General features: G+C 43.7%; 45 protein-coding genes (1 of these 45 running past the window's edge). 30 read left to right on the top strand and 15 right to left on the bottom strand.

From position 1 onward, the window contains the following. The 4 genes from CTER_RS03400 to CTER_RS03385 all read left to right on the top strand — a co-directional run. A protein-coding gene (locus CTER_RS03400) for an FAD-dependent oxidoreductase (RefSeq protein WP_004623772.1) crosses the window boundary here: on the top strand, positions 1-961 show its 3' portion. Its footprint begins 551 nt before the window's first position; 961 of the gene's 1512 nt are visible here — the last part of the coding sequence; the start codon falls outside the window, past its left edge; its stop codon occupies positions 959-961. Positions 962-1096: 135 nt separating this feature from the next. Next, positions 1097-2080 (top strand): ribokinase, encoded by a 984-nt coding sequence (locus CTER_RS03395; protein ID WP_004623684.1) that lies wholly within the window; start codon positions 1097-1099, stop codon positions 2078-2080. Between the two features lie 2 nt (positions 2081-2082). After that, a complete protein-coding gene (locus CTER_RS03390) occupies positions 2083-2700 on the top strand; it encodes an SIS domain-containing protein (protein WP_004623720.1) in 618 nt (205 codons plus the stop codon). A gap of 11 nt (positions 2701-2711) precedes the next feature. After that, positions 2712-3125 carry an RbsD/FucU family protein gene (locus CTER_RS03385; protein WP_004623714.1) on the top strand — a complete coding sequence of 138 codons (414 nt, stop codon included), beginning with the start codon at positions 2712-2714 and terminating at the stop codon, positions 3123-3125. A 121-nt stretch (positions 3126-3246) separates the two neighbouring features. Here CTER_RS03385 and CTER_RS03380 read toward each other — a convergent pair whose 3' ends face one another. Both CTER_RS03380 and CTER_RS03375 read right to left on the bottom strand, forming a co-directional pair. After that, entirely contained in the window at positions 3247-6396 is a 3150-nt protein-coding gene (locus tag CTER_RS03380) for a glycoside hydrolase family 2 TIM barrel-domain containing protein (RefSeq protein WP_004623739.1), read from the bottom strand. Positions 6397-6495: 99 nt separating this feature from the next. Next, the gene (locus CTER_RS03375; RefSeq protein WP_004623768.1) at positions 6496-7590 is read right to left on the bottom strand and encodes a GntR family transcriptional regulator; all 1095 of its coding nucleotides are present in this window, start codon (positions 7588-7590) and stop codon (positions 6496-6498) included. Between the two features lie 743 nt (positions 7591-8333). On the opposite strand from CTER_RS03375, the gene CTER_RS03370 reads away from it, so the two are divergent. From CTER_RS03370 to CTER_RS03360, 3 genes are read left to right on the top strand one after another with little or no spacing between them, the layout of a single operon-like run. Continuing rightward, on the top strand, positions 8334-9260 hold the full coding sequence (locus CTER_RS03370; RefSeq protein ID WP_004623686.1) for an ABC transporter permease: 927 nt from the start codon (positions 8334-8336) through the stop codon (positions 9258-9260). 34 nt (positions 9261-9294) lie between these two features. Next, positions 9295-10164 carry a carbohydrate ABC transporter permease gene (locus tag CTER_RS03365; protein WP_004623687.1) on the top strand — a complete coding sequence of 290 codons (870 nt, stop codon included), beginning with the start codon at positions 9295-9297 and terminating at the stop codon, positions 10162-10164. A 53-nt stretch (positions 10165-10217) separates the two neighbouring features. After that, positions 10218-11897 carry a type 2 periplasmic-binding domain-containing protein gene (locus CTER_RS03360; RefSeq protein WP_004623756.1) on the top strand — a complete coding sequence of 560 codons (1680 nt, stop codon included), beginning with the start codon at positions 10218-10220 and terminating at the stop codon, positions 11895-11897. Between the two features lie 132 nt (positions 11898-12029). Here CTER_RS03360 and CTER_RS03355 read toward each other — a convergent pair whose 3' ends face one another. Then, positions 12030-12893, bottom strand: coding sequence for an AraC family transcriptional regulator (locus CTER_RS03355; protein WP_004623740.1), 864 nt, complete (start codon positions 12891-12893; stop codon positions 12030-12032). Between the two features lie 279 nt (positions 12894-13172). Here CTER_RS03355 and CTER_RS03350 point away from each other — a divergent pair, with 279 nt between their 5' ends. The 5 genes from CTER_RS03350 to CTER_RS03330 all read left to right on the top strand — a co-directional run bounded on the left by CTER_RS03350 (position 13173) and on the right by CTER_RS03330 (position 22216). Then, positions 13173-15077: a sialate O-acetylesterase gene (locus CTER_RS03350; RefSeq protein WP_004623696.1), complete on the top strand. Its 1905-nt coding sequence runs from the start codon at positions 13173-13175 to the stop codon at positions 15075-15077. A gap of 70 nt (positions 15078-15147) precedes the next feature. After that, the gene (locus CTER_RS03345; protein ID WP_004623717.1) at positions 15148-16758 is read left to right on the top strand and encodes a mannitol dehydrogenase family protein; all 1611 of its coding nucleotides are present in this window, start codon (positions 15148-15150) and stop codon (positions 16756-16758) included. A 12-nt stretch (positions 16759-16770) separates the two neighbouring features. After that, complete coding sequence (gene uxuA, locus CTER_RS03340; RefSeq protein ID WP_004623745.1) at positions 16771-17856, top strand: mannonate dehydratase; 1086 nt, start codon at positions 16771-16773, stop codon at positions 17854-17856. A gap of 77 nt (positions 17857-17933) precedes the next feature. Next, entirely contained in the window at positions 17934-20021 is a 2088-nt protein-coding gene (locus CTER_RS03335; RefSeq protein ID WP_004623734.1) for an alpha-glucuronidase family glycosyl hydrolase, read from the top strand. 23 nt (positions 20022-20044) lie between these two features. After that, positions 20045-22216: a glycoside hydrolase family 3 C-terminal domain-containing protein gene (locus CTER_RS03330; RefSeq protein ID WP_004623712.1), complete on the top strand. Its 2172-nt coding sequence runs from the start codon at positions 20045-20047 to the stop codon at positions 22214-22216. Between the two features lie 288 nt (positions 22217-22504). On the opposite strand, the gene CTER_RS03325 is transcribed toward CTER_RS03330, so the two are convergent. Beyond that, positions 22505-23359 carry an AraC family transcriptional regulator gene (locus CTER_RS03325; RefSeq protein ID WP_004623701.1) on the bottom strand — a complete coding sequence of 285 codons (855 nt, stop codon included), beginning with the start codon at positions 23357-23359 and terminating at the stop codon, positions 22505-22507. 275 nt (positions 23360-23634) lie between these two features. Here CTER_RS03325 and CTER_RS03320 point away from each other — a divergent pair, with 275 nt between their 5' ends. Further along, positions 23635-26697, top strand: a complete 3063-nt coding sequence (locus CTER_RS03320) for a glycoside hydrolase family 2 TIM barrel-domain containing protein (RefSeq protein WP_004623710.1) — start codon at positions 23635-23637, stop codon at positions 26695-26697. Positions 26698-26856: 159 nt separating this feature from the next. Here CTER_RS03320 and CTER_RS03315 read toward each other — a convergent pair whose 3' ends face one another. Together CTER_RS03315 and CTER_RS03310 are read right to left on the bottom strand one after the other, a co-directional pair. Next, positions 26857-28020 (bottom strand): Gfo/Idh/MocA family protein, encoded by a 1164-nt coding sequence (locus CTER_RS03315; RefSeq protein WP_004623759.1) that lies wholly within the window; start codon positions 28018-28020, stop codon positions 26857-26859. Positions 28021-28032: 12 nt separating this feature from the next. Beyond that, positions 28033-29022, bottom strand: a complete 990-nt coding sequence (locus tag CTER_RS03310; RefSeq protein WP_004623722.1) for a sugar phosphate isomerase/epimerase family protein — start codon at positions 29020-29022, stop codon at positions 28033-28035. Positions 29023-29328: 306 nt separating this feature from the next. Between CTER_RS03310 and CTER_RS03305 the strand changes: the two genes are divergently transcribed. The 5 genes from CTER_RS03305 (at position 29329) to CTER_RS03290 (ending at position 34797) form a co-directional block, all read left to right on the top strand. Beyond that, complete coding sequence (locus tag CTER_RS03305; protein WP_004623694.1) at positions 29329-30579, top strand: oxidoreductase; 1251 nt, start codon at positions 29329-29331, stop codon at positions 30577-30579. Positions 30580-30611: 32 nt separating this feature from the next. After that, entirely contained in the window at positions 30612-30779 is a 168-nt protein-coding gene (locus CTER_RS27380) for a DUF362 domain-containing protein (RefSeq protein WP_004623730.1), read from the top strand. Positions 30780-31092: 313 nt separating this feature from the next. Continuing rightward, complete coding sequence (locus CTER_RS03300; protein WP_004623707.1) at positions 31093-32592, top strand: sugar ABC transporter ATP-binding protein; 1500 nt, start codon at positions 31093-31095, stop codon at positions 32590-32592. After that, on the top strand, positions 32589-33566 hold the full coding sequence (locus tag CTER_RS03295) for an ABC transporter permease (RefSeq protein WP_004623753.1): 978 nt from the start codon (positions 32589-32591) through the stop codon (positions 33564-33566). The genes CTER_RS03300 and CTER_RS03295 overlap by 4 nt, the downstream gene beginning before the upstream one ends. A 67-nt stretch (positions 33567-33633) precedes the next feature. Then, positions 33634-34797: a sugar ABC transporter substrate-binding protein gene (locus tag CTER_RS03290; protein ID WP_004623716.1), complete on the top strand. Its 1164-nt coding sequence runs from the start codon at positions 33634-33636 to the stop codon at positions 34795-34797. A 389-nt stretch (positions 34798-35186) separates the two neighbouring features. Here CTER_RS03290 and CTER_RS03280 read toward each other — a convergent pair whose 3' ends face one another. Beyond that, positions 35187-36056 (bottom strand): PAS and helix-turn-helix domain-containing protein, encoded by an 870-nt coding sequence (locus CTER_RS03280; RefSeq protein ID WP_004623748.1) that lies wholly within the window; start codon positions 36054-36056, stop codon positions 35187-35189. 216 nt (positions 36057-36272) lie between these two features. On the opposite strand from CTER_RS03280, the gene melA reads away from it, so the two are divergent. Next, positions 36273-37694: an alpha-galactosidase gene (gene melA, locus CTER_RS03275; protein WP_004623685.1), complete on the top strand. Its 1422-nt coding sequence runs from the start codon at positions 36273-36275 to the stop codon at positions 37692-37694. Between the two features lie 43 nt (positions 37695-37737). Here melA and CTER_RS03270 read toward each other — a convergent pair whose 3' ends face one another. Continuing rightward, positions 37738-38487 (bottom strand): AraC family transcriptional regulator, encoded by a 750-nt coding sequence (locus CTER_RS03270; RefSeq protein WP_004623735.1) that lies wholly within the window; start codon positions 38485-38487, stop codon positions 37738-37740. Positions 38488-38698: 211 nt separating this feature from the next. Here CTER_RS03270 and CTER_RS03265 point away from each other — a divergent pair, with 211 nt between their 5' ends. Both CTER_RS03265 and CTER_RS03260 read left to right on the top strand, forming a co-directional pair. Then, on the top strand, positions 38699-39862 hold the full coding sequence (locus CTER_RS03265) for a Gfo/Idh/MocA family protein (RefSeq protein WP_004623731.1): 1164 nt from the start codon (positions 38699-38701) through the stop codon (positions 39860-39862). A gap of 56 nt (positions 39863-39918) precedes the next feature. After that, positions 39919-40992, top strand: coding sequence for a Gfo/Idh/MocA family protein (locus tag CTER_RS03260; protein WP_004623725.1), 1074 nt, complete (start codon positions 39919-39921; stop codon positions 40990-40992). Between the two features lie 83 nt (positions 40993-41075). Here the strand turns inward: CTER_RS03260 and CTER_RS03255 are convergent, their stop codons facing one another. Next, entirely contained in the window at positions 41076-41669 is a 594-nt protein-coding gene (locus tag CTER_RS03255; RefSeq protein WP_004623732.1) for a TetR/AcrR family transcriptional regulator, read from the bottom strand. Between the two features lie 62 nt (positions 41670-41731). After that, positions 41732-43186 (bottom strand): phytoene desaturase family protein, encoded by a 1455-nt coding sequence (locus CTER_RS03250; RefSeq protein ID WP_004623751.1) that lies wholly within the window; start codon positions 43184-43186, stop codon positions 41732-41734. Positions 43187-43443: 257 nt separating this feature from the next. Here CTER_RS03250 and CTER_RS03245 point away from each other — a divergent pair, with 257 nt between their 5' ends. The 9 genes from CTER_RS03245 (at position 43444) to rsmI (ending at position 50575) form a co-directional block, all read left to right on the top strand. Then, on the top strand, positions 43444-44916 hold the full coding sequence (locus CTER_RS03245; protein ID WP_004623743.1) for an aminotransferase class I/II-fold pyridoxal phosphate-dependent enzyme: 1473 nt from the start codon (positions 43444-43446) through the stop codon (positions 44914-44916). Between the two features lie 117 nt (positions 44917-45033). Continuing rightward, a complete protein-coding gene (gene tmk / locus CTER_RS03240; RefSeq protein ID WP_004623764.1) occupies positions 45034-45654 on the top strand; it encodes a dTMP kinase in 621 nt (206 codons plus the stop codon). A gap of 15 nt (positions 45655-45669) precedes the next feature. Beyond that, positions 45670-46008, top strand: a complete 339-nt coding sequence (locus CTER_RS03235) for a cyclic-di-AMP receptor (protein WP_004623770.1) — start codon at positions 45670-45672, stop codon at positions 46006-46008. Between the two features lie 52 nt (positions 46009-46060). Continuing rightward, positions 46061-46522: a YaaR family protein gene (locus CTER_RS03230; protein WP_004623767.1), complete on the top strand. Its 462-nt coding sequence runs from the start codon at positions 46061-46063 to the stop codon at positions 46520-46522. Between the two features lie 79 nt (positions 46523-46601). Continuing rightward, entirely contained in the window at positions 46602-47570 is a 969-nt protein-coding gene (holB, locus tag CTER_RS03225; RefSeq protein WP_004623747.1) for a DNA polymerase III subunit delta', read from the top strand. Between the two features lie 18 nt (positions 47571-47588). Next, positions 47589-48464 carry a PSP1 domain-containing protein gene (locus CTER_RS03220; protein WP_004623721.1) on the top strand — a complete coding sequence of 292 codons (876 nt, stop codon included), beginning with the start codon at positions 47589-47591 and terminating at the stop codon, positions 48462-48464. A gap of 177 nt (positions 48465-48641) precedes the next feature. Then, entirely contained in the window at positions 48642-48812 is a 171-nt protein-coding gene (locus CTER_RS03215) for a DUF362 domain-containing protein (RefSeq protein ID WP_004623729.1), read from the top strand. 104 nt (positions 48813-48916) lie between these two features. Further along, positions 48917-49651 (top strand): tRNA1(Val) (adenine(37)-N6)-methyltransferase, encoded by a 735-nt coding sequence (locus tag CTER_RS03210; RefSeq protein WP_004623692.1) that lies wholly within the window; start codon positions 48917-48919, stop codon positions 49649-49651. Positions 49652-49729: 78 nt separating this feature from the next. After that, complete coding sequence (gene rsmI / locus CTER_RS03205) at positions 49730-50575, top strand: 16S rRNA (cytidine(1402)-2'-O)-methyltransferase (protein ID WP_004623758.1); 846 nt, start codon at positions 49730-49732, stop codon at positions 50573-50575. A gap of 61 nt (positions 50576-50636) precedes the next feature. On the opposite strand, the gene CTER_RS03200 is transcribed toward rsmI, so the two are convergent. The 5 genes from CTER_RS03200 to CTER_RS03180 all read right to left on the bottom strand — a co-directional run bounded on the left by CTER_RS03200 (position 50637) and on the right by CTER_RS03180 (position 57292). Beyond that, positions 50637-50876, bottom strand: a complete 240-nt coding sequence (locus CTER_RS03200) for an AbrB/MazE/SpoVT family DNA-binding domain-containing protein (RefSeq protein ID WP_004623737.1) — start codon at positions 50874-50876, stop codon at positions 50637-50639. 358 nt (positions 50877-51234) lie between these two features. Next, positions 51235-53586: an AraC family transcriptional regulator gene (locus CTER_RS03195; protein WP_004623763.1), complete on the bottom strand. Its 2352-nt coding sequence runs from the start codon at positions 53584-53586 to the stop codon at positions 51235-51237. A 215-nt stretch (positions 53587-53801) separates the two neighbouring features. Next, the gene (locus CTER_RS03190) at positions 53802-55370 is read right to left on the bottom strand and encodes an extracellular solute-binding protein (protein ID WP_004623683.1); all 1569 of its coding nucleotides are present in this window, start codon (positions 55368-55370) and stop codon (positions 53802-53804) included. 64 nt (positions 55371-55434) lie between these two features. Further along, positions 55435-56316 carry a carbohydrate ABC transporter permease gene (locus tag CTER_RS03185; RefSeq protein WP_004623728.1) on the bottom strand — a complete coding sequence of 294 codons (882 nt, stop codon included), beginning with the start codon at positions 56314-56316 and terminating at the stop codon, positions 55435-55437. A gap of 13 nt (positions 56317-56329) precedes the next feature. After that, entirely contained in the window at positions 56330-57292 is a 963-nt protein-coding gene (locus tag CTER_RS03180; protein ID WP_004623741.1) for an ABC transporter permease, read from the bottom strand. Positions 57293-57671 lie beyond the last annotated feature (379 nt).

The raw sequence follows: 57671 nt of genomic DNA, 5'->3' as shown, positions 1-57671 counted from the left end.
CGGTTCATCAATGTTTGAAATGGTGGACGTGGACACCGACAGGGTATATGAATATATTTATCAGAATCCCGGGGACTTTGAATGGAAATCCGATCTGGTTCCGGTAAGGGAGTACAGCGACAGGTTAAAGCAGCACTATTTTGTAGCCCAGGGATTTAAAAAGCTGGTTAAAAAGGCTGTTGAAGCAGGAGATCTGTGCTTCGGAAGAGACAGTGTAATAGTGTTGAACGGTATCCATCCCGGCAGCATCCACTTTAATGCCACAAGAGTGACGGGCTATAATTCTGCAGACCCTGTTGAAAAATCCATTAGTGAAATTGAAGGAAGAAGGCAGATAGAGTCTGTTTCGGAATTTATGATCAAGTATGTTCCCGGCTTTGAAAAGGCATATGTAAGTGTTACAAGCAACGAAGTAGGCGTACGTGAAACAAGGCATATAAAAGGCCTGTATATTTTGACCGCCGAGGATGCCGGAGAAGGCAGAAAATTTGAGGACGTGGTTTCCAGAGGGTATTTCCCCATGGACATCCATAATCCGGACGGCGTAACCGGCTATACCGAAGGTAATAGCGGTGGCTGCTGGGTGGATTTGAAGGATACCTATGATATTCCCATCAGGTGTCTGATACCTGAAAAGCTGGATGGAATGGTTTTAAGCGGAAGATGTATTTCAGGAACAAGCGAAGCTCACGGTTCATACCGTACCCAGGGCGGTATTATGGGAATCGGTCAGGCATCCGGAGTCGTTGCGGGCTTATGTGCCGTGAAGGGTGTGGAACCAAGGAATATAGATGTAAAGGAAGTACAGCAAAAGCTGGTTGAGTTTGGAGCATCGGTTTGGCGTGATGAAGAAAAGAAGGCTAAAGAGGAAGCCCATGCCACAGAGTGCGTAAAAAAATACATGAGCAGACGTGACAAGTGTATTACAAAAAAGGAAGTTATGGACCAATATTATAAGTAGTACCGGATGCAATACATGAAATTCATAAATACTCCTAAATTAAGCGCCTGAAGGAATATTCTTTTGGGCCGGTTTTTTAGGATAAATTTATTCACAATATCTAAAAAATTATAAGGCAAGGCAGGGGGGAATTATATGAAGATACCCAGGATACTGGTAGTGGGAAGCTTTGTAATGGATTTGATATACAGTACTTCAAAGGTTCCCGGTGAGGGTGAGACGGTAAATGACGGACTATCGTTTGCTTCGGCACCTGGGGGAAAAGGTGCAAACCAGGCTGTTCAGGCCGCCAGGCTTGGCATGGATGTGACCATGGTGGGCAAGCTGGGACAGGACATGTTTGGGGATGAGCTTCTGAAAGCTGTTGAAAGTGCCGGTATAAACGCCGAAGGGGTTATCAGAGACCCCTCCTGTTCATCGGCGGTAAGTAATGTGGTATTGGAAGTGGTGCCGGGCAAAAAAGCCAAAAACAGGATAATAGTCGTACCCGGTGCCAATATGTCACTGACTGTAAGTGATGTGGAATTCTTAAAGGATAAAATTTCACGGTATGATATGGTAATCCTGCAATTGGAAATACCATTGGAGGTAAATAAAAAGGTCATTGATTACGCATATGAAAAAGGAGTGCCGGTAATGCTCAACTCTGCTCCGTATCAGCCTCTTGACGACGACCTTCTCTCCAAACTGACATATATTTCGCCCAATGAGCATGAGGCGTATGGTTTGACAGGAATTAAAACTACCGACGGGGATGGCGGAATAGATATAAGCAAGGTTGAAATGGCCGCCAAGGTTCTGCTGAACAAGGGTGTCAAAAATGTGATAATAACACTTGGCAGCAATGGTGTGGCATTTATGAACAGGGATATGTTCATTGTCAAACCCTGTGTGGACATTGTAAAGGTAGTTGATCCCACGGCAGCGGGGGATTCCTTTACGGGAGCATTCTGTTCGGCGGTGTGTATGGGCATGACTATGGAAGAAGCCCTTGATTTTGCCAACTATACTGCCACCATTACGGTTTCGAGAATGGGGGCAATAACCTCTCTGCCGGTTATTCAGGAGGTAAGGGATTTAATGAAAAAGGATAATTACATTGGAAAACGGGGGGTGTGATTATGGATCAGACATTGGATGACGTATTAAAAAATTTTGTTGACATTTCCATAAGTGAGATAGAAGCCTTAAAGAAGGATATAAGCCTTGAGGTTTATAAAAAGGCCATGGAGCTCATAATGGATGCCGAAGAGCATGGGAGCAGGGTACATATCACGGGAATCGGAAAGCCGGGGCATGTGGCGGGCTATGTAGCCTCCCTGCTGTCGTCTACCGGCACTCCTGCTTATGAGCTCCACGGTACCGAAGCAGTTCACGGTTCCTCGGGCCAGGTAAGGCCGGGAGACGTCGTGATTGCAATATCAAACAGCGGTGAAACCTCCGAGCTTAAAGCTACTGTGATGACACTGAAGAACAATGGGGCAAAAATTATTGCGGTTACCGGTAAAAGGGACTCCTGGCTGGTCAGAAATGCCGATGCCTTCCTGTATGCGGGGGTTGAAAATGAGGGCGATCCCCTGAACAGGGCTCCCAGGGCGTCAATACTGGCAGAAGTGTTCGTGCTTCAGATATTGAGCCTGCTGCTGCAGTGTGAAAAAAATATTACGCCCCAGCAGTACGTTAAGTGGCATCCGGGAGGAACTCTGGGACAGCTGAGAGAAGATGAAAAGGACAAATAAAGGAGCGGACTATGCTTAAAACAGCTTGTATAAATCCCGGGCTGGCAGGACTTCTGGCAGCATGCGGGCATGGGGATAAAATTTTGATAGCCGACGGAAACTATCCTTTGGAATCAAACACGGGAGGGAATACCAAAAAGGTATATCTTGGATTGACACATGGTGTTCCTACTGTGACTCAGGTTTTGGAGGTCATTGATAAAACTCTTGCCATTGAAGCCGCAGAGGTAATGGTTCCCGGGTCGGGAGAGGAACCGGAGATATTCGGTGAGTTCAGGAGTATCCTTACCGGGGATGTAGTACCGGGAAAGCTTGACCGGTATGAATTTTATGAAGCATGCAAACAGGATAATGTTAAAATAGCAGTTTCAACAGGTGAAAAGAGGGTGTTTGCCAATATACTGATCACTGTGGGCGTTGCATAAATAGATAAACTTTGTTTATAACACATACGCTTTTGAAAAGTATTCCCGGCGGGTTTGTTTAGTTGCCCTCCGGGAATACTGCTGTTAAAAGCCTGATAATCAGGGTGCTTTAGAATTCAGCCTACCTGTGGAACTGCAGCCAGGCAAGGTCGATGCTGTTGCCGGGAAGGAAAATCAGGGATACCGTCTTTTTACCGGTAACCGTATCTCCCAGTGGAAATACTGCGCTTGTGTAATCCTCGGAACCATCCGCAAATATCACTTTTTGAAATTTTTCTTCTTCACCGGTAAATACAATTTGAATGGAATTGCTTGGTAATTCCGATCTCCAGCTCAGGGCGACACTGCTTGCGCCGGTATCACCAAAGTCCATATTTTCATATATGATGGAAACATTGTTTCCGATATTCTCAACCGTACCGGCATTGACCCTGAAAGAATCCCCGTAAATAGTATCGTATTCCGCGGCAGAAAGTTTTTGAAAAGCTTTTATGTACTTTTTAAAGGAAAAGCCCTTGATATGGACCTTTTCCCTGAATACCAAACACAGGGTGGTTACGCCTCGCAAACGCCTGGGAAGCTTATAAGTCACTTCCTGGTAGGTGTTCCAGACAGAACCCTTGTCGTAGGCTGCCGTATAAAGCAATTCACCGCCTTCGGAAGGCATCCCTTCCCAAATTTCGAAAGTAAACGGCTCTTTTCCAAGAGGAAATAACGGCAAGGTGATTTCATCCGAGCCGTAATCTCCAAAGTCCACATCTTTGAAGCCCACGTGACTTTCACCGCTGCGCAGGGTTGCAATACCACGCTCGTTGCCGTTGGTGAGTTCGGCATTGCTGCAGTTGCATAGCCCTGCCGACACAAAGCCGTAAGGATCCAGGAACGCTTTACCCATACCTGTAATATTGATCACCTGCTGTGATATTATTGTCACATGTCCGCGCCCGTTTCTGGCAGCGCAGCGTACATAGACCCTGCCGTCGCCCTTTGGAATTACTGTTGCGCTTTTGCCGTCCCCGGCAGCCTTGAGGGTGGCCAGAGGACTGTCTATACCACCCACATCGGTCAACCGCCAGTACAGGTCGCCGTATGTTGCATTCTCAGGGAAAATCCGTGCGGTAACAGTGTAGTCATGTACCGACAGTTCGATTTTCCGTATGGGAATATCATTGTCATTCATTGCCGCAGATATGTGAGGCGGGTCGTCATTTTCACACTTCACGACAGCTAGAAGCCTACCGTTAAACAACCGCCTGCTGTCCGTGCGGTATTGGTCGTAATCTGTGGAGTCGCCGTTGTCCAGGGTCAGAAGTTCCCCTCCCTTTACCGAGATGCGGACCCTGCAGTTGGCATTCTCCACACAGTTACCGTTCCTGTCTGCAGCCGTAATGGTTATAAATTCAAGCTCTCCAAACCTTTCACGCTGGATTTGAAGACTTTCCGCGTCACCAAAGGAGCTTCTGCACTCTTCTGCAATTACATTGCCCTGTTCATCATAGGCCACCGCCCGCAAGGTTCCGGGCTGGTAAGCCATTTGCCAGCTGGCTGAAAAACGGTCTTTGAGGGTTACCGCACCCAGACTTGCATTGTTGAAAAACAGCTCGATCTCCGGTGCATTTGAGTAAACCTGTACATCTATGATTTGCCCCGGTGAAAAATCCCAATAGGGGAGGAGATGTACCATGGGCGCTTTCCTATAGTCGGTCCAGGCTGCCTGGAACAAATAATAGGAATCTTTGGGGAAACCTGCCGTGTCAATGTGTCCAAGGTAAGAGTTCTTTGTGTGATATGGAGTGGGCTCGCCGAGATGGTCCTGTCCTACCCATACGAAATGCCCCAGTGAATACGGCGTATCCAGGTCAAATTTTACACAGGCTTCAACGCTTCTGGCTCCCCAACTGGTTGAACTGTTGCCCAGAGCCGAACACTGCAGGTCATCGTCGGCTAAAATGGACTTGTTGAGCGGGAAGTGATAAACTCCACGGCTTTGCACGGTGGAGCAGGTTTCGCTGCCATAGATGATCCAATCGGGATGTTGTGTGTGATGATTATCATAAAGCGTCTCACCGTAGTTGTAACCGATGAGTTTAATTATATCGGCGCATTTCTGGGTATTCTCCCAGGGCATATAATTGGAGCAAAGAGTCACAGGCGCATGCCCCTTGTGGTCGTGCTTCCTTACAAGCTCAATCAGGCGGTTCATGGTTTCGGCTCCGGCCCGGGCATCCAGATGGGTATCGTGAATCTCATTGCCGATGCTCCACAGGATGATCGAAGGATGATTTCTGTCCCGGCGTATCCAGGATGCCACATCTTTTTCAATCCAGCCATCAAAGAACCTTGCATAATCATAGGTATTCTTGGGTTGTTTCCACATGTCCAGAATTTCCGACATGACCAGAAAGCCCATTTCATCGGCAATATCCATAAATACTTTGGCAGGAGGATTGTGCGCGGTACGCAGCGCATTCACACCCATGCTGCGAAGCAGAGTCAGCTGCCTGCGTATGGCATCCGGGTGCACCGCCGATCCCAGCGAACCCAGATCGTGATGCAGGCATACACCTTTAAACTTAACAGGCCTCCCGTTGAGGAAAAAGCCCTTATCGCTTGTATAGTCAATGGTGCGGAAGCCGAAACGGGTATGCTCCACATCGGTGATAACGCCGTCCACCAGTAATTCGGAGCGCAAGGTATACAGCTGCGGATTATCAATGTCCCATGGCAGGATATCGTCTCCTGCATCCAGCAAAGTGTGCCTGACCTCATATGGCCTGCCGCAGGTTTCCACCTCGGCATCAGCCTCGAAAAACCATTGGTTATCCCGTTTGCCGGTAGTAATATATATACCGTCCGAAACAAAATGGCTGGCATTTTTAACCTTTAAAAACACATCCCTGTATATGCCGGCACCTGTGTACCAACGGGAATTGGGGGACTTATAGTCCACCTTCAGCAGAATTGTATTATTTCCTTCTGAACGTAAGAAATCGGTTATATCGTATTCAAAGGCGGTATAGCCGTACTTCCATTCCCCCACCTGCCGGTCGTTTACAAACAGCGTGATGTCCATATAGACACCGTCAAAACGGAGGAACAGTCTCTGCCCGTCCTGGAGAAAGCTGGTGTCGAATTCACGCCTGTACCAGCCCAGACCGTTTTCATACAAATTGTTTACATCATAAATCAACCAATCGTGGGGTATTTCCACGGGTATGAAGTTTTTGGGCTGGCCTTTGGCAAACATCCAGCCATCATTAAATAATTTCATGTTAACCTCCATGAGCCATATTATGGCTTTGAGCCGCATTGCGGCTACAAAATGTAATGAAATCCTTTCACTCCCTCATCCGCTATAAGGCGAACAATGTTATTCAGTCACATTTTCTTTCTCCAATTGCCGGACGGAACCGCGTATTTGCAGCTGCGGCGAGAACAGGACGTTCTTTCCCTCCGATCCGTTAATTAAAGACAATAGAAGTTTTGCGGCAGCCTGGCCCAATTCCTCCGAAGGATGGTTAATGCTGGTGAGTGAGGCGATCTTGGCCGGCTCCGAATTATCGATTCCCACCACAGAGAGATCTTCGGGGATATTTCTGCCGTTTTGACGCAGATAGTCAATAAGCCTTAAGGCCATATGGTCGTTAAAACACAGAGCTGCGGTGCACCCGGCCAGCTGATCCAGAAATCGGCTCCCGTGCAGCAGCTGCTGTACACTCTCCTTTGAATACCAGAAAATCCGGTCCTCCCGGATCGGAATGCCATGCTCCTTCAGTGCCCTGACATAGCCCAGGTAGCGCAGGTGCCCCTGCCTGTTGATGTGTGAGAATATGCCCGAAATATTGCGGTGCCCCATACTTATAAGGTGCTTTGCCGCTGAATATCCCGCCATAACATCATCCAGGCTTACATATGGAATGGACAGCTCGGAGTAGAACGAATCAATAAAAACCATAGGCGTTCCCGCTTGTATTAGAGAATTGTACAAATCAAGATTTGCACAGGGCAAGGCACTCCTTGTGGGAACGATGATCAGGCCGTCAACACGCCTTTCAGCCATAAGCTGCAGAGCCCTGGCCTCGGTTTCCACAGAGTTGTTGGTAGATGCCAACTGGACGGCATAGCCGCAGGAGGAGAGAACACCTTCTATGCCGCGCACGATACTTGGAAAAATATAATTGTCCAGATATGTAGAAATTATGCCAACCGTCATGGTACGTTCCCTATCAAGGGAAGGCGGGTTAGGTTTGCGGGAGGAGACGTAGGTACCGCTGCCCTGGATCCGGGAGATATAACCACGCTGCTCCAATACCTCCAGTGCCCGGCGCACGGTTTGACGGGAAAAGCCGAACTTTTCTCCAAGCTCGGTCTCGGACAGAAATTTATCATTTGGCTTGAATGCTTCGGTGGAAATCTGTTCAACTGTCCACTCAACAATTTCCATATACTTGGGGGTGTAAATCATAGGTTCCTCCCTTTTATTCCTGTAATTTTCAAATAGCACAACAAGTTAATTTAATATTTCTATTATAAAGTATCATTTATTATAAATACAAGTACTATATTGTTGTAATTACAACTAATAGTTTTGTTGAAGTGCAAGTAAAGAGAATGTCGGAGAGGGATGCCAGTTAAAATGGCCAATGACCGCAAATTATAGGATATTTGATTTACAAATAGTTGTATTGACAAGTAAAAATAATATGGCAAAATGTGAATTGTTTTAAAAAACCTGTGCCATATTGTGGTACGGGTTTGAGAATAGAAACGAACACGCTTATGATTTTGTATTAAAAACTTATTAAATATGAAAAGGGCTGTCAAATAAAAGCCAAAACATCTTCAAAAATTATCAATATAACAACATAGCAACTTTTGCAAGTCAAATGACAATATAAGCATATTATTTATTACACGAAATTGTTATTATCTGAATATAGGTGACTAATTGTAAGCTATCTCTGGGGGTGTTAAATCGCTTGAAGAAAGTTTTGTGCTGATATGTGCAATTGCGCAGGGGCAAAACCATAAATTTGCAAAAGATGCTCAGGTTTATGATTATTATTGCTATCTTGCAGCAGGAAAATAGAAGAAATTTTATGCAATATTTTTATGTATTATTTTATGAAGCTTATTTGTACAACCGGCCTCCGGGAGTACAAGTTTCCACTCTCTGTTAATTAAAAAATAAAGAAAAGGGGTGCACCTTTGTCTGGAAATACACAAAAACTCAAAAACTATTTAAAACGTTACTGGACACTATATCTTCTGCTTGTCGTGCCTATCGTATATTTTCTTGTGTTCCGTTATGTACCGATGACTTACATCCAGATAGCATTCAAGAAATACAGTATAGTGCAGAGTCCCTGGGAAATGCCCTGGGCGGGCAACCATGGTTTCGAGTACTTTATAAAGGCCTTTGCAAACAGGGACTTCATTTTTGCATTGCGCAATACGATTTTACTCAACCTGCTGGATCTGGTGATTGGATTTCCGGCTCCCATTATACTGGCATTGCTGCTCAACGAGCTGACCTTTGCAAAGTTCAAACGGGTTACCCAAACTGTTGCATACATGCCTCACTTTCTTTCATGGATCATCATCTCGGGTATGGCATTGCAGTTATTTGCACCAAGTACGGGTCTTCTGAATATCATGCTGAATCATCTGGGGGTTGAATCCATTCCCTTCCTCAATGATCCGAAGTATTGGGTAGCGACTTACATATTGCTGGGAGTATGGCAAAGTGTGGGCTGGAACTCCATCATATACCTGGCCGCACTTACGGGAATCAATCCCGAACTGTATGAGGCTGCTTCAATCGACGGAGCGGGACGCTTCAAAAAAATGTGGTATGTAACACTGCCGGGCCTGCGTCCTACTATCATCGTTCTGCTTATTATGAATCTGGGACGTATTCTGGGCAGTGAGTTTGATAGACCATATGCTTTAAGAAATGCTCTGGTTGACAACGTATCCAATGTTATCTCAACTTTCGTATATACTAACGGTATCCGTGGCCTTCAATTCTCTTTAACTACTGCGGTGGGACTGTTTCAGTCTGTAGTCTGTGTTATTTTCCTCATCGGGGCGAACTCACTTGCCAAGAAATTCGGTGAACGCGGTATTTGGTAAGGTATAGCATAATATTTGAAGGAGGATATACAGAATGATTAAATCAAGAAGTACCAAATTAGGTGACTGGATAATAGCTTTCATATGCTTCCTGGTTATTTTAGTTTGTCTTTTACCGCTGGTTAACATTGCGGCGCGTTCTCTCAGTGCATCGGAAGCCTTGATCAAAGGAGAGGTCACACTATGGCCGAAAGGCTTCAATACCAATGCCTATAAATTGGTGTTCAACGACAGCAAATACGTCTGGTCACTTGGCTGGACTGCAATATTAACATTTATTTGTACGGTGGTATCCATGGTTATGACAACCATATGTGCCTACCCGCTCACTTATGACAAGCTCAAAGGACGGAAAGTAATCAACACCTTGATTATCTTTACCATGTATTTTAATGCAGGTACAATACCGAACTATCTGCTGATGAAGGATCTGGATCTCATTAACAAGCCTCTGGTGTTAATAATTCCAAGCTGTCTGAGTGTATTCAATATGATCATAATGCGCAGCTTCCTGTATGGGATACCCGACAGCCTGCGCGAATCTGCAGAGATAGACGGTGCAGGGCCCATACGCACCCTTGTCAGCATCTATTTGCCTCTGTCTACCTCGGTAATAGCAACTCTCTCACTTTTCTATGCGGTGGGACGCTGGAATGGTTTTTCAGATGCACTGATATATATGGGTAACAGAAAATATTATCCGATTCAGCTTCTGCTGTACAACATCATCAATAGCATTAACAATATCGAGGTTTCAGCTCAGGAGGGCTTTGCCAACCCGGGTCTCTCGGACGGCATTAAAGCGGCGACGGTCATATTTGCCACAGTACCCATCCTGCTGGTATATCCATGGCTTCAAAGGTATTTTATCACCGGTGTGACCATAGGAGCAGTAAAGGGTTAGTTTGTATTTAGACATAATATGTCTAATTATGATAAATTAAAGGAGGATTTTATATGAAAAGAGTACTTTTAGTTTTATTGGCCTGCCTTCTTGTGATTACCAGTTTGGCAGCCTGCGGTTCCAGTGATTCCACAGCTACATCAACCGCCGGTTCATCAGCGGCTGTGAGCAGTACCGCAGACGGCTCGGCGGCAGGTGCTGAAGGCCTGCCTGGAAGATTTGCGGAAAAGAAATCCATCACTGTTGAAGTATTTGACCGTGCTGTAGATGGTGGAACAAAGGCAGAAGATAACTTCTATACCAATTGGATTAAAGAAGGAATGCTTCGCGACTATAACGTTGAAGTTAAATTTATTCCGGTACCCCGTTGGACCGAGCAGGAACAGATGAACAATCTCCTTGCTGCCAACAATGCACCTGATGTTTGCCTTACCTACAGTTATCCAACTGTACAGACCTATGCAAACATGGGCGGTATACTTGACCTGGCACCGCTTCTCGAAAGCAATAAGCAATTACTCCCCGACCTGTACTCTCTGGTTGGTGAAGAGAACATGACCTGGGATAAGGACCCTGACAAGGGAACAATTTGGGCTATTGAGTCCATGCTTTTCCAGAACAAACGTATCAACACTTTTGTTCGTGAAGATTGGCTGAACAAACTGAACATAAAAGAGCCGACAACTATTGAAGAGTTTGAAGCAATGCTGAAGGCCTTCCAGAGCAATGCTAAAACATTACTCGGAGCTAACGCCGACAAGATAATTCCTTTCCTCCTCAGCGTAGATGTAGGCTGGAATGCTGATCATTTAATAACATCCTATATCCCTGACAGCTTTGTAAACTCAGATAAGGATTATTATATTAACGGTTTTGACGACAGACACTTATTGGCTCCGGGCTATAAGAACGGAATCAAGAAGCTCAACGAATGGTACAATGCAGGTTTGATCTGGAAGGATTTCCCCTTGTATCCTGCCGGAGACAAGAATATAGACAACCAGATGAAAGCCGGATATGTCGGAGCAATGATACATAACTGGGATTATCCGTACCGCGGCGGAGATGACAGTATTATTGCAAATATGAAGAAGACAGTTGGACCTGATGCGGCATTTATCGCAGTAGAGCCCTTCAAGAATGACGCAGGGGTATACAGAAAATTGCTCAGCCCTCCGATTGACCGTAAAATCTTCTTCCCGGCAACAAATAAAGAACCTGTTGCATCATTGCTGTATCTCAACTGGATAAGCAAACTCGACAACCGCAAGTTCCTCCAGATCGGAGAAGAGGGTGTTACTCATGAAAAGACTCCGGACGGCTTAATAAGGACAATAGCTACTACTGGAGATAAATACATGAATTCTCCTAATAATATCGATTACACTATGACAATAAACGGTCTGGATCTTGGCGATCCCGATTTGACAATGAAATCCGTTGCTCTGGGCTACGCCGGAGTAGATGCGAAATATGTTACAAAAGCATATGAACTCACCAGCAAAGATGCTGTTATCAGTAAACATATCAATGTAGGCGAGATCAAGGCAGAAGAAGGAATGGGTCCGGCACTTAAGGAAAAACGTGATAATATGCTGACTCAGGCCGTAACTGCAAAGCCGGACAAATTTGACTCCATATATGACAACGCATTTAAGGATTTCCTTACTTCAGGCGCTCAGGCTATAATAGATGAACGTGCAGCAAAATATGAAAAGTACTACGGTAAATAATTCTTATATTTTACTATGAGATAAAAAATAAAAGAGCTGCTTCACATAAGGAGAATTGTTGTGAAGCAGCTCTTTTGTTTAGAAATTTGAAATCATAGCTTATTGTGTTTTACCGGCGGAGTTGTGTACTTCTTATAAATCCTGTCTGAAGTTGGAATAAAAATACTTTGGGGTAACACCGTATTCCTTTTTGAAGGCCCTGAAAAAGTTTGAATAGTCTCCGAACCCGCATTGCTTAAAAACCTCTGTTATGGGTATGCCCTTGAGGATCAGCTCTTTGGCGAGAATCAGCTTTTTTTGAATTATGTATTTATGAATGGTAGTACCCGAATGTTTCTTGAATTCTCTCAACAGGTGATACTTACTGAGGAATACGTGCTCCGAAAGAGCGTCTATGGTCAACTCTTCCTCAATGTGATTATTTATATATTCAATAATATCGGTAATCATATTACTTTTTTTAACATCGGCATCAGGTCTTATGCTGTTGTGTTGCAGAGCCATGCTGATCTGGACGAATAATTCCACAAAATATGCTTTGTAAAGAATATCGCTTCCTATACCTTCATAGTTTTCAATTGAAATGATTTTATGAAAAATTGACCTTATATTCTGCTGAAGGTCAAGAGACAATCTGATAACATAATCCTTTTTGTTATAAAAACATTCGGCCAAGTCAGTTTTATCGGTTGAAAGACTGTTCAGAAAGTTTTTATCTATCCATAAAACAATTCTTTCATAGGGAACGGTATGGTCTTTAACAATGAGCTGGTGGAGCTCGGTGGTATTGACGGGAACAATATCCCCGGGTTTCAAGGCATAGGTTTTGCCTTCAATGTAATAACTTACATTGCCTGAAATAAAATAGAAGCACTCGTAAAAATCGTGGTGATGCAGAGAAACCTTTTCAATGGTTGAATCTGAATAATAAAATATTTCATAGTCCTTTGCATGCATTTGCTGACGGGTTTGATAATCGTGATACCGCTTTTTCATATGCACCTCTAACTTTACTTTAAGGTAAGAAAATCTTTCGGCAGCCGGAAAATTTTCCATATAGCCTATGTATTATAATATAATTCTATCATAGCAATTATTGCAAGTCAAACGGCAATATAAACATATTAGTAGCAAGTAGTCATTAGTATAATTTATGTAAGGAAAAGCGTGAAGGCTTTCATTCTGGAGTGGTTTATATATTGACTGGGTTTTAATGGACAATAAAAACGCCCGGAAAAGACATTGGCAAAAAGTGCTCATTTAGGAGAGGTTAATATGGATAAAACACAGGATACAGGGAGTAAAGACAGAAGGCTTAAACTCCCGCGTTTGATAAGTGACGGCATGGTTCTGCAAAGAGGAACTGCCGTAAGGATATGGGGGTGGGCCGGGGCCGGTGAAGACGTAAGAGTTGAATTTATCGGCAAGTGTTACAAAAGCCGGGCCGATGAGGAAGGCTGCTGGGAGATCTTTCTGGAGGATTTAAAGGCCGGAGGCCCGTACGACATGGAAATCAAGGCTTCCACAGCCATAAGGGTAAGGGATGTCTTAGTGGGAGAAGTTTGGGTTTGTTCAGGTCAGTCCAATATGGAACTGCCCATGGAAAGAGTAAAGGATCAATATCCCGCCGATATGGTCAATTGCGATTACCCGCAGATACGGCACTTTAATGTAGCACTGAGGTATGAATTTAATACACCCCATACCGATCTTGCAGAAGGGAGCTGGGAGGCGGCAAGTCCGGAAACCATCAGGGGATTTTCGGCTGTGGGCTATTTCTTTGCCAGGGCCATCCATGAAAAGTATCAGGTACCTGTGGGTTTTATAAAGGCAGCCATCGGAGGCTCTCCAATTGAGTCATGGGTAAGTGAGGCGGCATTAAAATCATATCCTGAAGTTTTGGAAAGGCTTCTTCCATATAAAGACGGGGATTACATAAAAGAAGTTCTGACAAGTGATGAAAAAGCCACCAATTCATGGTATGCAAATCTGGATAAGCATGATGCAGGTATGACTTCCGGCGAATTTCCCTGGTATTCCGATGAAGTGGACACAAGTGGGTGGGAAGACATGGATTTACCGGCCAGGTTTGAAAATGAAGGTCTTGAGGGATTAAATGGAGCCGTATGGTTCAGAAAAGAAATAGAGGTTCCGGAAAATATGCTGAATAAGCCGGCCAGGCTCTGGCTGGGCAGGATAGTTGACAGTGACAAAACCTATGTAAACGGAAAGTTTGTCGGGGAAATAACGTACCAGTATCCCCCGAGAAAGTATGATATCCCGGCAGATTTGCTGCGAAAAGGCAAGAATACCATCACGGTAAGGGTCACAAGCAACAATGGAAATGGTGAATTTATTTCCGGCAAGCCATATATGCTGACAGCCGGAGGTCATATCATTGATTTGACCGGTCAATGGAAATACAGGGTGGGAGCAGTTTGCGGTCCTTTGCCCGAAGCCACTTTCATTCAATGGCAGCCAACGGCTTTGTATAACGGGATGCTGGCCCCTCTTACAAATTATACCGTCAAGGGTGCGCTGTGGTATCAGGGTGAGTCAAATACCTCAAGGCCGTCGGAGTACTTCAGCCTTATGAAGACCATGATTGAAAACTGGAGACAGGAATGGAAGCAAAGTAATCTTCCATTCATATTTGTACAGCTACCCAACTACGGAACAGCCGATATACTGCCCTCTGAAAGCCAGTGGGCCCAGCTTCGCGAAGCCCAGCTTGATTCACTGCAGATACCCGGCACTGCCATGGCTGTTGCTATTGACCTGGGTGAGTGGAATGATATGCACCCGCTGCGTAAAAAAGATGTGGGAGAAAGGCTTGCACTGGCTGCCCGGAGTGAGGCATATGGTGAAGAAATAATTTCTTCCGGCCCAATATTTAAGGATATGAAAATAAAAAACAACAGGATAACAATTGAATTTTTCAATATAGGAAGTGGATTAAAGGCCGGAAATGGCAAGGAGTTGAAACATTTTGCCATAGCAGGTGACGATGAGATATTTAAATGGGCTGAAGCCAGGATCGAAGGTAACACGGTAGTAGTGTGGAATGACAGCATCTCAATGCCCAAAGCGGTGAGATATGCCTGGGCCGACAATCCGGAAGCTGCCAATTTGATAAATGAAGAAGGACTGCCGGCATCGCCCTTCCGCACAGACAGATGATAATGCCGCTATTGACCCTTAAAACCGGGTGGAATATAAGAATTGCTAAAAAATTAATTTGGAGATAAACATGGAGTTGAACAGAAAAAGTTTGGAGAACAGCTTTTGGCAGCAGGCAGGTTTTGAAATACCGAAGTTTGATATGGAACAGATGCTGGATAAAACATACGAAGCGCCGGTATGGGTTCATTTTGGAGCAGGGAATATCTTCAGAGGTTTTATTGCCGCACTTCAGCAGAAGCTGCTGGAGGACGGAAAAGCGGAAAAGGGTATAATTGCGGTAGCTCCTAATGATAATATGATAATTGAAGAGATATATAAGCCGTCGGACAATCTGACTATTTTGGTACATCTTCTTCCTGACGGCACTCTGGAGAAAAAGATCATAGCCAGTGTATCTGAAAGTCTTGTGGGAAATACCGAGGTAACTGCCGACTGGCAGCGGCTGAGTGAAATTTTCTGCAAGTCCTCGCTGCAGCTTGTAAGTTTCACTGTCACTGAAAAGGGCTATGGGCTGACAGATATATCGGGGGATTTTTTAACCTCAGTCAAAGAGGATATACAGAACGGTCCTGAAAGTCCCAGAAGCCTTGCGGCAAAAATTGCTTCGCTGCTTTACCTCAGGTATAGGGCGGGAGAATTGCCCATAGCACTGGTAAGCATGGATAATTGCTCTCACAATGGAGATATCCTTAAAGAGTCAATAAAAACTATGGCTGCTTATTGGCTTAAAGGCGGGTTTGTTGAGGAGGGCTACCTTTATTACATTGATAATCCGGAGAAGGTGGCTTTTCCCTGCACAATGGTGGATAAAATAACCCCCAGGCCTTCGGAGGCGGTGGATAAAACTTTGCAGGAACTGGGGATCCAGGGCACCAAAATAATTTGCACTGCAAAAAATTCATATCTATCCCAATTTGTAAATGCAGAAAAGCCTCAATATCTCGTTGTTGAGGATAAGTTCCCAAATGGCCGCCCTCCTTTGGAGGAGGCGGGAGTCTATTTCACAGACAAAGCCACCGTAGACAAGGTTGAAAAAATGAAGGTTACAACCTGTCTGAATCCATTACATACAGCCCTGGCTATTTTCGGATGCCTTCTGGGATACAGGCTCATAGCCGACGAGATGAAGGATAAGCAGTTGAAGAGACTTGTGGAAAGAATGGGGTATGAGGAAGGAATGCCTGTTGTTGTCAATCCCGGTATAATTGATCCTGCCGGATTTATTGATGAGGTTTTGAAGCAAAGGCTGCCAAATCCGTTTATTCCCGATACACCGCAGAGAATTGCCTGCGATACCTCGCAAAAAATTCCGGTACGCTTCGGGGAGACCATTAAAACATATGTTAATCATTCCACACTGGATGCTGGAAAATTGACGTTTATACCTCTTGTTATAGCCGGCTGGTGCCGTTATCTTATAGGAATAGATGATTCGGGCGATGAGATGGAGCTAAGTCCAGATCCCATGCTGGATGAACTCAGAACGTATATCCAGGGAGTAAAGCTGGGGAGCGCCGATACTGCCGGAAACTGTCTTAGGCCCCTGCTTTCCAACGAAAGGATTTTCGGATTGGATTTGTATCAGGCCGGCCTGGGAGGCAAAATTGAAGGCTTCTTCTGCGAAATGCTGGAAGGCAGGAATGCTGTCAGAAAAGTTCTTGAAAAGTATGTTATATGAGGAGATGATTTTTTGAAAATTACATTCAGATGGTTTGGAGAAAAGGACGATAGCATAACTCTGGAACAAATCAGGCAGATACCGGCCGTCACCGGAGTGGTGGGCGCATTGTACGATGTGCCTGTGGGTGATGTATGGCCCATGGAAAAAATTCTGTCACTAAAAAATTCAGTGAAAAAAGAAGGATTGGAGCTGGAGGTAATAGAAAGTGTCAATATCCATGAAGATATTAAACTGGGCCTTCCTTCCAGAGATCAGTATATAGAAAATTACAGGCAGTGTATCAGAAATCTTGGAAAAGCGGGAGTCAGGGTTATTTGCTACAATTTTATGCCGGTATTTGACTGGCTTAGATCAGAACTTGCCCACAAACTGCCCGACGGTTCGGAGGTTCTCTATTATGACCACAATGTTGTAAAGGATATAGATCCGGTCAAGCTGGTAGAGGATATGGCCACAAATTCAAACGGATTTGCATTGCCGGGCTGGGAACCCGAGAGATTGGCCGAATTGAAGGATACACTGGAAAAGTACAAAAGTGTGGATGAAGAGAAGCTGTTTGAAAATCTTAAATATTTTCTTGATGGAATAATACCTGTATGTGAGGAAGCAGACGTAAAAATGGCAATACATCCGGATGATCCGCCATGGTCACTTTTCGGACTGCCAAGAATAGTAACCTGCAGGGAGAACCTTGACAGGCTTGTGAAGCTGGTGGACAGCCCATATAACGGCTTGACCCTTTGCAGCGGTTCGCTGGGTGCAAATCCGGAAAATAACATACCCGAGATCATCAGACATTTTGGAGGTATGGGAAGAATCCATTTCGGGCATGTAAGAAATGTAAAGTTCATCGGTGACAGGGTATTCCATGAGACCTCACATCTGTCCGGGGACGGTTCGCTGGATTTGTTTGAAATAATGAAAGCTTATCATGATATAAATTTTACAGGGTATATCAGACCGGACCACGGCAGGATGATCTGGAGTGAAAAGGCAAGGCCGGGATATGGTCTGTATGACAGGGCTTTGGGAATTGCTTATCTGAACGGACTTTGGGAAGCTATTGGAAAAATGAAAAAACTTCAGAGTAAATAAAAAGTATTAATGTATTATATATAGCAACTCGCAGTAACAATTAAAATATAAATTCGAAGAAGTCAGGGAGGAAACTGATGAGTAATTTTGTGGTTGCAGGCAATCCGAAAAGTACTTCCATGTACAAGTGCTGGCTTAAATATTACAAGCTTGAAAATAAAAAATTGTCCGGTGAATATAAAAATCTCTTGAAAAGCATTGTGATTAAAGAGAATACGGCGATTACACAAAGTGCGGTAAATGAGTTGAAAAGGGGCCTGGCCGGGATTCTGGGAATCAGGCCCGAGATTTCTGAGGAACCGGCAAAACCGGCTTTTCTGATGCTTGGAACTCTTTCAGGGAATAAGAGTATTGCCGGGCTGCTGGGCAGGGAAAAGCAAAACCTGGGAGAAGAGGGTTTTATAATAAAGCTCCTGACAGAGAATGAACAAAAGCAGCTTCTGGTTGCCGGAAAAACCGACAGAGGGCTGTTATACGGTGTATTCAGCCTGCTGAGACTCATTCAGACAGGAACCGGGTTGGATGGACTGCCAAGAATTGAAAATCCCGTAAATCAGCTGAGAATGGTAAACCATTGGGACAATATGGACAGAAGTATCGAAAGAGGCTACGCAGGAAAGTCGATATTCTACAAAAACAATAAAATAACAGGGAACCTCGCAAGGATAAGCGACTACGCAAGAATGCTGGCCTCGGTGGGCATAAATGCCATAGCCATAAATAACGTTAATGTGCATAAATTTGAAACCCTGCTGATAACCGACAGATATATAAAGGATGCAGCAAAGCTGAATGAAATATTCCGCAGCTATGGAATCAAGCTCTTCCTGAGTATAAACTTTGCCAGTCCCCTGTCCACAGGAGAGCTTTTTACTGCTGATCCCCTGGATAAAGAGGTACGGAAGTGGTGGAAAAACAGGGCGGAATTTATTTACGCGTATATGCCCGATTTTGGAGGTTTTCTTGTAAAGGCTGATTCAGAAGGCAGGCCGGGTCCGTTCACCTACGGGCGTACTCACGCAGATGGAGCAAATATGCTGGCTGAAGCCTTGAAACCGCACGGCGGCCTTGTTATCTGGAGATGCTTCGTCTACAACTGCCTGCAGGATTGGAGAGACCGTACCATTGACAGGGCAAAAGCTGCTTATGACCACTTTATGCCGCTGGACGGAGCCTTCGCGGAAAATGTATTGCTTCAAATAAAGAACGGGCCCATGGATTTCCAGGTGCGTGAACCTGTTTCCCCGCTCATAGGCGGCCTGGAAAAAACAAATCAGGTGCTGGAGCTTCAAACAACCCAGGAGTATACGGGACAGCAAAAACATTTATGCTATCTGGTGCCTATGTGGAAAGAGGTATTGGATTTTGACACCTGCGCAAAAGGGCGGGGCACAAGTGTAAAGAAAATTATAAGCCGTGAGGTGTTCAAAAACAAATACGGCGGGTTTGCCACTGTTACCAACATCGGTGACGACACCAACTGGACAGGGCACCAGATGGCCCAGGCAAATACCTTTGGGTATGCGCGGCTGGCCTGGGACCCCGAACTGACCTCGGAAGAGATTGCCGAAAGCTGGATAAGGCTTACCTATTCAAATGACAGAATTCTGGTCGACACCATAAAGGATATGCTCCTGGGCTCCTGGAGGACTTATGAAAACTACACGTCACCTCTGGGCATCGGCTGGATGGTCAATCCGAACCATCATTACGGCCCAAATGTCGACGGCTATGAGTATGACAAGTGGGGAACCTACCACCGGGCAGACCACAAAGGTATCGGCGTGGACAGAAATGTCAGGAACGGAACCGGCTATGCGGGGCAATATCATAAGGAGGTGGCCCGTCTCTATGAAAATGTTGAGACATGCCCGGAGGAATTACTGCTGTTCTTCCACTACATCCCTTATGACTACAGGTTGAAATCAGGGGAGACCTTGATACAATACATCTATAACACTCATTTTGAAGGCGTTGAACAGGCAGAGGAGTTAAAGCGGAAGTGGGAAAGCCTGAAGGATAAGGTAGAGGAGGATGTATTCGGCCATGTAATGGAGAGGCTGGAAGGACAAATAACACACTCAAAAGAGTGGAGGGACATTATCAACACCTATTTCTTCAGAAAGACCGGAATACCTGATGAGCTGGGCAGAAAAATATATTAGAGCTAAATCAATTTGGAGATTTTATGGACAATATTCCTGATTATTTGAATAAAGATTTGAGTTTTGAGGCCAGGGCAAAGGATCTGGTCTCAAGGATGACCCTTGAGGAAAAAGTAACGCAGATGCTTCACAGCGCTCCGGCGATCCCCCGTCTGGGCGTGAGGGCGTACAACTGGTGGAATGAAGCACTCCATGGAGTTGCAAGGGCGGGGACCGCTACAATGTTTCCCCAGGCAATAGGCATGGCCGCAACCTTTGATGAAGAGCTCCTGTATAAGGCAGCCGATATAATATCAACCGAAGGCAGGGCAAAATACCATGAAGCGCTGAAGCATGACGACACGGATATTTACAAGGGGTTGACCTTCTGGGCTCCCAATGTGAATATATTCAGAGACCCCAGATGGGGCCGCGGACATGAAACCTACGGAGAGGATCCTTACCTGGCAGGAAAGCTGGGGGTGGCTTTTGTGAAAGGACTTCAGGGAAATGATGATAAATACCTGAAAACAGCTGCCTGCACCAAGCACTTTGCAGTGCACAGCGGCCCCGAGGGAGAACGCCACAGCTTCAACGCCGTAGTTTCCAGGAAGGACATGTATGAAACCTACCTTCCGGCCTTTAAGGAATGTGTCAAAAAAGCGGGGGTTGAAGCTGTCATGGGTGCATACAACAGAACCAACGGGGAGCCCTGCTGCGGAAGCAAAACCCTGCTGAAGGATATTCTCAGGGACCAATGGGGCTTCAAGGGCCATGTGACCTCTGACTGTTGGGCAATAAAGGATTTCCACGAAAATCACATGGTTACAAAGACTGCACCTGAATCTGCGGCCCTGGCCGTTAACAACGGCTGTGATCTCAACTGCGGGAATATGTATATCAATCTTCTGATTGCCCACAAGGAAGGACTTGTGACCGAAGCACAGATAGATCAGTCGGTTGTCAGGCTGATGACCGCGAGAATGAAGCTTGGCATGTTTGATGACGACAAAGATGTGCCCTATGCCTCAATTCCCTTTGAGCTTAACGACTGTGACCGGCACAGGGAGTTCTCGCTTGAGCTGGCCAAAAAGTCGCTTGTATTACTGAAAAATGCCAGCAATACCCTTCCTATGGACAGGGAAAGGGTAAAAACAATTGCAGTCATAGGCCCTAATGCAGACAGCAGGAATGCCCTGGCAGGCAATTATTCCGGAACTGCCTCACGTTATACCACAGTGTTGGAAGGGATTCAAAATGCTGTTAAGCCGGGTACAAGGGTATATTATTCGGCGGGCTGCCACTTATTTAAAGAGAAGCCCGGACTTGCAGCTCCCAAAAACTTTTTCGGCGAAGCAGTTGCAATGGCCCAACGGTCCGATGCGGTGGTATTATGCCTTGGACTTGATGCCACACTGGAGGGTGAACAGGGGGATGTATCCAATGAGTATGCGGGCGGAGACAAGTCAGACCTGAATTTGCCCGGGCATCAGCAGGAACTTCTCGAAACCATTTGCAAAACAGGAAAACCCGTCATACTGGTACTGCTGTCAGGCAGTGCGCTTGCGGTAAACTGGGCCCATGAACATGTGCAGGCCATAGTACAGGCCTGGTATCCGGGTGCCGAAGGCGGAAAAGCCGTAGCATCACTGCTCTTTGGTGAATTCAGCCCCAGCGGAAGGCTGCCGGTTACCTTTTACAGAACTTCGGAAGAACTGCCCGACTTCTGCGATTATTCCATGAGAAACCGGACATACAGATATATGGAGAATGAAGCTCTGTATCCCTTCGGCTACGGATTAAGCTATTCCAATTTTGAGTACGGCGAATTGCAGATTGACAGGAGTAAGCTCAATACGGGTGAGGAATTCAGCTGCCGTGTTACCCTTAAGAATACCGGCAAATATGAAGCCGATGAGATAGTCCAGCTTTACCTGGAGGATGTGGAGGCAAGTGTAGAAGTGCCCAGGTGGCAGCTCTCAGGCATAAAAAGAGTACACCTTTTGCCGGGGGAGACAACTGAGGTATCCTTTACTGTTACTCCAAGGCAAATGGCCCTCATAGATAATGACGGCGGGTGTATTCTGGAGCCGGGCAGGTTTAATGTATACGTATCCGGATGCCAGCCCGACAGGAGAAGCCTGGAGCTGACCGGGAACAAAACGGCCAGGGGAAGCTTTGAACTGGCAGGCAACAGGCTGGAGCTTGAGTACTGATAAACATACTTGTATAATTTAACTCGTTGTGCTGTTAAGTTGATTCTCGACTTTGCAGTTCCACAGTTTGTGCTGATTAACCGGTACGCGAGTACAACTTCAAGCAATGGTGAGCACGGTAAAAGTGCTTGCTGAAATTTGTAGGTGAACAACAAGTATTTTAGCCGTACTATTTCAAGTAAGCGCTTTGTGTGCCAGCATTGCTTGAAGTTAGTATGGAAGTACCGGTACAATTAGTAACATTTCTTACTCGCAAAATTGGTCAACCAATTTGCACAACGAATGGATTTACGCCTGTGTTTCCAGTCTGTTTTTATATTCCCTGGGAGACTGTCCGGTATTTTTCTTAAAAATCCTGCTGAAATAGAAGGGGTTGTCATAGCCTACAATGGATGATATTTCAGAAATGTTGAATGAGGAGCTTGGTAAAAGCTCCTTTGCTTTTGCTACTCTGATATCGGTTATATACTGCTGCGGAGTCATGCCTGTGTAAGTCTTAAAACAGTTGATAAACCAACAGGTACTCATATTGCACATTTTTGCATACTCCGTTACACTTTGCTTTTGCGTAAAATTTTTATTCATAAGTTCAATAATATTCTGCAGTTGTTCATTTATCCGGTGGATGTTGGAGCTTCCTTCGGACATGTTTCTGGACATAAGGGACAGAAGCTCCAGGGCATAAAGGTTTGACAGCTCGAAAAATTGTTTTCTCCTCAGCTGCAGTTCTCTTATTATTTTCTCGAATATTGGTATATAATTATTCTTCATTCCAACATTGAACAGAGAGCCGCCTTTAAAGTCCAAATTATTAAGATAAGTTCCGGCCTGTGCTCCTGAAAAGTGAAGCCAATACACTTCGGGGTTGTTTTCCAGATGATATATGTAATATTGGGGTTGACGAGGCAGATAAATAACAGCAGAGCCTTCTTCTACTGTCATAAGCTCTCCTTCAATTTTAAAATCTGCGGTACCTTTGGCCACATAAAGGAGCTGATAATCCGGTCTTCCTTCGGACCGGCTTGTTTCAAAGGATGCCTGTTTTACCAGCCTGTAATAACCGCAGCTGTTTACAGAAAAAAAGTTCTTGCTGTCAACAATATCCTCGTCTGCATCATTAATATAGCCCGATATATTTATCATATTTTTACTCCTTTTGCTTACTCCGTTTAGTTTTATTGTAATTATTAAAAAGAGATTTATTTACACATACTATATTTCGAATACAAATTTGATTTGTTAATACCGATTTTTAATGGATTATATCTATATATTATACTATTTACACCGGCAGCACAAATGTGTCTGTTTAATTTTGTGCAGGTTTTATTCTATTTTATTAATGGAATCGGGTATAACCGGAAGGTATAATTTAAATTAAGATATGCACTTATTAATTCGAAAGTGGTGATGACAATATGTTGGTTAAAAATTATTTTGAAGATACAAAAACTCTTCATGTTGGTACTATGGAGGATAGAGCGTATTATATTCCTTATCCTCATCAGGCCGGGGCCATGTCCGGGGACAGAAATACATCGAAACGGTTTCAGCTCCTTAACGGAGAGTGGAACTTCAAATATTTCAACAGCATTTACGATATAACGGAGGAGTTTTATCTGGAAGGCTGCGACATGGAGGGTTTTAATAAAATACCGGTTCCTTCAGTCTGGCAAAATCATGGCTATGACAGGCACCAATACACAAATATCAAATATCCCTTTCCTTTCGATCCCCCTTATGTGCCGGTGGAAAATCCATGCGGAGCTTATGTGAGACAATTTGAAATAGCTGCAGGCAATGAAGATATGAGAAAATACATCAATTTTGAGGGTGTGGATTCCTGCTACTATCTCTGGATAAACGGCGTATTCGTGGGCTACAGCCAGGTTTCACACTCCACAAGCGAATTTGACATAACGGATTTCGTCAGGGAAGGTACAAACACCATTGCGGTGCTTGTTTTAAAATGGTGTGACGGGAGCTATTTGGAGGATCAGGACAAATTCAGGACCTCGGGTATTTTCCGTGATGTCTATATACTCTATCGTCCTCAGGAACACATACGGGATTTCTTCGTAAAGACAGCACTGTCGGATAACTATAAAAAGGCAGACATTACGGTTGAACTTGAATACCTGGATGGGAAGCCGGTGCCGGCAGACTATGTGCTCCTGGCTGCCGATGCAAGAACCGAGTTGGGAAGAGGAACTGTGCAGGAGGGGGACTTCCGTATAAATCTGGAAAATCCCCGGCTCTGGAATGCCGAACAGCCGAATTTATATACCCTGGTTTTGAATACGGCCCAGGAAGCCATAGCCATAAGGGTTGGCATCAGGGAGATAAAAATAATTGACGGTGTTGTGTACCTGAATGGAGAAAAAATCAAATTCAGAGGAGTGAACAGGCACGACAGCAATCCGGTCACAGGCCCTGCCGTGACAGTAGAGGATATGCTGAAGGACCTCACACTGATGAAGCAGCACAACATAAATGCAATACGTACCAGCCACTACCCCAATGCGCCTGTGTTTACCGAATTTTGTGACAAATACGGTTTTTATGTTATTGCTGAGGCTGATATTGAAACCCACGGCACAACAACTATTTTCGGCGGGGGACAGGATGGCAAAGCCTTTCCGATGCTGGCTCACGATCCGGATTATGAGGCTTCAATACTGGACCGGGTTAGGAAAAATGTGATCAGGGATAAGAATCATGCGTGTGTTGTAATCTGGTCTCTTGGCAATGAGTCGGGCTTCGGCAGAAACTTCGAAAGTGCATTGAGATGGATAAAGGGCTATGATACCAGCAGACTGACCCATTACGAGAGCGCTCATTACACTCCCGAAGGCTATAAATGTGATTTCAGCAATTTGGACTTATTCAGCTGCATGTATGCCTCAATAGAATATATTAAAAAATATTTTGAAGAAGTCAGAGGAGATAAGCCGTTCATACAATGTGAATATATTCATGCAATGGGCAATGGGCCGGGAGATATTGAAGACTATCATGATTTGATTCAAAAATATGACGGCTTCTGCGGCGGCTTTGTGTGGGAATTGTGCGATCATGCCGTCTATATGGGCAGAACTGAAGACGGAAGGGAAAAGTATTACTATGGGGGTGATTTCGGAGAATTCCCCCATGACGGAAATTTTTGTATGGATGGGCTTGTTTACCCCGACAGAAGAATCCATACGGGTCTGCTGGAGTATAAGAATGTGATCAGGCCGCTGAGGCTGGTAAAGGAGAACCCAAAAGAGGGGAAATTCACATTCCAGAATATGCTGGACTTTGTGAATACAGGGGATTACCTGTATGTATCCTACAGTGTGGCAAGGAACGGTGAAGTGATTGCCCGGGGAATTATAGAGGATGAAAGTATCCTGAATATCAAGCCCCATGAGGAAAAAGTTATTTATCTGACATTTGACCAGCCTATTGAAGGGGATTGCTATATTAAATTTGATTATCACCAAAAAAACGATCTTGCTTTAACAAAGAGGGGACATCTCCTGGGCTTTGACCAGGTTAAAGCGGCAGTTGACAGGATTGGGCTGAAGGAGGACAGAATCAAAAGCCTGCTGGGGGAATATGATTCTCCAAAGGGCGAAATGTCCTTTAGTGAGACTGACAGATATATATTCGTATCGGGGGTTAACTTCAAGTACACCTACAATAAACTGACAGGTGCTTTTGAAAGGATGGTCTACGATAATAATGTGCTCCTTGAAAAGCCCATGAACTATAATATCTGGAGAGCGCCTACCGACAATGACAGGAATGTGCGGGGAAAATGGGAGGAATGCGGTTATGACCGGGCTTTCTCAAGAGCTTATTCCACACAGGTATCCATGGAGGACAGCAACATCAGAATAATAACAGAGCTATCCGTTACCGCTGTCCATATTCAGAGAATACTGGATATAAGTACGGAATGGAATATTGCCGGCGACGGTACAATATCGGTGAATATGCAGGTGGAAAAGAATATGGAGACACCATACCTGCCGCGTTTCGGCCTCAGACTGTTCCTGCCTCAGGAAATCAACAAGGTTGAATACTTTGGCTTCGGGCCCTATGAAAGCTATGCCGACAAGCGCAGAGCCTCATATATTGACAGGTTTACAGCCAGGGTGGACAATTTGCACGAGGACTATATCAAACCGCAGGAAAACGGAAGCCACTGGGGCTGCCATTATGTAAAAGTCAGCTCGGATTCCGGTCTTGGTCTGCTGGTTTTGGATGATGAGCCTTTTGGTTTTAATGCTTCTTACTATACTCAGGAGGAATTAACCAGCAAGCTGCATAATTTTGAACTTGAAAAGAGCGGCAGTACCGTTCTCTGCCTGGATTATGCCCAGAGCGGCATAGGCTCCAACAGCTGCGGACCGGAATTGATAGAAAAATACAGGCTTAACGCACAGCGGTTCCATACCACAATGCTGTTGAAACCATTTGTGAAAAGTGAGTAAGAACCCGTAAAAATTATAAGCAATATGTAATATAAAGCTCTGTGAACTGCAAAAGCAGGAATCTCCAAGATTTGTATACAAATTTGGAGGATTCCTGCTTTTTATATACTTTTTATTTATTCAAAAAATATGTTTGAGATCCGCTTTTTTTTTACTTCTTCAGCTGATCTCATCCGGTGCAGTCCAAACAGAGTCATTTTTTGCACTCTTGACCACGGCATGAATGAACCTGACACCTTCAACCCCATCTTCAATTTTGGGGAAATCCATATCTTCTTTTAATAGCTTTTCTCCGTTAATTGTTTTCAGAACGGCACTTAAATAAGTTTTGTAAATATTGGCGAAGGCTTCATAGTAGCCCTCAGGATGTCCGCTGGGTATGCGGTTTAATTGGGCGGCTCTTCCGGTGATATATCCTGTACCTCTTTCATAAACGGCTGATGGCTGTCCTTTAAGTGTAACCTTTAGCTGATTTGGCTGCTCCTGCCTCCATTCGATTGCACCTTTAGTGCCAAAGATCCTCACAGTTAAGCCGTTTGCATAGCCTACGGCTACCTGTGAGCAGGAATAAACTCCGCCGGCGCCATTGTCAAAGTCTATAAGTATGTTTGCATTCAAGTCCAGAGGCTGGTTGAAGTAATCCAGTTTGGCTGCAACGCGCTTGATTTTCAATCCGGTCATATATGCAACGGTATTTTCAATGTGAGTGCCAATATCCCCCACACAATTGGATATCCCCGAAACTTTAGGATCTGTCCTCCAACCAGACAGCTTGGCAGTTTGGGAAGCACTGCTGCCGATGGAGTCTATAAGCCATTCCTGCAGATATTCCGCATTAACATTGATTATCCTGCCTATTGCACCTTCCTCTATAAGCTGCTTGGCCTGTTTCACCATGCCATAGCCTGAATAGGCGTATGTGACCGCAAAAAGCAGTCCTCTTTCACGGGCAATTTTTTGCAATTCCTCCGCATTGCTTATTTCAGAACAGAGTGGTTTTTCGCATACCACGTTGATATCATGGAGCAAAAATTCTTTTGCAATATCATAATGCGAGCAATTGGGGGTGACAATACAAACAAAATCAATTTTATCATTCCTCAGACTTTCTCTCTGGGCCATTTCCCTGTAATCGGGATAAACCCTGTCTGATGGCAGGCCATAGTAACTTCCGGTGTCAAGATTGTTTTGACTGTTTGAACTGAAGCATCCTGCCGACAGTTCGGCATTAATTTCAAAATTAAGAGCGTTTTTATGAACTCTTCCGATAAAAGAATTTAAACTTCCGCCAACCATGCCATAACGAACAATACTGCGCTTCATTTTACAACCTCCTCAGCTTTTAATTGCATCATCAAACTTTACATTTGAAGGAGCGAAATCCACCTTTTTTACAAATGCCGCTGCCTCCGCTCCGCCATACTCTCTCTCCATACCGCTGTCTTCCCATTCCACTGACAAAGGACCCTGGTAATTATATCGGTTTAAAACGCGGATTATTTCTTCAAAATTCACATCCCCATGCCCTAAAGAGCGGAAATTCCATCCTCTTCTCAAATCTCCGAAATCAACATGTGAACCCAGTAATCCGGATTTTCCATCCAGGGTTACTGCCGCATCCTTCATATGCACGTGATATACTTTGTGAATGAAATCATTCAGGAAGATATGGGGCTTGATTCCCTGCCATATAAGGTGGCTTGGATCAAAGTTCAGTCCGAATTCTTCACGGCCGGCAAATTTTTGAAGGAGTTTTTCGGTGGTATAGTAATCAAATGCGATTTCACCGGGATGAACTTCCAAGGCAAATTTAATGCCGTTTTCCTTAAACACGTCCAGTATTGGAGTCCACAGGCGGACAATTTCGTCAAAACCTTCCTCAACCATTGCTTCGGTTGTCTGAGGGAAGGAGTAAAGGTATTTCCATATGGGAGATCCGGTAAAGCCTGTGACAACCTTTGCGCCAAGCCGTTTTGCAGCAATTGCGCAATACTTCATTTCCTGGGTAGCCCAGGCCCTGATTCCCTCAGGATTGTTCCAGTATTCCTTGGGAGCGAAGTTGTTCAGTCTTGTGTCAGGCCCGTCTCCTACACATTGGCCTATAATATGTGCCCCGATTGCTTCACATTTCAAATCATACTTTTTTAAAGTATCCAGAATGTATTGCACGTAACTTTCATCCTTTGCTGCCTTTGATGGATTTAAATGATTGCCCCAGCATGCGATTTCCAAGCCTTCATAGCCCATTTGTCCGGCCTTTTGACACATAGTATCAAATTCCAGATCAGCCCACTGCCCTGTAAATAATGTTACCATTCTGCCCATTATATAGCCTCCTTTAGATTAATAGTTATTAAAAGCCTTATACCCTCTAATGTTATAATACAAATCCGGTATTTATAATTCCTGAATAATACTTGATTAATTCTAATATAAACCTAGTATAATATTCTGTATATTCAGGGCACATCCTTTGGGCAAATTTTCCTGATGACTAACAACACTAGTTTTTTATTAGTATTTTACAGTCATTTTATAGGCGTTGTTCTTTTTCTCATTTGGTTTAAACTATAAGCATCAGATGAGCTCATTCGCATAAAACCAAATAATTTCTAAAGGAGTGTTTCAAAAATGAGTGAATTAAGTCCGCTTTTTAAACCCTTGAAGATTGGCAGCAGGGTAGCCCCAAACCGTATAGTTATCAATGCTATGGAATGCTGTGATGCTTTACCGAATGGTGATCCGAGTCCGGAAACTTATGCACGTTATGAAAGACTGTTTGAAGGGAAAGCCGGTATTGTTGTTTTAGAGGCTATCACCCCCCAGTACGAGCATAGATCCCGTAAAGACCAGCTTTCAATCAGAGAGCACAATATACCGGCGCTGAAAAAGTTTGTTGCACACCTTAAAAAAATAAACCCTGAAACTATTTTATTATTTCAGATCACACATTCAGGTGAAATAAGCAATCCTGAGTTTTCAACCAGAATACGCGTTACCAAAGAACCGCTTCCCGGCTATGAGGATGCAAAGCTTGTAGGAGAAAAGGAAATCGATGAAGTAATTGCTCTTTATATACAGGGGGCAAAATACGCTTATGAAGTTGGAGCTGACGGAGTAGATCTCAAGCTCTGCCATGGCTACCTGGGTTCTCAGATTCTCAGGCCTTACAACAAAGAGAACTGGAAATACGGAGGCAGCTGGGAAAACCGCAAGCAGTTTGCAATTAATATTTACGATGGTGTACGTGCGGCTATTCCCGACCCGAATTTCATAATTGGTTCAAAAATTTCAATTTATGAAGGATTTCCGGGCGGCTGCGGGACCTTGAATGCAAACAGTGCATGTATGGATCTCACAGAATCAATAGACCTGATAAAAACATTGGAGGCTCATGGAGCAAACTTCGTACTGCAGTCGGCGGGTTCGCCTTCCATTACTCTGGATCTGGCCCACCCTGACGTACGTACTCCCGACTATGCTTATATTCACTTCTATCTGCAGAAGGTATGCCGCGAAAATTTGAAGCCCGAAACAGCAGTAATAGGTTCCGGCTATTCAATATACAGGGATGGAAGAAAAGGCTTCCATGCAGTTAAGAGGGAAAATAATACGCTTCGCTTCTGGGGAGAGAAGAACATAAGTGACGGTATTGTTGACGCTATAGCAATTGGACGTCAATCTTATGCAGATCCTTTTCTCCCGGCAAAGATGGAGAAAAGCGATGATGCATCCATTAAGTGGTGTACTCTTTGCGACCACTGCGTAGAGATGCTGATTTCGCAGACAAAAGTAGGATGTGCGACCTTTGACAGGAAATATACTGATGAGTATGTAAATATGATTAAGACAAAAGGCGGAATCAAAGAAAAGCACACTTAATGTTTTGACGGCTTATGAAAGGTGGTTGGAATATGGCATACGTTATAAGCAGTGACTGTATCTCCTGTGGCCTATGTGAGACAGAATGTCCTGTGAGTGCAATATCAAAGGGTAATTCCCAATATGAGATAGGAACGGATACATGTATTGATTGTGCATTATGTGAATCACAATGCCCTGTAAGTGCAATTTCAAAATAGCAGCACAATAATATCTAAAATAAGGTGTTGTTAATGCTATCGTATATCACGAACTGATTTATATAACTCATTAAATCTGAAGAAATAGATACTTTATGTATACTTATATCATGGCAGCACCTTGTCTTTTTAACCCTGGCATAAGATTTGACCCCATTGGAGATTTGTATCAAGCAATTCAAACCTACCTAATTGGTCTTCTTATGCTTTTTTTTGAAGTTTTGGGTTGGTTTTATCAGAAGTATCATGGACAAAAAAAGTGTTAGTAGAGTTTTTGCCAGTATTTAGAAGGGATAAAGGGGGCAATTAATTAATGCCTGAAAAAAGATGTTTACTCGACATTCAAGGAATATCAAAACAATTCTCCGGGGTAACTGTATTTTCTGATTTTGATTTTCAGGTTTACGAGGGAGAAGTCCACTGCTTGTGCGGAGAAAATGGGGCGGGGAAATCCACCTTTATTAAAATTTTAGCAGGAGCGCATCAAAGGGACAGCGGTGAAATCAATATAGAGGGAAATCCGCTGCAAGGAAAACTAAATCCGGCATTGTGTATGAAATTGGGTATTCAGACAATATACCAGGAACATACTCTTATGCAAAATATGAGTGTTATGGAAAATCTCTTTATCGGAAAAGAGGTAACAAAAAGACTTGTTTTAGACCGCAGACAAATGTACAAAGAAACTCTTGACGTTCTGGCCAAGATCGGTGTAACAGGCCTGGATCCTCAAATACCTGTAAGACTGCTGGGCACTGCTCAACAAAAGTTTGTTGAAATTGCAAAAGCATTTGTACAGGAGGCCAGGGTCATTATAATGGATGAACCAACCGCATCCTTCGGCTGTCATGAAATAGAACAGCTGATGAGTGTTATCCAGGCGCTTAAAGAAAAAGGAGTAGGCATTATATATATTTCACATCACCTTGAAGAGGTATTCCGTATTGCAGATAAGGTCACAGTAATACGTGACGGAAGAAAAATAAGGACATATGACAGAACTGAGATTGATGAGGCTTCCATAATAAGAGATATGGTAGGCCGGGATGCCTCCATGTTTTATAGCAGAGAAGCAGCCGGAATAGGCGAAACTGTTATGGAAGTACAAAATCTTTCGGGTGGTGGAGTGAAAGACATATCTTTTTCACTGCGGAAAGGTGAAGTTTTGGGGTTCGCAGGTTTGGTAGGAGCAGGACGCACAGAGATGGCCGAACTGTTATTCGGAAAGAAAATTCCTGAATCAGGTGAAATCATGATTTCAGGAGAAAAAGTCAGATTCAAAGCGCCAAAAGACGCTATAAAGGCCGGATTATGCATGATAACTGAAGACAGGCAGCTTACCGGTTTATTTACAAGACAGAAAAACTCTCTTAACACGATTTTGGCGCATTCGGCGAAATTTCCGGTCAGATTCATGCATCCGGACAGGGATAAAGAAACCTGCTGTGAATATATTGAAAAGCTAAAAATAAAATGCAAGGGACCTGATCAGCAAGTGCGTTTTCTGTCAGGGGGAAACCAGCAGAAAGTAATCCTATCCAAGTGGTTTCATTCAGACGGAAGCATTTACATTTTCGATGAACCGACACGGGGAGTGGATATTGGAGCAAAGGAGGAGATTTATAAGGTAATGGTGGAGCTGTGCAGGCAGGGTAAATCTATTATCATGATATCCTCCGATATGCCCGAGGTCATCGCAATGAGTGACAGGGTAATGGTTATGAAAGATGGGAGCATTCTTGCAGAGCTTTCAAAAGAGGATGCTGATTCAGAGACAATACTATCGTATGCACTGGGAGGATGTAAAATATGAGTAACAGCCAAATTGAAAAATCAGCATTTGTAAATACATCTGTCAGGAAAAGATTATTCGCAAATGATAATATTTTTTTGTTTTTAGGGTTAATTATATACATAATAGTCTGTTCAATAATAGCCCCTAATTTTGCCACCGGCTATAATGTAAGTATTGTGCTTGAACAGCTGGCTGTCCCTGGAATCCTTTCAGTGGGGATGTGTGTGTTAATGATCTCGGGGGGAATTGACCTGTCAGTGGGTACGCTGCTTTCCTTTGCTGCATGTTCCATGGCCTGGCTGATATATGGAGGCACACCGGTTGTAATTGCGGTCATTGTCGGTGTATTGATTTGTGTAGTCTGTAATTTTCTCATGGGTCTGCTGCTGTCGCGGACTTCTCTGGAACCATTTATCGTATCGGTGGGAGCAATGATTATTTATAAGGGATTTGCGTTAATAACCACAAATGGCGCTGAATACCCCATTCCCGGGAAATTCGGTTTTGCAACCAATATAAGATTTTTCAACCTTCCCCTAATGGTATACATAATGATATTGGTATACATAATATTTGCACTGCTTCTAAGATATACGAAATTCGGACGCTGGCTTTATGCAGTGGGCGATAATGAAGAAGCGTCGTTTCTTGCAGGAATAAGTGTCAGAAATTTTAAGCTTTCTGTTTATGTTATCAACGGACTGGTTGTTGCATTAGCTACTATCTTAATGCTTTCAAGAAATGAAGTTGGAAATCCCTACCTTGGAACGGACCTTGAAATGAGAGCTATTGCGTCCGCTGTTGTCGGAGGTACTGCGTTATCAGGGGGCAAGGGAAATATTGTTGGAACACTGTTGGGAACCATATGGATGGGCATAATCTCCAACTCCTTGAACGTTATAGGCGTATCTGCGTTCTGGCAGTATGTGGTCACGGGAGGAATCATTGTTGTAGCGGTATTCGTTAATAATTTGAGATACAAGGTGGCATAAACCCAAATTAATTCGAAATTTGTGACAGTGGTCATAAAAATAAAAAAATAACAGGGGGAAAATCATCATGAAAAAAGTATTAACTCTGGTCCTGGCAGTTGTTCTGCTATTAACTGCAGCAGCCGGTTGCGGCAGCAATGGCGCAAACACGGCTGTCCAAAGCAAGGAATCAAGTCCGGGTACGGCAGCATCCGGCAGTACCGTTTCATCTGGGGAAAAAGGAAAGAATATAGGATTTATACTGGCAGGTTCTGATATCTATTATCAGAAGGGCTACGAAGTTTTTGAGGCACTTGCCGGGGAAGAGGGCTGGAAGGTGACCAAAACCACATCAGACTATGATCCCAAAAAGGAAACAAACAATGTTCAGGATATGGTAGCCAAAAAAGTCGATGCAATTGTTTTGTGTACAGTCAATTCATCAAATGGTTCCAAAGCCGGAGAAATAGCCAATAAAGCAGGCATTCCCATATTCTACATCACATCTATTCCCGATCCGAAGGGCCCTGGAAAGCCTGACGGATGCGTTTCAGGTCCATGGTATGAAGGCGGATACGAAATAGGTGTTCTCGTGGGTAAAAATTATCCCGCAACTGCGAAAATAGTAACTGTTGAAGGCGGATACGGACAGGCTATAGCAGAACTTCATAGAATGGGCTTCCTGGATGCGCTTGCCGAAGCCTGGGGAAAAACACCGAAGCAGGTTTTTGATGATAATATTGTTTATAACCAGACAGGTGGTTTTATGACCGATAAGGCCCAGACAGTAATGCAGGATGCAATATCTAAGACCGGCGGAAATTTTGATCTGGTTTATGTTCATAATGAAGCGATGATGGATGGTGTACTGAAAGCAATAAAGAGTACCGGCAAGACATATCCCGTATACGCCATAAATGGAAAGGAAACTACAATCCAGCAGATTAAGGAAGGAACCGTAGAGGCTACGGTCTCGATTCCCCCTTCAAGCGAAGGAGAGATGGTATTCCAGCAGGTTAAGGCAAAATTCAAGGGTGAAACATATCCGGTATATTTGAAAAATATCTATGTTCCGGTTGTTAAAAACAATGTTGAAACCGCTTCAATTCTCCCGTGGCTGGATTCCAAAAATTATGTTGAAATGTCCAAAGCAGGAAAAACAGGCATTGACATAATGAAATTGAAGGACAGCGGTCCAACGGATCCTGATTGGAGCGAAATGCTGGATCTGAATGGTGCCAAGAGCAAGTAACGGTTAATAGCGCAACTGTCCTTGCCGGCATATTCAAAAATGCCGGTAAGGACGATGCAGCTTCTATTTGATAATATCTTGCCTATAAGCCGTGGATGCGGTAAAAGCAAAGTACGGATTGGAGGGAAGTGTTATGCTGTATTGCAAGTATTGCAACTATCTTAAGATTATTAAGGATAATGACCGGCAAACAGATAAACGGGTATATTTATGTGAATTAGCCGGTATTATCTTTGAGTGTGACATTGAATCACTGAATATAGACTATCCATGCAATAGTATCTCCCTATTGAACAGCGCAGAAAATATAAAATTAAATAAAACGCAAAAAATATGAGCTAGAGCATAATAGCAGCTTTACATTTATTATTCCTATAATGCAGTCCCGATTACAGATGTGTTTCCAGATATACCTGCAGATTGTCCTCACGTTTTAAATTCAATTTTTTTCTGATATTGGCACGATGATAATCAACAGCTTTTTTAGTGATACACAGTCTGTCTGCAATTTCCTTGCTGGGGCAATTTTGTTTAATGAGCGAAGCTACCTGCAATTCTCTGGGTGTTAAGGTGCTTACCTGAGATGGACGTGTTTTTGTCAGCGGGAAAATGATTTCATCAATAATACCGCTTACCATATGGATATCTTCTTCCTTTACTACTTTCTTAAGATAGTTTAGAGATGGCTTTACATACCGTTCGACATTGTTTACAATAATTTTTTCCAACTCGTCCCTGCTGTGTTCACGGTTTTTCAACGTATTTACCAAAATGCTTTTTTGTTCCTCCAGATCGCGGAAGTTGTCCTCGGCAATTTTCCGGAGTGTTATATCCCTTACATACTCAATAATCAAACTGACTTCGTTGTCCTTGTTGAGAAGCGGAACTGCAAAAACCTGCTGCCATCCCAGGTCCTTATTATCCAGCTGGTATTTAACCACTTCCACTTGAGGCTGCTTTGTTTCCAGTGCCTTTATGCAGGGACATACCTCACAGGGAGTATTAATATCATGGAAACGTTGATAGCACTTTTCAGAAGTTGATTCCGATTTATTATGATACCAATGCTTCATTACGGTATTGGCATATTTAATAGTTAAAGTCGAGTCTAAAACGCTGATACCATCCTGAATAATATCAACAATCAATTTAAACAATTCAGAGGAAGAGGATAATGAATATACATCATCAGAAACATAATTGCTGCAAATATCAGGAGTAAATACCCATTCACTATTTGTTGCAGGTTTTACAATCATGAAAGACTACCACCTTTGCATGTTTTATTTGAATAGCAAGTTTTGGAGTAAATGACTTAATCAGGAACCAGTTGTTATGTGTAATGAAAAGTATCAGAACTTTAAGATGTTAGTTTTTTTGATTATATCATAATTTTTATAAAAATGATATAGAAAATTTTTTATAAACAGACTTAATTTCTAATTTAAATTATATTTAAATCGGGAGGATTTTGTATGACAAAAATTGCAATAATAGGCGCGGGAAGTATAGTTTTCTGCAAAACACTTCTAAATGATATTTTTGCCACACCTGCACTTGACGGGGCAGAGATTGCTTTGATGGGACCTACGCTTTTAAAACTTAAAGGAATGGAAGCTTATGCAGGTAAAATCATAGAAAAAAATAAGCTCAAGAGTACGGTGTTTTCCACTACCGACAGAAGGGCGGCATTGGAGAATGCCCAATACGTAATACTTATGTTCCAGATAGGAGGAGTTGAGGCTTTTAAGTATGACTATGAAATCCCTTTAAAATTTGGAGTTGACCAGTGCATCGGAGATTCCCTGGGACCTGGAGGTGTATTCCGGCTATTGAGATCGGCTCCTGTTCTTAATGATATAGGCATTGAGATAGAAGAGTTGTGTCCAGGAGCCTTTGTGCTAAATTATGTTAATCCAATGGGGGCAGTGTGTACCTATATGGGCCGTGGTACACATATAAATTTTGTGGGTCTGTGCCATGGGGTTCAAACAACGCTTGATCTCATCGCCGGGTACACAAACTGCAGTAAGGATGAAATTGATTATTTATGTGCAGGAATTAACCACATGGCGTGGTTTCTTAAACTTGAAAGGAATGGGAAAGACCTTTACCCATTATTTAGGGCAAACATGCAAAAACCGCAATATTATATAAACGAAAAAGTACGTGGTGAAGTCATGCGGCATTGCGGATACTTTATGACCGAATCCACAGGACACCTTTCAGAATATCTGCCATGGTTCAGGAAAAATAAAAGGGTATTGGAGCTATATTGTGATCAGCCGGATTTTGGAGGTGCTTCGGGGGCGTATTACAAATACTGCGAGACCGTGGCCGGGAATTTTAGGAACAATGATCCTTTTGCAATGGAAAGTGGTGAACTGGAACCGCGCAGTAAAGAATACTGTTCGTATATTATTGAGGCATTGGAGACAGGAAAAATATTCAAACTTAACGGCAATGTAATGAATAAAGGTTACATAACTAATCTTCCGCAGGATGCCTGTGTCGAGGTTCCGATATTTGTTGATAAATCAGGTCTCAATCCGGTAGTAATAGGGAATTTGCCTGCCCATCTCGCAGCTATGAACCAGTCAAACATTACAGTACAGTCAATTGCTGTGGAAGCAGCGCTGAAAGGCGACCCGGAAATGGTGTTCTGGGCCATAGCAATGGACCCTCTGACATCATCGGTTTTATCCTTAAAGGAAATCAGGGATATGGTTATTGAAATGTTTAAGGCAGAAGAAAAGTGGCTTCCGCAATTTAAAGGCAAGTTTTTGGAAAAGATCGAAATAATAGAAACATCTGAGGGGACGGAAGCCGTGCCGGTTCCATTGGACCCTGCACTGGCGATTGCGAACAGACTGGAGAAGTTGTCGCTTAAAGGTTAAAAAATTATGGGGTGATTATCCAGGAATTATGCTTTGGTTCTAACTATAAACAACTGCTTCTATACTCGGAAGGGGAAAGCAGCATGAGCCTACGGAAGGTGTTGCTGAAGTAATACACGTCCTTAAAGCCTGTGAGTTCGGCAACTTCGCCTATGTTGTATTCACCTGACTGCAAAAGGATAGCTGCTTTGTTTATCCTCACCTTCATCAGGAAACTGTGTATAGTCATTCCCTCTGACTTCTTGAATAAAGCCCCGCAATAGACCCTGTTGATATTTAATTTGTCTGCCAGGAGGGAAACGGTTATTTCCTCGGTGTAATGTTCAATGATGTAACGTTTAATTGAACGGACATGCCGGTTGCCGTTATTCTCTCCGTTCATAAAGAGCAGTTTGTGCAGGAGGAGAGCAAAAACAGCCTGGCACTTGAGCTGGTAACCTTGGGATTGCTGCAGCCATTCATATTTCAGCTCACGGAAAAGATGGTAAAATTCATTCAGGTCGGTCATGCTGGAAACAGTGGGGATGAGGATTTCTTCCCCGTCCCTCAGCTGGAAGTCGATGGAGACGCATTGCATGCCGGTGGTTGAGGCTGTACGTGTACTGCCACGCTTTATAAATAAAATATCACCTTTTTCAATATGGTATTGAATCCCGTCTATAATGTAGTCTGCGCTGCCTTCAAGCACAAAGACCAGATCATAGAAGGGAATTTTCTGATTAATGATTTTCCAGGAGGGAGTACATTCTTTTTCAACAAAATATATCATTGAAGGAAAAGTGACATTATTCATAGGAACCTCGGTTTTTAGCGAAAGAATATCATCCCTGCCCGGGAATGTCAAGAAGTCTATTACAAAAAATCTTTAATTTTTATAAATAAGTTTAGTTTTCTCTATGGAATTATATGGGCTGAAAATATAAAATGACTATAGCTTGTAACAAGAGGGCAATAAAGAAATATCATAACATTTTGTGGCCGCGCTGCGGCTCATGGAGGTTAATATGATCAGAGTGGCTGTTATTGGAACCGGCAATATATCAAGGCTGCATATAAGCTCCTATCTGGCTTTCCCCGATAGATGCCGGATAGTGGCATTTGCGGACATATATCCCGAAAAGTGCAGGGAAAAAGCCGGAGAATTCGGGCTTGATGTTGAAATCTTTGATTCCCACAAAGAACTGCTTGGGAGAAGTGACATTGATCTGATAAGCATTTGCACGCCGCCTTTCTGCCATGCGGAGATAGCTGTAGAATTTTTGAATGCCGGAAAGCATGTAATTGTTGAGAAGCCCATGGCTGCTTCTCTGGAGGAATGTGACCGTATGCTGGAAGCGGCCGGTAAGAGCGGAAAGGTTTTGGCGGTTGTGGCCCAAAACAGGTTCAAGGATCCCGTTATGAATCTGAAAAGAGTATTGGACAGTGGAAAAATCGGCAGGATAGTGCATGCACAGGTGGACTCCTTCTGGTGGAGGGGACACTGCTATTATGACCTGTGGTGGCGCGGAACCTGGGAAAAGGAAGGGGGAGGCTGTACCCTGAACCATGCCGTACACCATATAGATATGCTGGCATGGATGATGGGCAGGCCTTTGAGTGTTCAGGCACTTCTGAGCAATACCTCCCATGATAATGCAGAGGTCGAGGACATATCAATAGCGGCTTTGCAATATCCCGGCGGTGCAGTGGCCCAAATCACCAGCTCTGTCATACACCACGGTGAGGAACAGCAGGTGATCTTCCAGGGGGAAAGGGCCAGAATCTCGGCTCCGTGGAAGGTAAGTGCAATGGTTTCCAAAAGCAACGGATTCCCTGAGAACAACCCTCAGTTGGAGAAAGAATTGAACGATTATTACAACAGTCTTCCAAAGCTGAAATATATTGATCACAAGGGCGAAATAGACGATGTGCTGACAGCCGTGGAGACGGGAGGACAGCCGCTTATTACAGGCCGGAGCGGGAGCCTCACCATTGAAATCATAACAGCCATTTACAAGTCGGGCTTTGAGAGGAAAACCATAGACCTTCCTATTGCAAAGGATGATCCGTATTACACGGTAAAAGGGATACGGGAAAATGCTATACATTTCCATGAAAAAAAGTCTTCTGTTGTTAATCTGGGCAGCGGTCAGGAAATAACAGTGGGCAGTGACTATAAAAATAAATAAATGGCTGGAAAGCCGGCGGGCAATGACGGCGGGAGCCGGAAAAGGAGATGGTGGCTATGGAAAGAGTGGAAGGAATGAACTATATGCCAAAGGGAAAGCCAAACCCCGTGGTGAAGCCGGGTGAATTCATGTTTGCGGCCGTATGCCTGGATCATGCGCACATAGGCGGCATGTGCAACGGCCTTATAGAAGCAGGCGGAACCTTAAAATGGATTTACGATTCCGATCCCGGAAAGATGGACAGATACGGCAGCTTGTTTCCACAGGCAAGACGTGCAGGAAGTGAGGAAGAGGTATTGTCCGATCCCGAAATAAAACTTGTGGCCGGTGCGGCCGTTACCTCGGAACGCTGTGCTTTAGGGCTGCGTGTTATGGAGGCCGGCAAGGATTACTTTACCGACAAGGCCCCTTTGACAACCCTTGAGCAGCTTGAAGCGGCAAAGGCAAAGGTTAAGGCTACCGGAAGGAAATATGCGGTTTATTACAGTGAGCGCCTGCATGTGGAAGACGCAATATTTGCGGGACAGCTCATAGAACAGGGAGCCATAGGAAAGGTTATCCAGACAATTGGAATGGGCCCTCACAGGTTGAGTGCTCCGGCAAGGCCCGGGTGGTTTTTCCTCAAGGAAAAATACGGAGGTATCCTCTGCGATATCGGGAGCCATCAGATAGAACAGTTCCTTTATTATACAGGGGCAAGGGATGCAGCCGTGGTACGCAGCCAGATAGCAAACTATGCACATCCCGAATATCCCGAGCTGGATGACTTCGGTGACGCGACCCTTGTAGCCGATAACGGTGCTTCGGGGTACTTCCGGGTGGACTGGTTTACTCCCGACGGGCTCTCCACCTGGGGGGATGGAAGGACCTTTATCCTTGGGACGGAAGGCTATATCGAGCTCCGCAAATATGTAAATATAGCAGTAAATAATGGGGGAGGTACGGTTTTCCTGGCCAACCGGAAAGAAGAAAAAGCTTATGACATACGGGGAAAAGTGGGCTACCCTTACTTCGGACAGCTTATCCTCGATTGCATGAACAGGACCGAAAATGCCATGACCCAGGAACATGCCTTTAAGGCGGCCGAACTTTGTGTCAAAGCACAGATGCAAGCTGTCAGGCTAAAGTAAATATAGTGTAAGAGAAAAAGGGGCCGGTGTACGTCAGTGGGGCGTTCACCGGCCTTGATCACTATGTATGAATAATTCATTTTTTATTCGTCGGGTTTCGCCCTCAGGATATCAACTATCCAGCTGCTTTCCGGCATTGGTATCTGAGGGTGGAGAACAACACATTCGGCAATCCCCTGTATGGCACTCCAATAAGCAAGGGCCAGTGCCTCGGGATTTCCCTGTTTTATTTCTCCCAGCTCCTGTCCCTTCAGGATAAAAGGAAGGACGGGCGACATGGGATCAAATTCGGCGACTATTTGTTTTATGTTTTGGGGAACTCCCTCGGAATTCATTGCCTGGGGCATGAGAAGAAACATTTTTGCCGTCATTGAGTCAGTCTTCAGAGCTTTAAAAATTCCTGCCGTGAGTTGTTCGAAGCAGCCCACAGGTGAGCCGCTGCTGTTCTCAAGTACCTGGAGTACAGTCTGGGGCCCTGACATTCCGTATCTTACCAGCTCTTCATAGACACTTTCCTTGGAATCAAAGTAGTTGAAGAACAAGCCCGTGCTTATATTTAATTTTTTAGCTATGTCTCTTATGGTTGTGGCGGCATAACCCCGGCTGATGATCATATCAAGACTGCAATTGAGTATCTGGTTTCTGCGGTCAAGACGCTGCTGTTCTCTTTTGTTCATAAGTACCTCTGTCATTTATTATTTCTAATATTATACCGTGGCTGAGGCCTGGGGGCCATATATTATTTCAGATATTTTGCCGCGGCTCTGGAAGCTTCCTTACCGCTCTCCACTGCCGTACATATCCCTCCGCCCACAGTTGTCCACTGTCCGCAGAGAAAGAGGCCATCAATTCCAGCGATTTTCTTCTTTATGCTGTATTTAAAGGAGGAGGGAGTTGGAGCGAAGCCTTCCCAGGAACCCCTGTACAGATTTGCATACCGGATATATGTGGCGGGAGTGGCTATATCGGTTACTTCCACGGCATCTTTAAATCCGGGGATCCGTTTGTCCAGAGCTGAAATTACTTCCCGGGCCAGTTCCTCCTTCCTTGTGCGGTAGTTTTCAGGGTTTTCCCGGCGCAAAGCCTGCCAGTATTCAAGTGTTGACTCCAGTACCACCATGACACTGCTACAGTTCTCGGGGGCGGAGGACGGGTCGAATTCAAAGGAGCGGATATTTAAGTAGTGGGAAACTTTCTCGGAATCAATTTTGATTCCCTCCGGGCACTCAAAGTTATGTGAAAATGGCAGATTGAATTTTTTATTAAGTCCGAAGGACGCCACAGTTATGGGAGGAAACAGCTCGGCCGACTCAAGCAGGGGGTCCAGCTGCTTGTGGGCAAACCTGCCGCCCAGCATGTTCTTGAGGACATCATACATATCACAGGCCGCCACTATGGCGTCTGCCTGGTAAAGCCGGCCCCCGGATTCCAGAGCTGCGGCCTTTCCGTCTTCCAATACGATTTTATCCACTTTGGACGAAAAATGAATGTTGCCGCCCAATTCCCTGTAGTATCCTTCCATCCTGTTTATAACGTCATGGGCGCCTCCCAGAGGATAACCCGCATTACCGCACATGCGGGTACCCAGCATCATTATCAGGCCGAAAAAGGAATACTGGGGAGGCATCAGATAATATAAAATTGACTTCAATGTGGAATTTTTCAGGGCTTCCACATAGTCCCGCATATGTATTCCCACATATTTTCTTGCCAGATTCAAAAAGCCCCGGCTGTTTTTCAGAATATCCAGCAGTTCCAGAAACCCTGTGGGTCTCCCGGCTGGCATATTGGTGGTTATCATAGTCTCTATCTCGGCACAAAGGGCCTCGATTTTGGCACTGTCTTCCGGGGAGACTGATATCAAAAAGTTCTTAAAGGGTTTCAAGGTCATTGGAATTTCATAGGTTATTCCGTCAAATTCGGTTTTGATACTTCGGGCATTGTAGATTACTGTGTCTTCCTCCAGTGCGTGTACTTCGCGGTATAAATTATAAAACGGAGTACCGGCCTTTGTTCCAACCATCCAGTGAATGCAGCCGTCAAACCTGTAGCCCCGGCGTTCCCAGGCTATGCACATGCCGCCGGCCTGCCCGGATATTTCAAAGATCTCGGTCTGGATTCCCTGTTTTTGCAAATAGATTCCTGTACTTATGCCCGCCAGGCCGGCACCGATAATCAAAACTTTTTTACTCATAAAACCCTCCTTGAACGTTATTTACAGACTATTGGAAATTATAATTTTTATTACATGACATTTTAATTAATATTGAACAAAAGTTCATTGAACATTTGTTCAATATTATAGTATGACTAATACTAATAATTGTCAATAGGGATTGTTGACACCTCCCTGCTTATGGTCAATAATGTAATTGGGCTTTAATAAAGCCAATGAAGCCAGTGGTTTGAACGCTGTAATAAAAACTATAATGGATATTAATATAAAAGCAGGTGATAAAAATTAAAGCCTATAACACTCCAATATACAATTATCTGCGCAAGTACGCGGAAGAGAATATAAATATTTTTCATATGCCGGGACACAAGCTGGGCAGGGGAGTTCCGGGACAGCTTGCGCAGGACCTGCTGCAGCTGGACGTCACCGAGGTGGAGGGCACAGATAATCTCCACTATCCCGAAGGCATTATAAAGGAGGCTCAGGAGAAGGCTGCAAAGGCATTTGGTGCAGATAAGACCTTCTTTCTTGTGAACGGGTCTACCTGCGGGGTGCAGGCGGCTGTGATGAGTGTCTGCGCCCGGGGTCAAAAAATCATTGTGGGAAGGGACTCCCATAGAGCTGTAGCGTCAGGCCTTATCCTTTCGGGGGCAGAACCTGTTTTTGTCCGGCCGGGGTTTAATGAGGAATTCGCCCTGTCTGCCGAAATAAAACCGGAAAGCGTGGAGAATGCGCTGCGCGCCAATCCGGATGCCACCGCCGTGCTCATAACCAGGCCCAACTATTACGGCATATGCAGCGATATTGAAAAAATATGCAGCCTGGTGCATTCATATGGAAAGATATTGATAGTGGATGAGGCACACGGCGCACATCTGGCCTTCAGTGACAGGCTGCCTCCTCCGGCGCTGGAGCACGGCGCAGATATATGTATTCAAAGCGCGCATAAAACTTTGCCGGCAGTTACACAGGGGGCATACCTCCATGTGAAGGGAAACAGGGTTGATATGGACAGACTAGCACTCAATTTGGCCATGCTTCAGACCTCAAGCCCTTCATATATCATAATGGCCTACCTCGATATAGCCAGGGAACTGATGGAGCGGGAGGGCAGGACAAAGCTGGAGGAACTGCTGGATATCAACAGCTGGTTTGGGAGGGAAATAGAAAAAACCGGTGTATACAAGGTTTTGCCGGCCGCAAAAATGGGTATAAAAGCTATACAGGATCCCACCAGACTTGTAATAAATCTTAAGGCTCTTGGGATAAGCGGCTACCTTGCTGAGAAGCTTTTAAGGGAAAAGTACCGGACGCAGATAGAGATGGCCGACTATGAAAATTTGGTAATAATCACTACGGTGGCTGACACAAGGGAGAGCATGACAGAGCTGCTGAAGGCATTAAAAGCTTTAGCCGGTGACGAATTCCGGCCCGGCCGGGAGTATAAGGCCGAGAAACTGCGCAGTATATTAAAGGGAATGGGAACGGGAGAAGAGGACGGGAGTTTAAAGCTGCTTCCCTGGCAGGCCTTTTATTCAAAAAGGGAGGAAATTTCACTGATGGAAAGCGCGGGAAGGATAAGTGCTGATATCATAACTCCATATCCTCCGGGAATCCCTCTCCTGTACCCCGGGGAAATAATAACCGGTGCCTGCATACAATATATTGCCGGTATAATTGCCGCCGGAGGCAAGGTAAACGGAATTACCGGCAATGACGGTATCCGGGTAATAGAAGAGGATAAATGATAACTTACCGTTTTTGCCTAAAAAAATATTAAAGAGATTAAATGATGTTATGTTATAATAAAGTATATTAAAAAATGATTTATTACAAAGGATAATGGCTTGAAAGGATGCAGGCGAATGAACAAAGGCTTATTTATTACTTTTGAAGGTACTGACGGATCGGGAAAGACGACACAGATAAAATTACTTGAGGAGTATATGCAGGGAAAGGGCTATGAGGTGGTTTTATCCCGTGAACCCGGCGGAACCAGAATAAGTGAAATAATACGTGATCTGGTATTGGATCCCCGGAACAAGGAGATTGTCCCTTTGACCGAAATGATTCTGTATGCCGCATCGAGAGCGCAGCACGTGGCAGAAGTCATAGAGCCGGCAGTTGAAAAGGGCAAGATTGTCATTTGTGACAGATATGTGGATTCAAGCTATGCATACCAGGGCGGAGGAAGAGGCATGGATCTGAAAATCATAGCGGATGTGAACAGGATTGCCGTTAATGGAACAGTGCCGGACATAACTTTTTTTCTGGATATAGACCCTGAAATATCAGTAAGACGGAGGATAAATTCCACCGGGGCCGACAGGATCGAGCAGGAAAAACTGGACTTCCACAGACGCGTATATGACGGCTATAAGAAGCTGTCCATTCTGTATCCCGAAAGAATAAAGACAATTGATGCTGCAAAATCCATTGAGGAGATTTCCTCTCAAGTAAGAGATTATATTGATGAATTATTTTAAAAAGGAGGCTTTGCTATGAAACTGGTATTTGCAATTGTTCATGATGAGGATGGCCACAAGGTTATGGAAGAACTGAACAAAAACGGTTTCGGAGTCACAAAAATGTGCTCTTCCGGAGGTTTCCTCAAGGCGGGAAACACAACACTTTTAGTGGGTGTTGAAGAAGAAAAACTGGACGAAGTAATAGCCATAATTGAAAAGAAATCAAAGAGCAGGAAACAGGTTATAAATACCCCTGCAACACCGGGAGGCATGAACGGAATGAACGGAATGTACATGCCGTACCCTGTTGAAGTGACTGTCGGCGGAGCTACAGTATTTGTTGTGGATGTTGAAAGATTCCACAAAGCGTAGTCGTACAGCATGACAATTAATTCTGAAGCTGTGAAAATAGTCAGGATAGGATGTGTTTGCCATTAAGATACAGGATACAACCAAAAATCCTTCAGGTATCAACGCAATCCCTGGAAGGGATGAAAGAACCATAAGAAATGAAAGAGATACTGCTTTTTCGGCCTCTCTAAAAAAGATGGAATTTAAGAATTATGAGGAGAGAATAAAGGTTCTGGCTGACAAGATCCAGAGTCAGGGTAAAAAGCTTGAGAAAAAAGCCGATATTCGTGATCTGAAGATCTACAAGCAGCTTATTTCCGAATTTCTGGATGAAGCGGTTTCCCATTCGCACAGCTTCACAAAAAAGAGTTTTTTGGACAGACGCGGCAGGCATAGGGTATATGCCTTAATAAAAAAGATCAATGAAGAACTTATTGAGCTTACAAATGAGGTGCTGAAATCAGAACAGGACAATCTGAGCATATTGAAGAAACTCGACGATATCAGAGGTCTGATATTGGACCTGCTGTTATGACGGAGAGTATTGAAAATACTTTTTGAAGAGCCCGGGGGATCAATTCAATTGACCCTGCACATGGGACATGGAGGTTAAAGTGTTAGGTCACCGGAAGATACTGGCCAGCTTACAGGAGATAATTAAAAATGACAATGTAGGTCATGCTTATATATTTGAGGGACCTGACGGAATCGGCAGAAGAGAAACGGCGCTGTCCTTTGCGGCAATGCTGATGTGCGAAAGAGAGCAGGCTCCCTGCGGCGAATGCAAATCCTGCAGGCTCTTTGCAGAAGGTTCAAATCCTGATTTTCAGGAGATTTATTCGGCAGATAAAAGTATAAGCGTTGACGACATAAGAAATGTATTAAGGGGGCTGGTCATCAGACCCCTTTATTCCAGATATAAAATAATAATAATCAATGATGCCGACAGTATGACTGTACAGGCTCAGAATGCGCTTTTAAAGTCCCTGGAGGAACCGCCCCCCTATGTGGTTTTCATATTGACGGTGCAGTCGGGGGCGGCGGTAACACCTACGGTAAAGTCCAGATGTCAGAGAATTTTATTTGAAAAACTCCGGGATGAGGAAATAATGCAGATACTTGAAGAAAGGTATGGCCGGAGGAAACCGGAATGGGACTTTATTGTTTCCTATTCCGACGGCGTGGTAGGTACCGCTCTTGAGCTTGTTGAATCCCCCGGGTACCTGGAGACAAGGGATGAAGTGATCCGGGCTGCAGACCAACTGCTTAAGCCGGGAGACAGTGATGTGTTTAAAATATATGAGCTGTTTGAAAAAAATAATGACAGAACAGAATTTATGTTAAGAATAATGCTTCTGTTTTTTAGGGACATAATAATATATAATCAGACCTCAAACTATAACATATTGATTAATTCCGATAAAAAAGATATGATTATTGAGAACGCCGGTGCAAAACTCTCGGCCATGCTGAAATGCATTAATGCGGTCTGGAGTGCCAAAAGGAGCCTGGAGTACAATGCCAACTTTCAACTGGCGATTGAAGTTATGCTTATGAAAATCAAAGATTCTTATGTTTATTGATAGAAAGGAAATTTTTTGATGGTAAAAGTTGTAGGTGTCAGATTTAAAACTGCCGGGAAAATTTACTATTTCGATCCCGGAGAACTGATTATAGATTTAAACAGGAATGTAATAGTTGAAACAGCGAGAGGAATCGAATTCGGACTTGTTGTAGTGCCAAACAGGGAAGTTGAAGAGTCGGAAATTGTGGCTCCCCTCAAAAAGGTCATACGGATAGCCACTGATGAAGATATAGCTCATGCTGCCGAGAACGATAAAAAGGAAAAAGAGGCATACGATATATGCCTGCAAAAAATAAATGACCACAAGCTGGATATGAAGCTCATAGACGTAGAATATACCTTTGACAACAATAAAGTGCTGTTTTATTTCACAGCCGACGGAAGAGTGGATTTCAGAGAGCTGGTCAAGGATCTGGCCGCAGTATTCAAGACAAGAATAGAACTGAGGCAGATAGGTGTACGCGATGAATCGAAGATGATGGGCGGAATAGGTATCTGCGGGAGAGTGCTCTGCTGTAACTCCTTCCTTGGTGAATTCCAGCCGGTATCAATAAAGATGGCAAAGGAACAGTCGCTTTCCCTTAATCCCACAAAGATTTCAGGCACCTGCGGAAGACTTATGTGCTGCCTGAAATACGAGCAGGAAGCCTATGAGGATTTGCTGGACAGGGTGCCCAAGGTGGGTGCAATAGTTGAAACTCCCGAAGGACAGGGAACTGTGGTTGAAGTGAATCTGCTCAAGGAAATTTTGAAGATAAAGCTGGACATTGGCAAGGAAACGGAGCTGAGGGTTTACAATTACAAGGAAGGCGAAGTAAAGCTGATCAAGAATGCTGCTGCCAACGATGACCTGGATATAGACCTGGAAGTCTTGAAACAGCTTGAGGACTAGTTTTCAGTGAAATCCGAAATGCGTAAAAATACCATTGGTTAAGGGGATTTTGCTTAAATTTAAAGTTTAAAAAATTTTATAATTTAATTTGTCATTTGACAAAAATGATGGTAAAATAAGAGCGAAAAACATATTTCAAATGCTTGTTTTTCCTTAATTATTAGGAGGTGTTTTTAAATGGCATATTTTATTACTGAATCATGCATCAGCTGTGGAGCATGCGAATCAGAATGTCCGGTATCATGCATAGCTGCTGGTGATAGCGTATATGTAATAGACGCTGATGCTTGCATCGAATGCGGCGCTTGTGCAAATGTATGTCCTGTTGATGCTCCTCAACAGCAATAGTTTTAGGGTAATGAGGGTCAGATAAAGGCGGAAGTGCCTTTATTTGGCCCTTTTTTCGGCGTATAGGAATTTTGATAAACTTTTTTATAAGGAAATAATATTGCATGGTGGAGCTAAAGGAAAATGAACGTATAGATGATTTACAGCTGAACGGGCTAAGGCTGATACAAAACCCCCGTTCTTTTTGTTTTGGGGTGGATGCCGTTTTGCTGTCCGATTTTGCGGATGTAAAAAAGGGTCATAAGGTTCTTGATATAGGGACCGGAACGGGTATAATACCCGTTCTGCTGTCAGGTAAAACAAAAGCCGGGTCAATAGTGGGACTGGAGATACAGGCCGAAATGGCTGAAATGGCTTCCCGGAGTATAAGACTCAATGGACTTGAGGATAGAGTAAGCATAGTAAACGGAGATATAAAAGAATACAGACGGTATTTTGGCAAAGCCTGCTTTGACGTGGTTGTTTCAAACCCTCCGTATACCAATAAGGGCTGCGGTCTTGTGAACCCCCATGACAACAAGGCCATTTCAAGACACGAAATACTGTGCACCCTTGAGGATGTAGTAGGGGCCGCGGCTGATCTGCTGGCACCGGGAGGACAGCTTGCCATGGTGCACAGGCCTGAAAGGCTTGCTGATATCATATGCTGTATGAGAGATTGCGGTGTGGAACCCAAGTATCTGAGGATGGTGCACCCCAGGCCCTTTAAGAAACCAACCATGATTCTGATCAAGGGCAGCAGGGGAGGAAATCCTGAACTCAAGGTAATGGACCCGTTGTATGTATATAATGAAGATGGAACCTACTCTGAGGAAATAAACAGAATTTACGGCAGATAGGTAATTACAAACAAATTATATTTAAAACAAAAATCTGGCCGCCGGGCGGCTTAACCATAACATGGCTTAGGAGGCAAAATGAAAAAAGGAACTCTGTATCTTGTTGCAACACCGATAGGCAATCTTCAGGATATAACCCTAAGGGCAATAAACACTCTGAAGGAGGTAGAGCTCATAGCTGCCGAGGACACCAGGCAAACCATAAAGCTGCTCAACCACTTCGAGATCAAAAAGCCTATGGTGAGTTACTATGAGCACAACAAGATAGTAAAAGGGAATTACCTGATTGAGCAGCTGCAGCAGGGAAAGGATATCGCACTTGTTTCTGATGCCGGAACTCCGGGGATATCGGACCCCGGAGAGGATCTGGTCAGGCTTTGCATAGAAAATGAGATAACGGTTACCATGATACCCGGCCCGGTGGCGGCGGTAACAGGGATGGTTATATCGGGACTGCCTACGGGAAGGTTTGTTTTTGAAGGCTTTTTGCCCATGAATAAGAGGACCAGGCAGGAGAGGCTGAAACAGCTGAAGGATGAAACCAGGACCATAATTTTCTACGAGGCCCCTCATAAGCTGCCCTATACCCTAAAGGATATGTATAATGCCTGGGGAGAAAGAAGAATAGCTCTTGCCAGGGAACTTACCAAGCGGTATGAAGAAGTGATACGGTGCAATTTGTCCGAGGCGGCCGAAAGATATCAGGTTGAAACACCGAAGGGAGAGTTTGTGGTTGTCATTGAAGGGCAGGACCAGGAGGTGCTTCAGGAGCTGGAAAGAGACAAGTATTCCGATATCAGTATAGAGGAGCATGTTGAAAGGTATGTGAAAGAAGGACTCCCCAAAAAGGAAGCTGTCAAAAGGGCGGCAGAGGACAGGGGCTTGAATAAAAGGGATGTCTATAATCTTGTAATGAAGAAATAATTGCACGCACAAAAAAAAGAGCCTTTCAGGCTCTTTTTCGTGTAAGTATTTTTGTAATTAATTATTTCTTTAATTCTTTCATACAGTCAGGACAGATGTTCTTACCTTTGTAAACTTGAACGTCTTTGGCATTTCCGCAGAAAATACAGGCTGGCTCGTATTTCTTTAATATGATAGTAGATTCATCAACGTAGATTTCCAAAGCATCCTTTTCGGCAATATCAAAAGTTCTGCGCAATTCAATAGGGAGAACAACCCTTCCCAATTCGTCAACTTTTCTTACAATTCCTGTAGATTTCATAATAATGACCTCCTCATTAATACACTTCATATTTCGACAAACTTCGTTATTATAATACCATAAATTCCAATAAACGTCAACGATCATTTTGTAAAAAATTAAAAAAATTTTAAAGTTATACAATTTCAAAAACAGTGATGAACAGAGGGTTTGGAGGAATAACCCTGCTAAAAGCACTTATATTACATTTTTATGAACATTTTATTAATAAAATAAAATTACAAAGCTTGAAAAATAATACTGGGAATTTAACAGCAAAAACCGAAAAAATTCGACAATTGTTCGACAAAAAGTGCACAGAATTTTCGACATAAAAACAGGCGTTCAATGGCCAGCTGCCTGCTTTTTAACGACTATTTTACAAATTATTGGTATTCATATTCCGGTACTGGGATGTGGTTATTCCATATTTTAATTTAAAGGTTGTATAAAAATAGTTTTTGTTTTCCCAGCCTATTTCATCCAGTATCCCTGTTATGCTCATCCTGCTGTTGTCCATATACTCCACAGCTTTTTGAAGTCTTACCTCGGTAAGATAGTCTGCAAAAGATTTGGAATAGGCTTCTCTGAACATTTTTCCAAGGTAATCCCTGGAGATATGAAGTCTGTTGGCAACCGCATCCTGGCAGAGACATTTGTCCATATATTCAGTCTCAATAATGTATTTTACTTTTTCAACCATGCTGCTCTTTTTCTTAAAACGCTTGTTTTCAATGGTATCGGTGATTGCCCTGAAGAGATTAACCACTCTTTCGTTTATTTCGTTCAGGGTTTCAAGTGTGATAATTTCACTTATATAGCGGTTTGAATCAAAGGTGATCTTCTCATATCCCCTGGCCTCCAGATCGTTGAATTTTTTGATAATAAGATAGGAGAGGTACAGGACATAGGAGTTTATTGTTTCATAGGAATAATCGGTTATGTATTCAATTATCCTTCCATAGGCTTCGGTTGAATCTCCCAGCTTGCCGTTGTTCAAAGCTTCATCCAGCTTTTGTTCAAGGTGAATGGGATGTTCGAAGGCATTGGATTTGAGCCTGAAAATAACCTCAGGCAGCAACAGGCATTTATACCCGTAAACCAGCCTGTACCTGGAGAGCAGCAGCGTGAACCTGCAGCTCTCCGGTAAATCCGCCAGATTGACCGGTTCAATATGCAGGGCGGCCGACAAACTGATATTGAGGTTTGAATGGCACCAGTCCTGAATCTCCCTGACAATTTCAAGTACATTTGATTTGCGCGTATCGGGCTCTGAATTGTCCGCCTCCATTAAAAGCATGATATTTTTATCATCCAGCTCAAAACATTCATTTCCAAAATACTTCTGGGCAAGCTCACCCGCCACGTTGCAGATGGCAAATCTGAACAGTTTCTGATCCTCTACCGTCAGATTCTGGGAGAAGGAGGCATAGTGATCAATGCTGAAATTGCAAAGCAGAAAATTACCGCCCGTATTAAGATTTATTTTGTACTTCCCGAATACCTCTTCGGCTTCAGCCCTGTCTACCGACTCATCGACCAGAAGTCCTCTGAGAAAGTCTGTTCTTTTAATAATGTAATTCTCATAGCTGACCGACTGCATATTTCTGGTTTTTTCAAGGGTCTCTGTAAAAATGTCGGTCAGGAAATCAAGTTCATTCTTGGTCTTTTCCATTTTCACATCGGAAAGCTGCTGAACCTTTCCAAGCATACTGTTAATTGGATGATACAAATACTTTGAGAGGAAATAGGACATTAGAAAGCCGAATACAAGTATTGCAACACAAAGTATATACAGATTTGTTTTCATTTTGTTGATATCTTTGAAAATCTGATCGTAGGGTGTTATATTGACAAATTTCCAATCCAGTACATCGGAAGCGACATAAGTGACAACTACTTTCCTGCCGTCAGCCGTGTCGATAAAGCAGCCATTTTTAGCTTTGCTGTTTAGGATTTTGCTGACGTAGGTCTTGGCTTTTAAATCACTGAAGGCCGTGCCGGGATTGGAGCTTGCAATAACATAGCCCGAACTGTTTATGATGACCGTATCGCCGCCGGTCAAGGCCCCCTTTGTGTTCAGGGTGTTGATCAAACCGTCCAGATACTGTGAACTCAAATTGATTATTATGGCACTCAGGATCTCCTTGCCGTCAAGGGAGTAGTCAGCCATAATATAGGTAAGTACATTCATATATGTTTTGTCGGGGCTGTTGTCAAAATCCACCGGTATTTTACGTAACAGCGGAGTTGATGTGAAGATTTCCCCGCCGGGGATTTTGTTGTTTTTGATTGTATCTACGATATCAGAATCGATAAAGTCGTCGGAGGAGCTGTAAAAGCGCCACCAGGTGGAATAAAAGGTGTTGATTTCCCTGTTGTATATGTAGATTGAATGTACATTGCTGGACTGGATAGCCAGAGCTTCAAGGCCCGTTATTACCTGATAGGCATCTTCCGAACTGGTGTATCTGCCGTATCTCAATACCGAATAGTCGGTATTCGAATAGATATATGCAGCAGTGTTTCTGGCAGTATCATCAAGGTAGGTGGCGCTGTAGCTTATTTCGGATAATATGTTTTTATTAGCTTCATACTGCATTTTCAGTCCAACATTTTCAAAGTTAAAATAAAATACAAAGGATAAGGTTAATATTATTACTAAAACAAGAATGGTTATATACAAAAACATTTTTTTATAAAAAGAATGCTTATATATCCTAAGATTCATGATTCTACCTCAATAAACGCCTATAAGCTGGAAAATAAGAAATAAACTCTCATTATTAGTTAATTATATAGCATTGAAGGGCAAGCTTCAATCTATTTATCAATCACCCTCCGGAATTGTAAAAACTAATAAATAGAGATGGTACCGGCATAAACTGCAAGTACCATCTCTATTGAATGGATACTAAATGAATACTGCTAAAATGAAAAGTAATCCTACTTGGCTTTCCACTCACTTATCTGCTTCTGCATTTCCTTCTGTACATCTTCAAGACCGGCTTTCTTCAGTCTTTCCTGATAGGCGGGGAACTTGGCGAGGTCCATATTGCCTGTATTCCATATGCTCTTATATTCGTTGAAAATAGCTGTCAATTGGGCTATCTGGGTTTTAACGGGGCTGTTGTCAAAGGTGAATCCGTTTATAGGTGAAACTACACAGTTGTCTGTTGCCTTTTTCTGCGCTTCAACCAGTGCAGGCCTTTCAGGCAGGTTGCTGTAAAGCATCCAGGGATCTCCGAACATCCATTCCATGTTGGTCCTGTAGCCATTGGTCTCATCTGTTACACCGTCCGGATTCTTGATGATTTTTATAATTGGGTCCTTATCATCAACAACCACATAGTGCTTGCCTTCAATACCAAAGCCCAGCAGGTTGAGCAATTTAGGATCGGTATTGCACTGCTCAAGCAGCATAACCGCCCTCTCGGGATTTTTTGAAGTACTGCTTACCGCAACACAGCTCTGGGTAATATTTGTTGTGTTAAGGAGGGGCTTGGAGCCGAGAGGAACAGCCACCATATCAAATTTGAATTTCTTTTCATAGTCTTCCAGCCAGCCGGGGACATAGCCGCCGATTTCTGCGGCATATTTCTTGGTCATCATTTCAGGGTCGTCGTCCTTGATGGAAACAGCATCCTTCCTTATGTAGCCCTTCTGGTTCCATTGGCGGAGGAGTTCACGGTCATGTATGCTTTCAGGCTGATCATCGGTATTTACAACTGTGCAGCTCTGGTCGTCAAACTTGACGCCCAATGACGGAACACTTACGTCAGGCTGGTCGAACCAGTAGTTGAACAGACCCACCGTTCCGTTCCCGCCGGCCATGCACAGAGGAGTTATACCCTTTTCATTAGCCAGTATCTGGTCAAAGAATGGTTCAAGGTCTTCATATTTTTTAAGGGAATTTACATCAAGTTTGTATTTATCCACAAGATCCTGCCTCAGGTATACGGCACCCTGCGCACCAAAGCCACTCATATTGTAAGGAATGCCGTAGAGCTTTCCATTGACCTTGCAGGCATCAAGGTATTTTGCATATTTCTCTTTAACCTTGGGAGCATATTGATCTATCAGACCGGTAATGTCGGCCCAGGCACCCTTGCCGGCATTCTGAATAAAGTTAACCTGCCAGTTGGCAGTAAAACATAGGTCAAATTCATCCCCTGTTGCTATCATTACGTTCATTTTCTGCTCGTATGCACCCCAGTCGAGATAGTTTATTTTTACTCTGCAGTTCAGGCTGTCCTTCAAATAATCGGCAACCGCGTCTTCGACCAGTGCCGTATCTTTTTCGGGAGTTCCTACGATATACCAGGAAAGCGTCACAGGCTCCAAAACAGGTTTTGAAGTATCGGCAGCACTGCCGGAGGCGGTCTCTGTCGCCGAAGCGGCCGAACCGGAAGCGGTATTTGAAGCCGAACGGCCAGAGTCTCCGCAGCCTGCGAATAATGATACCGAAAGTGCCAGACCAAGAGCAAGACTTATTACCTTTTTCGCCTTGTACATTTAAATGTACCTCCTCTAAATAATATATTTTTATATAATAACTGAATAAAATCAGTTAATAAACCTAACCTTTGACAGCTCCGACGGTCAGTCCCGACACAAAATACTTCTGGACAAACATGAATGCAAAAATAATGGGGCCTATTGCCAGGACTGCCATCGCCATACGGGCGTTCTCTCCCGGGAGGGCGGCTGTGGATATTTGCCCCTGCAGAGGACTTAAGCGCATGGCGTTAAGATTTTGCATTATAAGGTAAAGCATATATTGAAGGGGGTTCAGATTGGCGTTGTCAATATACAGTAATGCCAGCCACCAGTCATTCCAGTACTGCAATACAATAAAGAGACCTACCGTTGCCATAGCAGGCAGTGACAGGGGGAGTATGATCTTGAATAAAACATTTATTTCACTTGCCCCTTCAATTTTGGCACTTTCCACCAGTGAGAAAGGTATTTCTGAGAAATAAGTTCTCAGCAGCAGGACGTAAAAGGGAATGATCAAATAAGGAAGTATGAGGGCGAAAATGTTGTCCTTCAGGTTCAGTACCTGGGCTACAATTATGTAGCTGGGTACAAGTCCTCCGTTAAACAGCATGGTAAAGAACAAATACAGGGAGATTTTACCTCTGTGGGGAAAGTCCTTTCTTGACAATACATATGCCAAACAGGAAGATATGACCAGACTTACTACGGTGCCGATCAGAGTCACTACGATTGTGACTCCGTAAGCCCTTGCAATTTGTGTGGGATCAGCCATTATATACTTGTAGGCCAATAGTGTGAAATCTCTTGGAAATATGGAATATCCGTTTTCGATAATCATCTGTTCTTCGGTAAATGAGGAAGAGACGACTATTAGAAATGGAATGAGGCAACATACGGAAAATACGGATAAAAATATATTAATAAAAATTTTTGGTATTACACTGCCTTCTCTGCTTTTCATGGATACCCTCCTATCAGAATAATGCTCGTTCAGGATTTATTTTTCTTACGAACAGGTTGCTTGCCAATACCAGCAGGAAGCCTACAAATGCCTGATAAAACCCGGCTGCCGAGGCCATTCCAACATCTCCTGAAAATTTCAGAGCTCTGAAAACATATGTATCTATGACGTTGGTTGTGCTGTACAGACCGCCGTTATCAAGAGTTACATTGTAGAACAGGCCGAAATCGGCAAAGAAAATACGTCCTATTGACATTAAGGTAAGTGTTATGATCAGCGGAGACAAAAGCGGAAGGGTTATCCTTGTGACCTGCTGAAACTTGCTTGCCCCATCGATGGTAGCAGCCTCATAAAGCTCTCCGTCAATACCCATAATTCCGGCCAGATATATGACGCTTCCGTAGCCCACGCCCTTCCAGAGGTTCACTATGGTAAGGATGGCAGGCCACAGCTGGGGCTCATTGTACCATTGTACCGGCTCCATACCGAAGGAGGACAGTATTGAATTGATCATACCCATATCATAGCTCAGCAGAGAATAAACGAAGTATGAAACAATGACCCAGGAAATAAAATAGGGAAGAAACATGGCAGACTGATAAAATTTAACCAGCCATTTATTATTTACTTCGTTGACCAGGAGTGCTATCAGGATTCCTCCGACGGTTCCGGTCAAAATAAACAAACTGTTTAAAAATAATGTATTATATGTAATGTTCCAGGCATCCCGGGTAGAAAAAAGATATTTGAAGTTGTCAAAGCCCACCCATTTGCTTCCCAGAATTCCATCGGCAATTTTATAATCTTTGAAGGCCAGGATTACACCAAACATGGGGAGATAGTTGAAAACAAAAACGATGGCGATTCCCGGAAGGGCCATCAACCACAGCCATTTGTGGGTATTTAAATCCTTCAGGAATTTATTGCGGGATCTGAACGGTTCTCTGTTTTGCTTAAGATATAATTGGGACTCCACGATTTCTGCTCCTTTTCAGTTGGATTTTTCTGTGACTGTTTTATACCAAAAATTAATCTCGTGTTCATGACGGTAGATCACAGCATAATTGTAATTAAGAATTGAAAAATTTTGAAGTTTAAATTTAAGAAGTGTCTTTATTTTTCAGTAAAATCCATATCTAAAATTCAGAAGTTTGAGGTCAGGCAATACATCTATATTTTGAATAAACCATGTGGGATGTGCTGATAGAGTGGTATTACAGGTATAACCTGACGCGTTTGTGTCAGTTGATTATCTCAATTTTGTAAGTGAAAATTGTTTTTGATTATACAGGTACTTCCGTACTAACTTCATAGCATCCTATTTCATGAAGTTGTACTCGCGTACCTGTATAATC

The sequence above is a fragment of the Ruminiclostridium cellobioparum subsp. termitidis CT1112 genome (genome assembly GCF_000350485.1).
Taxonomy (GTDB): Bacteria; Bacillota; Clostridia; order Acetivibrionales; family DSM-1351; genus Ruminiclostridium; species Ruminiclostridium termitidis.
This window is presented reverse-complemented; position numbering and strand designations above follow the sequence as displayed.

Coding starts and splice junctions, on each gene's coding strand:
- CTER_RS03395 (WP_004623684.1), top strand. CDS start 1,097: ATGAAGATACCCAGGATACTGGTAGTGGGAAGCTTTGTAATGGATTTG.
- CTER_RS03390 (WP_004623720.1), top strand. CDS start 2,083: ATGGATCAGACATTGGATGACGTATTAAAAAATTTTGTTGACATTTCC.
- CTER_RS03385 (WP_004623714.1), top strand. CDS start 2,712: ATGCTTAAAACAGCTTGTATAAATCCCGGGCTGGCAGGACTTCTGGCA.
- CTER_RS03380 (WP_004623739.1), bottom strand. CDS start 6,396: ATGAAATTATTTAATGATGGCTGGATGTTTGCCAAAGGCCAGCCCAAA.
- CTER_RS03375 (WP_004623768.1), bottom strand. CDS start 7,590: ATGATTTACACCCCCAAGTATATGGAAATTGTTGAGTGGACAGTTGAA.
- CTER_RS03365 (WP_004623687.1), top strand. CDS start 9,295: ATGATTAAATCAAGAAGTACCAAATTAGGTGACTGGATAATAGCTTTC.
- CTER_RS03360 (WP_004623756.1), top strand. CDS start 10,218: ATGAAAAGAGTACTTTTAGTTTTATTGGCCTGCCTTCTTGTGATTACC.
- CTER_RS03355 (WP_004623740.1), bottom strand. CDS start 12,893: ATGAAAAAGCGGTATCACGATTATCAAACCCGTCAGCAAATGCATGCA.
- CTER_RS03350 (WP_004623696.1), top strand. CDS start 13,173: ATGGATAAAACACAGGATACAGGGAGTAAAGACAGAAGGCTTAAACTC.
- CTER_RS03345 (WP_004623717.1), top strand. CDS start 15,148: ATGGAGTTGAACAGAAAAAGTTTGGAGAACAGCTTTTGGCAGCAGGCA.
- CTER_RS03335 (WP_004623734.1), top strand. CDS start 17,934: ATGAGTAATTTTGTGGTTGCAGGCAATCCGAAAAGTACTTCCATGTAC.
- CTER_RS03330 (WP_004623712.1), top strand. CDS start 20,045: ATGGACAATATTCCTGATTATTTGAATAAAGATTTGAGTTTTGAGGCC.
- CTER_RS03325 (WP_004623701.1), bottom strand. CDS start 23,359: ATGATAAATATATCGGGCTATATTAATGATGCAGACGAGGATATTGTT.
- CTER_RS03320 (WP_004623710.1), top strand. CDS start 23,635: ATGTTGGTTAAAAATTATTTTGAAGATACAAAAACTCTTCATGTTGGT.
- CTER_RS03315 (WP_004623759.1), bottom strand. CDS start 28,020: ATGAAGCGCAGTATTGTTCGTTATGGCATGGTTGGCGGAAGTTTAAAT.
- CTER_RS03310 (WP_004623722.1), bottom strand. CDS start 29,022: ATGGGCAGAATGGTAACATTATTTACAGGGCAGTGGGCTGATCTGGAA.
- CTER_RS03305 (WP_004623694.1), top strand. CDS start 29,329: ATGAGTGAATTAAGTCCGCTTTTTAAACCCTTGAAGATTGGCAGCAGG.
- CTER_RS27380 (WP_004623730.1), top strand. CDS start 30,612: ATGGCATACGTTATAAGCAGTGACTGTATCTCCTGTGGCCTATGTGAG.
- CTER_RS03300 (WP_004623707.1), top strand. CDS start 31,093: ATGCCTGAAAAAAGATGTTTACTCGACATTCAAGGAATATCAAAACAA.
- CTER_RS03295 (WP_004623753.1), top strand. CDS start 32,589: ATGAGTAACAGCCAAATTGAAAAATCAGCATTTGTAAATACATCTGTC.
- CTER_RS03290 (WP_004623716.1), top strand. CDS start 33,634: ATGAAAAAAGTATTAACTCTGGTCCTGGCAGTTGTTCTGCTATTAACT.
- CTER_RS03280 (WP_004623748.1), bottom strand. CDS start 36,056: ATGATTGTAAAACCTGCAACAAATAGTGAATGGGTATTTACTCCTGAT.
- melA (WP_004623685.1), top strand. CDS start 36,273: ATGACAAAAATTGCAATAATAGGCGCGGGAAGTATAGTTTTCTGCAAA.
- CTER_RS03270 (WP_004623735.1), bottom strand. CDS start 38,487: ATGAATAATGTCACTTTTCCTTCAATGATATATTTTGTTGAAAAAGAA.
- CTER_RS03265 (WP_004623731.1), top strand. CDS start 38,699: ATGATCAGAGTGGCTGTTATTGGAACCGGCAATATATCAAGGCTGCAT.
- CTER_RS03260 (WP_004623725.1), top strand. CDS start 39,919: ATGGAAAGAGTGGAAGGAATGAACTATATGCCAAAGGGAAAGCCAAAC.
- CTER_RS03255 (WP_004623732.1), bottom strand. CDS start 41,669: ATGAACAAAAGAGAACAGCAGCGTCTTGACCGCAGAAACCAGATACTC.
- CTER_RS03250 (WP_004623751.1), bottom strand. CDS start 43,186: ATGAGTAAAAAAGTTTTGATTATCGGTGCCGGCCTGGCGGGCATAAGT.
- tmk (WP_004623764.1), top strand. CDS start 45,034: ATGAACAAAGGCTTATTTATTACTTTTGAAGGTACTGACGGATCGGGA.
- CTER_RS03235 (WP_004623770.1), top strand. CDS start 45,670: ATGAAACTGGTATTTGCAATTGTTCATGATGAGGATGGCCACAAGGTT.
- CTER_RS03220 (WP_004623721.1), top strand. CDS start 47,589: ATGGTAAAAGTTGTAGGTGTCAGATTTAAAACTGCCGGGAAAATTTAC.
- CTER_RS03215 (WP_004623729.1), top strand. CDS start 48,642: ATGGCATATTTTATTACTGAATCATGCATCAGCTGTGGAGCATGCGAA.
- CTER_RS03210 (WP_004623692.1), top strand. CDS start 48,917: ATGGTGGAGCTAAAGGAAAATGAACGTATAGATGATTTACAGCTGAAC.
- rsmI (WP_004623758.1), top strand. CDS start 49,730: ATGAAAAAAGGAACTCTGTATCTTGTTGCAACACCGATAGGCAATCTT.
- CTER_RS03200 (WP_004623737.1), bottom strand. CDS start 50,876: ATGAAATCTACAGGAATTGTAAGAAAAGTTGACGAATTGGGAAGGGTT.
- CTER_RS03195 (WP_004623763.1), bottom strand. CDS start 53,586: ATGAATCTTAGGATATATAAGCATTCTTTTTATAAAAAAATGTTTTTG.
- CTER_RS03190 (WP_004623683.1), bottom strand. CDS start 55,370: ATGTACAAGGCGAAAAAGGTAATAAGTCTTGCTCTTGGTCTGGCACTT.
- CTER_RS03185 (WP_004623728.1), bottom strand. CDS start 56,316: ATGAAAAGCAGAGAAGGCAGTGTAATACCAAAAATTTTTATTAATATA.